The 42,224-nt window shown below is 69.1% G+C and carries 31 protein-coding genes and 1 pseudogene; 9 read left to right on the top strand and 23 right to left on the bottom strand.

Translation table 11 applies throughout. The features are described 5' to 3' along the window. From A5745_RS05915 to A5745_RS05850, 14 genes are all read right to left on the bottom strand, one after another. On the bottom strand, positions 1–4,196 hold a 4,196-nt coding region (locus A5745_RS05915), incomplete at its 3' end, for a type I polyketide synthase (RefSeq protein WP_076115442.1). 19 nt (positions 4,197–4,215) lie between these two features. Further along, positions 4,216–5,277, bottom strand: coding sequence for a type III polyketide synthase (locus A5745_RS05910; RefSeq protein ID WP_076058873.1), 1,062 nt, complete (start codon positions 5,275–5,277; stop codon positions 4,216–4,218). A gap of 113 nt (positions 5,278–5,390) precedes the next feature. Continuing rightward, positions 5,391–6,815 carry an argininosuccinate lyase gene (gene argH / locus A5745_RS05905; protein WP_076058871.1) on the bottom strand — a complete coding sequence of 475 codons (1,425 nt, stop codon included), beginning with the start codon at positions 6,813–6,815 and terminating at the stop codon, positions 5,391–5,393. Beyond that, positions 6,812–8,032, bottom strand: coding sequence for an argininosuccinate synthase (locus A5745_RS05900; RefSeq protein ID WP_076115441.1), 1,221 nt, complete (start codon positions 8,030–8,032; stop codon positions 6,812–6,814). The genes argH and A5745_RS05900 overlap by 4 nt, the downstream gene beginning before the upstream one ends. 13 nt (positions 8,033–8,045) lie before the next feature. After that, positions 8,046–8,540 carry an arginine repressor gene (locus A5745_RS05895; protein WP_076058868.1) on the bottom strand — a complete coding sequence of 165 codons (495 nt, stop codon included), beginning with the start codon at positions 8,538–8,540 and terminating at the stop codon, positions 8,046–8,048. Next, positions 8,537–9,463 (bottom strand): ornithine carbamoyltransferase, encoded by a 927-nt coding sequence (gene argF, locus A5745_RS05890; RefSeq protein WP_076115440.1) that lies wholly within the window; start codon positions 9,461–9,463, stop codon positions 8,537–8,539. The genes A5745_RS05895 and argF overlap by 4 nt, the downstream gene beginning before the upstream one ends. Beyond that, complete coding sequence (locus A5745_RS05885) at positions 9,460–10,650, bottom strand: acetylornithine transaminase (RefSeq protein WP_076115439.1); 1,191 nt, start codon at positions 10,648–10,650, stop codon at positions 9,460–9,462. The genes argF and A5745_RS05885 overlap by 4 nt, the downstream gene beginning before the upstream one ends. Next, the gene (argB, locus tag A5745_RS05880; RefSeq protein ID WP_076115438.1) at positions 10,647–11,534 is read right to left on the bottom strand and encodes an acetylglutamate kinase; all 888 of its coding nucleotides are present in this window, start codon (positions 11,532–11,534) and stop codon (positions 10,647–10,649) included. The genes A5745_RS05885 and argB overlap by 4 nt, the downstream gene beginning before the upstream one ends. A gap of 83 nt (positions 11,535–11,617) precedes the next feature. Then, positions 11,618–12,832 carry a bifunctional glutamate N-acetyltransferase/amino-acid acetyltransferase ArgJ gene (argJ, locus tag A5745_RS05875; RefSeq protein WP_076115437.1) on the bottom strand — a complete coding sequence of 405 codons (1,215 nt, stop codon included), beginning with the start codon at positions 12,830–12,832 and terminating at the stop codon, positions 11,618–11,620. Then, positions 12,829–13,872, bottom strand: a complete 1,044-nt coding sequence (gene argC / locus A5745_RS05870) for an N-acetyl-gamma-glutamyl-phosphate reductase (protein WP_076115445.1) — start codon at positions 13,870–13,872, stop codon at positions 12,829–12,831. The genes argJ and argC overlap by 4 nt, the downstream gene beginning before the upstream one ends. A gap of 43 nt (positions 13,873–13,915) precedes the next feature. Beyond that, positions 13,916–16,414 (bottom strand): phenylalanine--tRNA ligase subunit beta, encoded by a 2,499-nt coding sequence (gene pheT / locus A5745_RS05865; protein WP_076115436.1) that lies wholly within the window; start codon positions 16,412–16,414, stop codon positions 13,916–13,918. After that, a complete protein-coding gene (gene pheS / locus A5745_RS05860) occupies positions 16,414–17,457 on the bottom strand; it encodes a phenylalanine--tRNA ligase subunit alpha (protein WP_076115435.1) in 1,044 nt (347 codons plus the stop codon). Before pheS ends, pheT begins: the two co-directional genes overlap by 1 nt. 120 nt (positions 17,458–17,577) lie before the next feature. Beyond that, positions 17,578–18,387, bottom strand: coding sequence for a rhomboid-like protein (locus A5745_RS05855; protein WP_076058858.1), 810 nt, complete (start codon positions 18,385–18,387; stop codon positions 17,578–17,580). Between the two features lie 18 nt (positions 18,388–18,405). Next, positions 18,406–19,260, bottom strand: coding sequence for an adenylate/guanylate cyclase domain-containing protein (locus tag A5745_RS05850; protein WP_371336857.1), 855 nt, complete (start codon positions 19,258–19,260; stop codon positions 18,406–18,408). 272 nt (positions 19,261–19,532) lie between these two features. Between A5745_RS05850 and A5745_RS05845 the strand changes: the two genes are divergently transcribed. After that, a complete protein-coding gene (locus tag A5745_RS05845; protein WP_076058856.1) occupies positions 19,533–20,552 on the top strand; it encodes an oxygenase MpaB family protein in 1,020 nt (339 codons plus the stop codon). A gap of 102 nt (positions 20,553–20,654) precedes the next feature. Here the strand turns inward: A5745_RS05845 and A5745_RS05840 are convergent, their stop codons facing one another. Genes A5745_RS05840 through infC form a run of 4 tightly spaced genes read right to left on the bottom strand, consistent with a single transcriptional unit; the run spans position 20,655 to position 22,679 of the window. Further along, the gene (locus tag A5745_RS05840) at positions 20,655–21,431 is read right to left on the bottom strand and encodes an RNA methyltransferase (RefSeq protein WP_076115434.1); all 777 of its coding nucleotides are present in this window, start codon (positions 21,429–21,431) and stop codon (positions 20,655–20,657) included. A 5-nt stretch (positions 21,432–21,436) separates the two neighbouring features. Then, positions 21,437–21,826 (bottom strand): 50S ribosomal protein L20, encoded by a 390-nt coding sequence (rplT, locus tag A5745_RS05835; RefSeq protein WP_076058852.1) that lies wholly within the window; start codon positions 21,824–21,826, stop codon positions 21,437–21,439. Between the two features lie 38 nt (positions 21,827–21,864). Continuing rightward, positions 21,865–22,059 carry a 50S ribosomal protein L35 gene (rpmI, locus tag A5745_RS05830; protein WP_076058850.1) on the bottom strand — a complete coding sequence of 65 codons (195 nt, stop codon included), beginning with the start codon at positions 22,057–22,059 and terminating at the stop codon, positions 21,865–21,867. Positions 22,060–22,082: 23 nt separating this feature from the next. Then, positions 22,083–22,679, bottom strand: coding sequence for a translation initiation factor IF-3 (infC, locus tag A5745_RS05825; RefSeq protein WP_076058878.1), 597 nt, complete (start codon positions 22,677–22,679; stop codon positions 22,083–22,085). A gap of 424 nt (positions 22,680–23,103) precedes the next feature. On the opposite strand from infC, the gene lysX reads away from it, so the two are divergent. The 6 genes from lysX to A5745_RS05795 all read left to right on the top strand — a co-directional run bounded on the left by lysX (position 23,104) and on the right by A5745_RS05795 (position 31,564). Beyond that, positions 23,104–26,451, top strand: coding sequence for a bifunctional lysylphosphatidylglycerol synthetase/lysine--tRNA ligase LysX (gene lysX / locus A5745_RS05820; protein ID WP_175879767.1), 3,348 nt, complete (start codon positions 23,104–23,106; stop codon positions 26,449–26,451). Between the two features lie 66 nt (positions 26,452–26,517). Continuing rightward, the gene (locus A5745_RS05815; protein WP_371336856.1) at positions 26,518–28,011 is read left to right on the top strand and encodes an alpha/beta hydrolase-fold protein; all 1,494 of its coding nucleotides are present in this window, start codon (positions 26,518–26,520) and stop codon (positions 28,009–28,011) included. 6 nt (positions 28,012–28,017) lie between these two features. Further along, on the top strand, positions 28,018–28,473 hold the full coding sequence (locus tag A5745_RS05810; RefSeq protein ID WP_076058849.1) for a DUF6653 family protein: 456 nt from the start codon (positions 28,018–28,020) through the stop codon (positions 28,471–28,473). Then, entirely contained in the window at positions 28,455–28,694 is a 240-nt protein-coding gene (locus tag A5745_RS05805) for a hypothetical protein (protein WP_076058847.1), read from the top strand. Before A5745_RS05810 ends, A5745_RS05805 begins: the two co-directional genes overlap by 19 nt. Continuing rightward, positions 28,687–30,390, top strand: coding sequence for a serine/threonine-protein kinase PknH/PknJ (locus A5745_RS05800; RefSeq protein ID WP_076115433.1), 1,704 nt, complete (start codon positions 28,687–28,689; stop codon positions 30,388–30,390). The genes A5745_RS05805 and A5745_RS05800 overlap by 8 nt, the downstream gene beginning before the upstream one ends. A 4-nt stretch (positions 30,391–30,394) precedes the next feature. Further along, entirely contained in the window at positions 30,395–31,564 is a 1,170-nt protein-coding gene (locus A5745_RS05795) for a winged helix DNA-binding domain-containing protein (protein ID WP_076115432.1), read from the top strand. On the opposite strand, the gene uvrA is transcribed toward A5745_RS05795, so the two are convergent. Next, a complete protein-coding gene (uvrA, locus tag A5745_RS05790; RefSeq protein WP_076115431.1) occupies positions 31,561–34,470 on the bottom strand; it encodes an excinuclease ABC subunit UvrA in 2,910 nt (969 codons plus the stop codon). The two genes, A5745_RS05795 and uvrA, sit on opposite strands and share 4 nt — an antisense overlap. A 113-nt stretch (positions 34,471–34,583) precedes the next feature. On the opposite strand from uvrA, the gene A5745_RS05785 reads away from it, so the two are divergent. After that, positions 34,584–35,261, top strand: coding sequence for an MBL fold metallo-hydrolase (locus A5745_RS05785; RefSeq protein WP_076058840.1), 678 nt, complete (start codon positions 34,584–34,586; stop codon positions 35,259–35,261). 9 nt (positions 35,262–35,270) lie between these two features. On the opposite strand, the gene A5745_RS05780 is transcribed toward A5745_RS05785, so the two are convergent. After that, on the bottom strand, positions 35,271–35,714 hold the full coding sequence (locus A5745_RS05780) for a universal stress protein (protein ID WP_076058838.1): 444 nt from the start codon (positions 35,712–35,714) through the stop codon (positions 35,271–35,273). A gap of 273 nt (positions 35,715–35,987) precedes the next feature. On the opposite strand from A5745_RS05780, the gene A5745_RS05775 reads away from it, so the two are divergent. Beyond that, on the top strand, positions 35,988–37,559 hold the full coding sequence (locus A5745_RS05775; RefSeq protein ID WP_076115430.1) for a hypothetical protein: 1,572 nt from the start codon (positions 35,988–35,990) through the stop codon (positions 37,557–37,559). Here the strand turns inward: A5745_RS05775 and A5745_RS05770 are convergent. From A5745_RS05770 to A5745_RS05760, 3 genes and pseudogenes are all read right to left on the bottom strand, one after another. Then, positions 37,543–38,961, bottom strand: a complete 1,419-nt coding sequence (locus A5745_RS05770) for an MFS transporter (RefSeq protein WP_076115429.1) — start codon at positions 38,959–38,961, stop codon at positions 37,543–37,545. The two genes, A5745_RS05775 and A5745_RS05770, sit on opposite strands and share 17 nt — an antisense overlap. Further along, a complete protein-coding gene (gene uvrB / locus A5745_RS05765; RefSeq protein ID WP_076058833.1) occupies positions 38,958–41,114 on the bottom strand; it encodes an excinuclease ABC subunit UvrB in 2,157 nt (718 codons plus the stop codon). The genes A5745_RS05770 and uvrB overlap by 4 nt, the downstream gene beginning before the upstream one ends. 45 nt (positions 41,115–41,159) lie before the next feature. Continuing rightward, a pseudogene (locus tag A5745_RS05760) lies at positions 41,160–42,224 on the bottom strand (serine/threonine protein kinase); the annotation flags it as partial.

Raw genomic sequence — 42,224 nt, 5'->3', positions numbered from 1 at the left:
AAGTTCACCCCCACCGCGGCCACCGCCACCCGCACCTGCCCGGCGGCCAGCTCCACCCGTGCGCTCGGCTGCACCACTAGGTCCTCCAGCGTGCCGCCGCCACCGGCGGTCATCCGCCATGCGCCCTCCGGCAGCTGCAGCCCGGCGCCTGCGGCGGTCAGCCGGGGAGCATAGGCGACACCGGAACGCACCACGAGTTGCGGTTCATCACAACCGATGACATCGCGCACGTCGATCGATCCGTCCGAATCCACCAACACGAACCGACCCGGATGCTCGGCCTGCGCGGAGCGCACCAGCCCCCACACCGCCGCGCCGGCGAGATCCGTGGTCGCCTCACCGGGCAGCCCCACGGCGCCCTGAGTGACGACCGCGAGAATCTTGGAACCATCCCCGGCCAGAGACGACTGCAGTACACGCAGCGCCTCATGGGTGGCCGCATACACCGAACCGACCACACCGTCGGCCGCCGGGCCCGGGCGCCACACCGTGACACCGTCGTCGCCAATCCCGTTGGACCCCAATGACACCGGTGACCATGTCACCTCGAACAGTGCCCCGCCCGCCCGTCGGCCTTGCGCAGGCATCGCCAACTGCGCCACCGAGACCGGGCGAACTACCAGCTCGCGCACCGACAACACGGGCAGACCCGCGCCATCGGCCAGGTCCACCGACACCGCGGCCACGCCGACCGGTGCGATCCGCACCCGCGCGCGTGCCGCTCCCGCCGCGTACAAACACACTCCCTGCCAGGAAAACGGCAGCATCGTCTCGGCCTGTTCGCCGGCCACTCCCATCGCGTGCAGCGCCGCGTCCACCAATACCGGGTGGATCCCGAAGCCGCCGACGTCCACTCCGGTGGCCTCGGGGACTGCGACCTCGGCGAAGACTTCGCTGCCCCGCTGCCACATGGCCCGCAGACCCCGAAACGCCGGCCCGTACTCATAGCCCCGGTCCGCCAGTCGCTCGTACGCATCGACCACGTCAAGCGGCGTCGCCCCCACCGGCGGCCAGACCGACAGATCGGCCGCCGGCTGCACGGTTCCCGCGCTCAGCGTGCCCTCGGCGTGCAGCACCCACTCCGAACCAGGCTGCGCCGCAAGCGAATACACCGACACGGTCCGACTGCCCGAGCTCGCCGCGGCGCCCACCACCACCTGGACGTGCACCCCTTCTGCCGGTTGCAACAGCAGCGGCGCCGACAGCGTCAGCTCCTCCACCACGGTGCAACCGACCTCATCGCCGGCGCGCAACGCTAACTCGATGAACCCGGCGCCCGGGAACAACGCCACCCCGGCCACCGCGTGATCGGCCAGCCACGGTTGGGCGGCCATCGAGAGCCGGCCGGTGAGCACCACGCCGCCCGAGTCCGGCCGGTGGACCACCGCGCCCAGCAAGCCGTGCTCGGCCCCCGCCAAACCCAGAGCGCCCATGTCGCCGGTGCCGGCGCCCATCTCCGGCAACCAAAACCGTTGCCGCTGAAAGGCGTACGTCGGCAACGGCACCTGACATCCGCCCGCAAAAGCCGCCCGCCAGTTCACGTCCACGCCCGCGACGTGAGCCTGACCGGCCGACAGCAAGAACCTGTCGAGCCCACCGTCCTCGCGGCCCAGCGAGGGAATGACGACGGCTTCGGGGGCATTCCGATCGGCCAGGGTTTCCTCGATGCCGGCGAGCAACACCGGATGGGGACTGGATTCGATGAAAGCCTGATGCCCGCTATCGCGCGCGGCGCGCACCGCACGTTCGAACTGCACCGTCTGCCGGATGCTGCGGTACCAGTACTCGGCGTTCAGGCCGGCGGTGTCCATTAGCTCGCCGGTGACCGTGGAGAAGAAGGCCACCGAGGACGAACGCGGCGCGATGCCGGTCAGCGCCTCGGCGAGCGGCTCACGGATCGCGTCCACCTGCGCGGAGTGCGAGGCATAGTCGACATCGATCCTGCGCGCTCGGACGCCGTTCGCCTCGCAGCGTGGCATCAGTTCCTCGAGTGCCGTCACCTCGCCGGAGACGACGACGGCCGAAACACCGTTGACGGCAGCAATATTGAGCCGGTCGCCCCATGGTTCCAGCAACTCGCGCGCTCGCGGCAGGGCACACGCCAGTGAGACCATGCCCCCGGAACCCGACAGCCGCACCAGCAGCCGGCTGCGCAGCGCCACGACCCGGGCGGCGTCCTCCAGTGACAACGCACCCGCGACATACGCCGCCGCGATCTCGCCCTGCGAGTGGCCGATCACCGCGTCCGGGCGGACGCCCACCGAGCGCCACAGTTCGGCCAGCGACACCATCACCGCCCACAGCACCGGCTGCACCACGTCGACCCGGTCCAGCCCGGGGGCGCCCGCCGCGCCCCGGATGACATCGATCAGGGACCATTCCACGTGTTCGCCGAGCGCCTTGTCGCATCGGTTCATGTGATCGGCGAAAACCTTTGACGTGTCGAGCAATTGGGCCCCCATGCCGACCCATTGCGAGCCTTGCCCCGGGAAAACGAAGACCGTCCTGTCCACCGCGCGGGCACGCCCCACCACGACATTCGCGCCGGGCTCGCCGGCCGCCAGCCCGGCCAATCCGGCCAGCAGCTGCTCGCGGTCACCGCCGACCATCACCGCGCGATGCTCGAACACCGAACGCGTCGAGACCAACGACCAGCCCACGTCGGCCGCGTCGAGATCGGCGCCGACGTGCGTCAACAGCCGCTGCGCCTGGGCGGTCAGCGCCTCGGCCGACCGCGCGGACAACACCCACGGCACCGCCGGCATGTCGTTATCACCCGAAGCGCCAACGCTTTCCAGCGCCGGCTGGTCCGACGGGGCCTGTTCCAAGATCACATGCGCATTGGTCCCGCTGATCCCGAACGACGACACCCCGGCCCGGCGCGGACCGTCCCCCGCCGGCCATGCCCGGGGTTCGGTCAACAGCGAGACGGCCCCCGCCGACCAATCCACATGCGGCGTGGGCACATCCACATGCAGCGTCCGCGGCATCAGCCCGTGGCGGATCGCCTGCACCATCTTGATCACCCCGGCCACGCCCGCGGCGGCCGAGGTGTGACCCATGTTCGATTTGATGGACCCCAGCCACAGCGGCCGATCCGCCGGCCGATTCTGTCCATAGGTAGCGAGCAGCGCCTGGGCCTCGATCGGGTCGCCCAGCGTGGTGCCGGTGCCGTGGCCCTCCACCAGATCCACGTCGGCCGTCGTCAACCGCGCGCTGGCGAGTGCGGCCCGCACCACCCGCTGCTGAGCCGGGCCATTCGGGGTCGCCAGGCCGTTGGACGCGCCGTCCTGGTTGACGGCCGAGCCCCGGACCACCGCGAGCACCGGGTGGCCCATCCGCCGCGCATCGGCCAACCGCTCCAACACCAGCGCCCCGACGCCCTCGGAGAAGGCGGTCCCGTCGGCCGCACCGGCATACGCCTTGCACCGTCCGTCGGCGGCCAGCGCGCGCTGTCGACTGAATTCGATGAACATCGCGGGAGTGGCCATGACCGTCACGCCGCCGACCAACGCCAGATCGCATTCGCCCGATCTCAGTGAGCGGGCCGCCAGGTGCAGGGCCACCAACGACGACGAACACGCGGTGTCCACCGACACCGCCGGGCCCTCCAAGCCCAGCGCGTAGGCGACCCGGCCCGAGGCGACGCTCAGCGTCGAGCCGCGCAGCCCGTATCGCTCGAGCTCTCCGGGGACCCGTCCCTGGCCGCCGTACGACCCGTGGAATATCCCGGCGAACACGCCCGTCGCCGACCCACGCAGCGCCAACGGGTCAATTCCGGCTCGCTCCAACGCTTCCCACGACACTTCCATCAACAAGCGTTGCTGCGGATCCATGGCGAGCGCCTCGCTGGGCGCGATACCGAAGAACGCGGCGTCGAAATCGGCGGCGTCCGCCAGGAATCCGCCGCACCGGGTGTACGACTTCCCGATCGCGTCGGGGTCGGGATCGAACAGGCCGCCCAGATCCCAGCCGCGATCGGACGGGAAGTCGGACACCACATCGCGGCCCTCGACGACCATCTGCCACAAGGCCTCCGGCGAATCCACGCCGCCCGGATACCGGCACGCCATCCCCACCACCGCGATCGGGTCGGTCGCCATGGCCAGGTACTCGCGGTTCTCCCGCTTCAGCCGCTCGTTTTCCTTGAGAGACTTGCGGAGGGCCTTGACGAGTTCGTCTTGACTGCTATTCATACGATCAGGCGATCGCGCATCAGTGCCAGCGCAACAACACAAGTTCAGAGCAGAATCCGGGACCCATCGCGAGCATCAGGCCCGGGCTGCCGCTGGGCGGCCGCTTGCCGATGGTGTCGCGCAGCACGTGCAGCACCGACGCCGAGCTCAGGTTGCCGATCTCACCGAGTGAGCGCCACGTCAGCTCCAGGGCTTCCGGCGGCAGCGACAGGGCGGCAGTGATCGCTTCGATGACCTTCGGGCCACCGGGGTGGCTGACGAAGGCGCCGATGTCGTCGGTGCTCAGGCCGTGGGCGGCTAGGAACTCCGTGACGTCCTTTTCGATGTATTGCTCGACGACCGCCGCGACATCCTTGGACAGCACCAGCTCGAATCCCGTCGTGCCGATGTCGTAGCCCATCGTGCGCAGCGAGTCGGGATAGAGGTGGCTGCGGGAATCGACCACTGTGGGCCCGGCGGCGCCGATCTGTTCGGCGCGACGCTCGCCGACCGCGACCACGGCTCCAGAACCGTCAGCAAACAACGCGCTGCCGACCATGCCGGCCAGCGACGGCTTGTATCCCGGGTAGGTCAGCGAGCAAAGCTCGACCGACACGAGCGCCGCGACCCCGTCCGGCGCGCCGCGCAGGTAGTCGTGCAGCCGGGCCACCCCCGCGGCCCCGGCGACGCAGCCCAGCCCGAACAGCGGCACCCGGCGCACGTCGTCGCGCAGCCCGAGCCGCCCGGCGATCCGGGCATCCAGCGACGGCACCGCCAGCCCGGTGACCGTCGTCGTGACGAGCACGTCGAGGTCTTGGGGTCGCAGCCCCGCCTCGTCCAGCGCCCCCACCAGCGCCTCACAGCCGAGGTCCACGGCGTTTTCGATGAAGATCCGGTTCGCCGTGCCGAAGTCTTTGAGCGTCGGGTACTTCTCCAGCGGCAGGACCAGGTGGCGGCTGTTGACCTTGGCACTGGTGTGCAGCTGCCGAACGATGTCCTCGTAACCCTCGAACTCCGGAATGCTGACGAAAAAGTCGGTGAGCTCGCGCTGGGAGTAGCGATATGGCGGCAACGCTCCGAACACGCCCGCGATGACGCTCATTGGACCCACCCCCTGGTCACGTACACCCGGGCACGACGGTTCACCCGGACTGCTTAGCTGATGGAAGCTTAGTCCGCTCGCAAATTAACGGCAAAGAAACGGGCAGTCTCGTTTCACCCCGTCAGCTGCTGTTGCAGCCGCTCTTTCAGCCGCTCGGAGCTGGCCAGGACCCCGTCGAGTTGGTCGGCGACCCGGGTCGGCGCGGTGCCTCCGCGGGCGTCGCGCGCCGAGACCGAGCCCTCGATCGTCAGCACCTCCCTGACCTGCGGTGTCAGGTCGGAGCTGATGGCGGCCAGCTCGTCGTCGGTCAGCTGCTCGAGCCCGACGCCGCGCTCCTCGGCGGCGCGCACGGCGGCGCCGGCGGCCTCGTGCGCGGACCGGAACGGAACTCCCTGGCGGACAAGCCATTCGGCGATATCGGTGGCCAGGGTGTAGCCCGCCGGGGCCAGCGCAGCCATCCGCTCGACGTTGAACGTCAGGCTGGCCACCAGGCCCGCCATCGCCGGCAGCAGCAGCTCCAGCTGGGCCACCGAGTCGAAGACCGGTTCCTTGTCTTCCTGCAGGTCACGGTTGTAGGCCAGCGGCTGGGCCTTCAGCGTCGCCAGCAGGCCGGCCACGTTGCCGATCAGCCGGCCCGACTTGCCGCGGGCCAGCTCGGCGATGTCCGGATTTTTCTTCTGCGGCATGATCGAGCTGCCGGTGGACCACGAATCGTGCAGGGTGACGTAGCCGAACTCCGTCGAGCTCCAGATGATGATGTCCTCGGCGAGCCGGGACAGGTCCACGCCGATCATCGCGAACACGAACGCGGCTTCCGCGGCGAAATCCCGGGCCGCGGTCGCGTCGACGGAGTTGTCCGCCGAAGCGGCGAAGCCCAGGTCCGCGGCGATCGCGTCGGGGTCCAGCCCTAGCGACGTGCCGGCCAGCGCGCCGGCGCCGTACGGGGACACCGCGGCGCGCTTGTCGAAATCGACGATCCGGTCGACGTCGCGCAGCAAGGGATGCGCGTGTGCCAGGAGATGATGGGCCAGCAGGATCGGCTGGGCCGACTGCAGATGGGTCTTGCCGGGCATGATCGCCTTCGGGTGGGCGGCGGCCTGCGCGGCCAGTGCCGCGACGACGTCGAGCGCCCCGGCCGCGACCCGCCGCACCGCGTCGCGCAGCCACATCCGGAACAGCGTCGCCACCTGATCGTTGCGCGACCGGCCGGCGCGGAGCCGGCCGCCCAGGTCGGGCCCGACCCGGTCGATCAGGCCGCGCTCCAGGGCGGCATGCACGTCCTCGTCGCTGACGAGCGGCGAAAAGCTGCCGTCGGCCACGTCCTCGGCCAGGCTGTCCAGCCCCGCCAGCAGCCCGTCGCGCTGCTCCTCGCTGAGCAGGCCGGCCCGGAACAGGACGATGGTGTGCGCGCGCGACGCCGTGATGTCGTAGGGCGCCAGCACCCAGTCGAAGTGGGTGGACTTGCTGAGAGCGGCCAGCGCCTCGGACGGACCGTCGGCGAACCGCCCACCCCACAGTGATCCCTCGCGAGTGCTCACGTGTCGGTTGGGCCCGTTTCCCAGGCCAGGTCCCGGCGGGAGGCGATCTTCGACGACAACCCGTGCACGTAGACGAAGCCCTTCGCGGCCGACTGGTCGAAGCTGTCGCCCTCGTCGTAGGTGGCCAGGTTGAAGTCGTAGAGCGACTCGGCGCTGCGGCGGCCGTTGACCGCAATGTGCCCGCCGTGCAACACCATTCGCACCTCGCCGGACACGTGTTCCTGCGTCTTGGCGACGAAGCTCTCCAGCGCCACCTTGAGCGGTGAGTACCACAGCCCGTCGTACACCAGCTCGGCCCAGCGCTGGTCGGTGTGCCGTTTGAAGCGGCCCAGTTCGCGCTCGAGGGTGACGTGTTCGAGTTCGGTGTGCGCGGTGATGAGCACCATCGCGCCGGGTGCTTCGTAGATCTCGCGGCTCTTGATGCCGACCAGCCGGTCCTCGACGACGTCGAGGCGCCCGACGCCCTGCGCCCCGGCGCGGGTGTTGAGTTCCTCGATGGCCTGCAGCATCGAGACCGGCTTGCCGTCGATGGACACCGGCACCCCCTGCTCGAATCCGATGATCACCTCGTCGGGCGTGCTCCAGTTCAGGGTGGGGTCTTCGGTGTAGGCGTAGATGTCCTTGGTGGGCGCGTTCCACAGGTGCTCGAGAAACCCGGTCTCCACAGCGCGGCCCCACACGTTCTGGTCAATGGAGAACGGCGAGCGTTTGGTGACGCCGATCGGGATGGCGTTCTCCTCGGCGAACGCGATCGCCTTCTCCCGCGTCCACGCGTAGTCGCGCACCGGCGCCAGCACCTCCAAATCCGGTGCCAGCGAAGCGAATCCGACCTCGAACCGGACCTGGTCATTGCCCTTGCCGGTGCAGCCATGCGCGACGATGCCGCCGCCGTGCTCGCGCGCGGCCGCCACGAGGTGCTTGACGATCAACGGCCGGCTGATCGCGGACACCAGCGGGTAGCGGTCCATGTACAGCGCGTTGTTCAGCACCGTGGGCAGGCAATAGCCCTCGGCGAATTCGTCGCGGGCGTCGACGACGACCGCCTCGACGGCGCCGCAGTCCAGGGCCCGTTGGCGCACGACCTCCATGTCCTCGCCGCCCTGGCCCAGATCGATCGCCACCGCCACGACCTCACGGCCGGTCTCCTTGCCGATCCAGCTGATCGCCACCGAGGTGTCCAGACCGCCGGAATACGCCAGGATGACGCGTTCTGACATCAGTCAATCTCCTTTATTTGAGGCTCTCGAGGGTGGCGGCCAGCTCGGCGCCGGTCATCGGCTCTCGGGCGGCCACGAAGAGGGTGTCATCGCCGGCGATCGTGCCGACCACGTACGGTAGCGCCGCCCGGTCGATTGCGCTGGCCAAATAGTCGGCCGCACCGGGCGGGGTGCGCAGCACCGCCAGGTTCGCGCTGGAGTCGACGGACACCAGCAGCTCGCCCAGCAGCCGCGACAGCCGCGCGGTGCCGCCGGAGACCCCGCGCACCGGGCTGCCGTCCTCGGGGACGACGTAGACCCCGACGCCGCCGTCCGCACCGCGCAGCTTCACCGCGCCGAGCTCCTCGAGGTCGCGCGACAGCGTGGCCTGCGTGACGTCGATGCCCTCGTCGGCCAGCCGCACCGCCAGTTCGCTCTGGCTGCTGATCGACGATGACGACAGGATCGCCACGATGCGGGCCTGCCGGCCGGCGCGGGTGGTTTCGGGGGTGGGCTTGCTGCGAGTCATTGCGACCGCTCCAGCAACCACACCAGCAGCGCCTTCTGGGCGTGCAGGCGGTTCTCGGCCTCGTCCCACACCGCGCTGCGCGGCCCGTCCATCACCTCGTCGGTGATCTCGTCGCCACGGTGGGCCGGAAGGCAGTGCAGCACAATGGCTTCCGAATCCGCCAGGCCGACGAGTTGCGGGTTGACCTGATAGGGCCAGAACGGGGTGCGGCGGTCCAGCCCGTCGTCCTCCTGACCCATCGACGTCCAGGTGTCGGTCACCAGGACGTCGGCTCCCGCCGCGGCGGCCTCGGCATCGGGGGTGAGGAGCACCGACGCGCCGGTGGCCCGCGCGCGCTGCTCGGCGGCGGCCACGACGGCCGGGTCGGGCGCGAACCCGTCGGGCGCGGCGACCGTGACGTGGATGCCGGCGGTGACGGCGCCGAGCATCAGCGAATGGGCCATGTTGTTGGCGCCGTCTCCGAAGTAGGACAGCCGCAGCCCGTGCAGCGTCCCCTTGCGTTCGGCGATGGTCTGCAGGTCGGCGAGCACCTGGCAGGGATGGAACTCGTCGGACAGCGCGTTCACCACCGGCACCGTCGCCGTCGAGGCCATGGCGTCGAGCCGGTCCTGCCCGAACGTCCGCCACACGATGGCCTCGACGTAGCGGGACAGGACGCGCGCGGTGTCCTCGAGCGTCTCGTCGCGGCCCAGCTGGGTGCTGCTTGTGTCGACGACGACCGCATGCCCGCCGAGCTGGGCGATGCCCACCTCGAACGAGAACCGGGTGCGGGTGGAGTTCTTGTCGAAGAGCACCGCGACGCCGCGCGGACCCTCCAGGGGGCGACGGGCGAACGGGTCCTTCTTCAGATCCGCGGCCAGCTGCAGCACCTCGGCCTGCTCGGCCGGTGCTAGGTCATCGTCGCGCAGGAAATGCCGAATCACGTTGCAGCCCCTGCGGTCTCGAGGATCCCCGGCAGGGCGGCGATAAAGCCCTCGATCTGGGACTCGGTGATGATCAGCGGCGGCGCCAGCCGGATGACGTCGGGCGCGGCCGCGTTGACCAGGAAGCCCGCGCCGCGGGCTGCCGCCTCCGCGTCCTTGGCGCGCGGCGCGGACAGCACCACGCCCCACAGCAGGCCGCGGCCACGCACGTGGTCGATCAACGGGTGGCCGAGCCTCTCGATGCCGTGCCGGATCGTCTTGCCCAGCACCTCGGCGCGCCGGACGAGGTCGTCGGCGGCCAGGACGCGCAACACGGCCAGCGCCGCCGCGGTGCAGATCGGGTTGCCGCCGAACGTGCTGCCGTGCAGGCCCGGCGTCAGCAGCTCCGCCGCTGGCCCGACGGCCAGGCACGCGCCGATCGGCAGGCCGCCGCCGAGCCCCTTGGCCAGCGTCACCACGTCAGGGGTGATGCCGTCGTGCTGATGGGCGAAAAACGCGCCGGTGCGGCCCATTCCGGTCTGCACCTCGTCGAGGACCAGCAGGGCGCCGTGCCGGGCGGTGATGTCGCGGGCGGCGACGAGGTAGCCCTCCGGTGGGACGACGACGCCGCTCTCCCCCATGATCGGTTCGAGGAATACCGCGGCGGTGTCGTCGTCGACGGCGGCCTCCAGCGCGTCCACCGAGCCATACGGGACGTGGGTGACCTCACCGGGCAGCGGCGCGAACGGAGCCTGCTTGCTGGGCTGACCGGTCAACGCCAGCGAGCCCATTGTCCGGCCGTGGAAAGCCTCTTGTGCGGCAACGAGTTTCGTGCGTCCGGTGAGCCGGGACAGCTTGAACGCCATCTCGTTCGCCTCGGTCCCGGAGTTACAGAAGAACACCCGGGTCTGCGCGTCCGCGCCCAGCAGCCCGACCAGTTCTTCGGCCAGCGCGACGGCGGGTTCGGTGGCATACAGGTTGGACGTGTGCCCCAGCGTCGCGACCTGATGCGTCACGGCCTCGATGATGGCGGGATGGCGATGGCCGAGCACGTTTACGGCGATGCCGCCGAGCAGGTCCAGGTAGGTCTTGCCGTCGACGTCGGTGACGACGGCGCCCTCCCCGCTGGCCAACGCGACCGGCGGGGTGCCGTAGTTGTGCATCATCACGGCTTCCCACCGCTGCTTGATCGAGTCGGTGTGCGTCATGCCGAAACCACCTTGGTGCCGGTGCCCGCGTCGGTGAAAAGCTCCACCAGCACGCAGTGTTCGACCCGCCCGTCGATGACGTGTGCGCTGGGCACACCGGCCGTGACCGCGCGCAGGCAGGCTTCGACCTTGGGGATCATGCCGGCCTCCAGCGTGGGTAGCAGTTGCGCCAGTGTGGCGGTGTCGATTTCGCTGACCAGCGAATCGCGGTCGGGCCAGCTGGTGTACAGGCCTTCGACATCGGTCAGCATCAACAGCTTTTCGGCTCCCAGGGCTTCGGCCAGCGCCGCTGCAGCGGTGTCGGCGTTGATGTTGTGCACCACGCCGTCGGCGTCGGGCGCGAGCGTCGACACCACCGGAATGCGGCGCGCCGCAATCAGATCCAGCAACGCCGCTGTGTTCACCTGATCGACGTCGCCCACCAGGCCGATGTCGGTGGCCACACCATCGACGGTGACGCTGCGCCGCACGGCGGTGAACAGCTGCGCATCCTCGCCGGTGATGCCGACGGCGTAGGGGCCGTGCGCGTTGATCAGGTTGACCAGTTCGCGGCCCACCTGTCCGAACAGCACCATCCGCGCCACGTCGAGCACTTCCGGTGTGGTGACCCGAAATCCGCCCTTGAAGTCGCCCTCGATGCCGAGGCGGCGCAGCATGGCGGTGATCTGTGGTCCGCCACCGTGCACGACCACGGGGTGGACGCCGCAGTTGCGCAGGAAGGCCATGTCGGCGGCGAAGGCGTGCCGCAGCGTGTCGTCGGTCATGGCGTTGCCGCCGTACTTGATCACGACGATCTTGCCGTGCAGCTGCTTGAGCCAGGGCAGGGCCTCGGCGAGCACCTGCGCCTTGACCACGGTGGTCAACTCTTCGATCTGGAGGCTCATTTGCGCCGCTCTCCCCCTCGTCGCTTCGCGGCAGGGAGGTACCCCCACCTCATCACTTCGTTCTGCATCGTTGCCGGCGCGAGTCATGAGCTGTAGGCCGAATTCTCTTCGACGTAGCCGTGCGAGAGGTCGGTGGTGCGGATGGTGGCGGAGGCGTCGCCGACGCGCAGGTCGACGGTGACGTCGATGTCGGCGCCCGACAGATCGACCTCACGCGCGCCGGGCGCGCCGACCCCGTCGACGCACACCGCGGAACCGTTGAACGACACGTTGATTCGATCCGGTTCGAGGGTGATCGGCGTCATGCCGACGGCCGCGAGCACCCGGCCCCAGTTGGGGTCCGAGCCGAACAGCGCAGTCTTGACCAGGCTGTCGCGGGCGACCGCCCGGGCGGCGGTCAGCGCGTCGTCGTCGGACGCCGCGCCGGTCACGGTCACGGTGACGCGCTTGGTGACGCCCTCGGCGTCGGCCTGCAGCTGCGCGCACAGGTCGTCGCAGACCCGCAGCACCGCCTCGTCGAGATCGGCCTGCGGCGGCGCGATCCCGCTGGCGCCCGACGCCAGCAGCAGCACCGTGTCGTTGGTGGAACAGCAGCCGTCGATGTCGAGTCGGTCGAACGTGCGGGCGGCGGCGCCGCGCAGCGCCGCGTCGAGCGCCGCCGCGTCGGCGACCGCGTCGGTGCTCAGCACGCACAGCATGGTGGCCAGCGACGGCGCGAGCATGCCCGCACCCTTGGCCATCCCGCCCACCGTCCAGTTGTTCCGATGATGCAGCGCAACCTGTTTGGCCACGGTGTCGGTGGTCATGATGGCGTGCGCGGCGTCGTCCCCGCCGGTCAGCCCGCCCGCCATCTCGTGCACGATCTCGCGAACCCCGGCCAGCACCTTGTCCATTGGCAGCCGGTCGCCGATCAATCCGGTGGAGCAGACGCCGACCTCGATGGCCCCGGTCTCGGTTCCCCAGTCCGACAGCGCGGCGGCCACCGCCTCCGCGGTGGCGTGGGCGTCCTGGAAGCCGCCCGGCCCGGTGCAGGCGTTCGCCCCGCCGGAGTTGAGGATCACCGCGCGCAGCGCGCCGGTGGTCAGCACCTGCTGGGTCCAGAGCACCGGCGCGGCCTTGACCTGGTTGCGGGTAAACACCCCGGCGGCGGCGTAGTCGGGTCCTTCGTTGAACACCAGGGCGAGGTCACGTGCCCCCGACGCCTTGATCCCTGCGGCGATGCCGGCGGCCCGGAACCCGGCCGGGGCGGTCACGCCCTGTTCACGCAGCAGCCGCGTCTCAGCGGTCGTCGAGGTCACGGCGCCACTCCGACCACCGAAAGGCCCTCGGCCTCGGGCCAACCCAGCGCCAGGTTCATCGACTGCACGGCGGCACCGGCCGTGCCCTTGACCAGGTTGTCGATCGCGGCGATCGCGACGAACGTCTCGGCGGCCTCGTCCACCGCGACGGCGATGTGGGCCGCGTTGCTGCCGATGACCGACCCGGTGCGGGGCAACTGGCCGTCCGGCAGCAGATAGACGAAAGGCTCTGCGTCATAAGCCTTTTCGTAGGCCGCGCGCAGTTGCGATAGCGGGGCGCGGGTGCGGGCGGTGCAGGTGGCCAGGATGCCGCGTGACGTCGGGATGAGCACGGGCGTGAACGACACCGTGACGTCGCGCTCGGTGACGGCTCGCAGCCCCTGTGCGATCTCGGGTGTGTGCCGGTGGGCGCCGGCGATGTTGTAAGCCCGCGCCGACCCGATGACCTCGGAGCCGAGCAGGTCGGTCTTGGCCGCGCGACCGGCCCCGGAGGTGCCGCTGACGGCGACCACCGTGACGGCGGGTTCGACGAGGTCCTCGGCCACCGCGGGCAACAGCGCCAGCAGCGCCGCGGTGGGATAGCACCCCGGCACCGCGATGCGGCGGGCGCCGCGCAGCCGCTCCCGCGCCCCGGGCAGCTCGGGCAGCCCGTAGGGCCAGCTGCCGGCGTGCGGGGACCCGTAGAACCGCTCCCATGCGACGGCGTCGCCGAGCCGGAAGTCCGCGCCGCAGTCGACGATCAGGGTGTCGGGTCCGAGCTGTTCGGCCAGCGCCGCCGAATGCCCGTGCGGAAGCGCGAGGAACACGACGTCATGGCCGCTCAGGACGGCGAGCTCGGTGGGCTCGACCACCCGCTGCGCCAGCGGCGTGATGTGCGGATGGTGCTCACCCAGCGCGCTGCCGGCGCTGGCGGCGGCGGTCACCGATCCGATCGTGAGCCGGCCGTCGGCGTAGGCGGGATGCCCGAGCAGCAGGCGGAGGATCTCGCCACCCGCGTAGCCGCTGGCACCGGCAACCGCCACCTTGAGAACGTCGGCCATTTCGACCATTCTGCATGGTTATGCAGTAGTTTGCAAATCAATGCTACATGCGCAGTTCGGCACCGACGGCCTCAGCGGCACGCCGCACGGCGGCGTCACGGGCGGCGCTGGCGTCGTCCTCGGTCAGCGTGCGATCGGGCGCGCGGAAGCGCAGCGCGAACGTCAGCGACTTGCGATGCTCGCCGATCTGCGGGCCGGTGAACACGTCGAACAGCCGAATGTCCTCTAGCAGCTCGCCCGCCCCCTCGCGGACGGCATCCGCCACCGCCTGGGCCGGCACGTCGGCCGACACCACCAGGCTGACGTCCTGGAACACGGCCGGGAATGGCGACACCCTGGGCGCCGGCAACGCCTCGACGATCGGAATCGCATCGAGGTTCAGCTCGAGCGCGCAGGTACCCTTCGGCAGCCCCGAGCGCTCGATCACGGCGGGATGCAATTGGCCCGCATGACCGACGCGGGTCCCCCCGACCAGCACCTCGGCGCAGCGGCCCGGATGCCACGGCAGGCATTGGGCGGCCCGCAGGGTCACGTCAACTCCGCTGGCGCGCGCGATGATTCGCACCGCCTCCAACGCATCGGTGGCATCCGCGGCGCGCCCGGGGCCCCACGGGCCGCGTGGTTCACGCAGGCCGGCCAGCACGACTGCGACGTGCTGCGGTTGTCGGGGCAACGACGCGTCCAGCATCGCGATTTCGGCTTCGGTCGGGCGGCGGTCCACGGGGATGAGCTCGACACCGCGAGTCTGCTCGGTCGGCTGCACCACCTGGGCGATGGCGAACAGCGCGGCGTCGACGAGACCGCGGGACACGTTGCGCCCCAACGCTTCCAGTAGGCCGGGCAGCAGTGTGGTGGCCAGCTCCGGCCGATCCGCTTCCAGCGGGTTGAGCACACGGGTGGTGCTGCGCCGCGGGTCGTCGGCGGGCAGGCCCCAGAGGTCGAACACGCCGGCGGGCAGAAACGGTGTCGGCAGGACCTCGACGTAGCCGGACTGCGCCAGCGACCTACCGATGGCGCGGCGGCGCTTCTGCACCGCGGTGAGTCCCCGCCCCGCGGGGGCCGACGGCAGCACCGACGGGATGTCCTCGAGGCCCTCCAGCCGCAGCACCTCCTCCACCAGGTCGGCGGGCTGCACGAGATCGGGGCGCCAACTCGGCGGGGTCACCGTCAATATGCCGCCATCTTCGGCGACTTCTTCCACTACCAAGGCGCCGATCTGGGCCAGCCGCCGCGCGGTCGTGCCCGGGGCGTAGGCCAGGCCCGCGACGCGGTCCGGCAGGTCGACGGCGATCCGGATCGGCGGCAGGGACCAGTCGTCACGCGGCGGGTCACCACGCCAATCGGTCAGGGTCGGGGACACCGCTCCTCCGGTGATGTCGGCGAGCAGCGCGGCACAGCGGTCCAGCGCGGCCACCGAAATCGCCGGGTCCACCCCGCGCTCATAGCGACGGGCGGCCTCGCTGGGCAGGTGCAGCCGCCGCTGGGTGCGCGACACCGCGGCCGGGTCCCACACCGCGGCCTCCAGCAGCACGTCGGTGGAATCGGCGCGCACCTCGGTGCTGGCCGCACCCATGACTCCGCCGATCGCGGCCGTGGCGGAGTCGTCGACGATAAGGACGTCGGCCGGATCGAGTTTGCGCTCAACGTCATCGAGGGTGACGACGATCTCGCCGGGCCGGGCGAACCGCACGCCGAGGCCGCCGCTGATGCGGTTGCGGTCGTGGGCGTGCATGGGGTGGCCCAGTTCCAGCATCACGTAGTTGGTCACGTCGACGGCCGGGGAGGTCGCGCGGATGCCGGAGAGCAGCAGTCGGCGCTGCAGCCACCATGGCGACACCGCGGCGGGGTCGATGCCGGTGACCGGCCGCAGCGCGAAGCGGCGAACGCCGGTTTCGGCCTGCACCGTCAGCGGCCACGCCTCGCCCTCGACGGGCAGCGGCTTGACCTCCGCGGGGTCGACGAAGTCCAGGTCGTAGGCGCAGGCGATCTCACGGGCCAGGCCGCGCACCGACATGGCGTAGCCGCGGTCGGGGGTGATGGCCAGGTGGAAGACCACGTCGTCCAATCCGAGCACGCCGGTGGCGTCGGCCCCGGGTTCGGCCGTGCCGGGCGGGAGCACCAGGATTCCGGAATGGTCGGCGCCCAAACCGAGTTCGGCCGTCGAGCAGATCATTCCGTCGGAGTTGCGACCGTAGGTCTTGCGCGCGGTGATGGCGAACCCGCCGGGCAGCGTGGTACCGGGCAGCGCCACCACAACCAGGTCGCCGACCACGAAATTGGTTGCCCCACAAACGATATCGCGGGGTGCTCCCTCGCCGACGTCGACGAGACACGCCCGGATCGGTTTCTTGAACTCGGTGAGCTCCTCGATGCCGGTGACCCGTCCCACGGTCAGCGGCCCGTCGACCGGGCCGAGCGTGACGACTTCCTCGACCTCGTGGCCGATGCGCACCAGGGTCTGTTCGAGGTCGCTAGGGGCGACATCCCAGCCCGGGGCGCCCACGGCGACGACCTCGCGCAGCCAGCTGTACGGAAGGCGCATCAGGCACCGACCCCGAAGGGCAGCGAGAACCGGACGTCGCCCTCGACCATGTCGCGCATGTCGGGAATGCCGTTGCGGAACTGCAGCGTGCGTTCCAGGCCCATCCCGAACGCGAAGCCGGAGTAGACGTCGGGGTCAATCCCAGCGGCCCGCAACACGTTTGGATGCACCATGCCGCAGCCGCCCCACTCCACCCAGTCGGCGCCACCCTTCCTGTCGGCGAACCAGACGTCGAACTCGGCGGACGGTTCGGTGAACGGGAAGAAGTGTGGCCGGAACCGGGTGCGCACCGAGCGGCCGAACTCCGCGCGCGCGAACGCGTCCAGCGTTCCCCGCAGGTGCGCCATCGTCAGGCCGCGGTCCACCGCCAACCCTTCGACCTGATGGAAGACGGGCGTGTGGGTGGCGTCGAGTTCGTCGGTACGGAACGTGCGGCCGATCGAGACGATGTAGATCGGCAGGTCGCGCTCGAGCAGGATGCGGACCTGCACCGGCGAGGTATGCGTGCGCAGCAGCTGTCGCGAACCCTCCGGCGCGATATAGAAGGTGTCCTGTTCGCTGCGCGCGGGATGGTCGGGAGGAAAGTTGAGGGCGTCGAAGTTGAACTGCTCGGTCTCGACCTCCGGCCCCTCGACCAGCTCCCATCCCATCGCGACGAAGGTGTCGGCGACATGCTCGGCCAATATCGTGATCGGGTGCCGGGCGCCGGTCGGCTGCCGCGTCGACGGCAACGTGACGTCGATGCCCTCGGCGACCAGCACGGCCGCGTCGCGCTCGGCACGCAGGGTCGCCAGCCGGTCGTCGTAGCTGCGCTGGGCGTCGCCGCGGGCGGTGTTGACGCGCTTGCCGGCGTCCGCGCGCTGGTCCTTGGGCAAGGCGGCCAGCGCCTGTCGCGCCAGCGCCAGCGGCGAGCGGTCACCGAGGTGCTCGGTCTTGACGAGCGCCAGCGCCTCCAGGTCACCCGCCTCTGCGAAGGCCTGCCGGGCGGCATCGACCGCATCGGTCAACGCTTCCGGCGACAGGTCGACGGGTTGATCGCCCACGCGGCGACACTCTCCTTGCTGACGAGGCTGTTGCAGGGCTGGATGCGCCCAGCGCAAATGCCGATCATAGGGGATTCGATGCACGGCGCTCGGCGCGTGCTGGGAGATGCCGAGGGGCGCTTAGCCCGCCATGACCGGCTGCAGACCGGCCGGCGCATCGGCTGCCAGCGCGAGCGCGCCGCGCCGCGCGAAGAACTGCGCGACCGCGTAGGCCGCTGCGGCGGCCAGGACACCGAACGATGACGCGGCGGCCATCGTTCCCCAGTGGTGCGCCAGCATGAGGAAGCCAAACCCTGAGGACGCCGCGAGCATCAGGACGCGTACCGGGGTCCACCGGATCGGTTGGCGGAACCGCGCGGACACCAGGACGCCCAGCACGACGGCGACGGTGTGCCCGGCGTCGGTGAAGTCACCACCCATGATCGCCGACGCCACGCCGGCCGCCACCCACCAGCCGACCCACGCCGCACGCCACCGCGACGGAATAACCGCGGTCATCGCGCCCAGCACCGCGAGGGCGCCGTAGCTCATGCCGACGTCGCTGGCGTGGGCGATGGAAATCGGCAGCCAGCCGAACTCGACCGACGCCGCGAGGGCGGCGGCCACCACCAACGTCGCGCCGATGTGGCCGACGAGGAACGCCATGAACAGACGGATGGTGCGCAAATGCAGTTCGGCCAGGGCGAGCAGGCACGTCAGGAACGGCAGCCAGAAGTAGAGCGGGCCGGCGTCGACGACCAGCGCGCTGCCCAGCAGCGTGCCCACATGGCCGTGCGCCAGGTTGTGCAGGTTGGTGCTGGCGCGCTGAACGAGCACGTCGTGCGCGTGCGGGCCGAGCGCCAGGATCGCGCAACTGATGGCGAGCAGAATCGCCACGTACCCAATGGTGAACCGGACCCGGGCCAGCCGGGAGAGGATGCCCCCAATCATCGGTGTCTATTATGCGGGCTAATTTGTTTCCGAAGTGTGATCGGAGGCTGTCAACTCCCTAAGAGTCCGCAGGCGATAGATCGCCAGGTCCGCGGGAACGCCGGCGGTTTTGGGCGCGAATACCGGTTTACGTGCACGTTTGGCGACCACGCCCATCGCGTCCAGCGCGGTTTGGGGTATCTGGTCGAGTGACGAACTCGACACCATGATTCCGCCCTTGGTGGCCCGTTCCATCACGCGGGCGGCGATGTTGACGTCGACGCCGAGCCAGTCGGCGGCCATCCGCTGCGGGCGTCCGGTGTGGATCCCGACCCGCATCCGCGGCGTGTAGCCGTCCACGTCGACGGTTCTCAGTTGCTCCTTGGCGGCCAGTACGGCCCGCACGGCGACGGTCGGATCGCCGAACACCGCCATCAGCCCGTCGCCCATCCGCTTGACGATGTGGCCTCCCGCGTCCAGCAGCGGCGGTTCGACCGCCCGCGCCACCTGCCGCAGCAGGGCCAGCGCCGCGTCGTCACCGGCGTGCAGCGACCAGGTCGAAAAGCCGACCAGATCGGTGAACACCAGCGTCACTTCCGGGTTGGCCGGCCGTCGGGACACCGCCTCGGTCAGCGCCTGCCACACCTGGAGCACGCCAAGGCTGAGCTCACGCGACGCGGCGTCACGATCCCCCAGCAGCCGGTCGGCGGCGCGTGCCGCAGCCCGCGGCGCGCCCTCACCCGCGGTGGACAGCGGGTCGCCGAACTCGTGGTCGCCGGGCAACAGCCGCCGCGCTCGCCGGACGAACGCCACCACGCCGGGGCTGTGGTTGGTCGTGCGCAACCACCGCGCCGGAGAGCGAAGTTTCGAGTCGGGGGGCGCCGCCGTGGTCACCGATTCAGAGTCCGTTTCCAGGGGCTCACCCGGGACCGGATCGCCAGGTGCGCGCTCCACTTGGTCAGGGTAAGTAGTTCCGGCTGACGCAGGCAATGACACTCGGTGGGGTTGTGTCACATCTCGCATCGAAGCCGCTGATTGACACCGGATTACCGGCCGGCCACGCCGTCATCGAAAGTCGGTAACACCCGGCCGCGCCGGGGGCTGAAATCATAGACAACGCGCGTTGTCAAAGTTATCGTGAGCGCAGGTAGTACTAGGAGGCCGTGATGACTGCCGCGTCGACTGCATCCGCTGATCCGCTCGGACCAGATTCCCTCACCTGGAAGTACTTTGGCGATTTGCGTACCGGGATGATGGGCATCTGGATCGGGGCGATCCAGAACATGTATCCGGAACTCGGCGCGGGGGTCGAGGAGCATTCGATCCTGCTGCGCGAGCCGCTGCAGCGCGTGACCCGGTCGGTGTACCCCATCATGGGCGTCGTCTACGACGGCGAGCGGGCCGCGCAGACCGGTGAGCAGATCAAGCGCTACCACGACACCATCAAGGGGACCGACACCGCGGGGCGCCGCTACCACGCCCTGAACCCCGAGACCTTCTACTGGGCGCACGCCACGTTCTTCATGCTCGTCATCAAGGTGGCCGAGTATTTCTGCGGGGGCTTGACCGAGGCGGAGAAACGGCAGCTGTTCGACGAGCATGTGCGGTGGTACCGGATGTACGGGATGAGCATGCGGCCGGTGCCGAAATCCTGGGAGGAATTCCAGGAGTACTGGGACCGGGTGTGCCGCGAGGAGCTGGAAATCAACCAGGCGACGCTGGACATCTTCCAGATTCGCATCCCCAAGCCCAAGTTCATCCTGATGCCGACGCCGATCTGGGACCAACTTTTCAGGCCGTTGGTGGCCGGTCAGCGCTGGATCGCGGCGGGTCTGTTCGAGCCCGCGGTGCGCGAGAAGGCGGGAATGCGCTGGACGCCGGGCGACGAGGTGTTGTTGCGCGTCTTCGGCAAGATGGTCGAGCTGGCCTTCCTGGCCGTCCCCGACGAGATCCGCCTGCACCCGCGCGCGCTGGCCGCATACCGGCGCGCCCAGGGGCGGATTCCGGGCGACGCTCCGTTGGTCGAGGCACCGAAATTCGTGGCGCCGCCGCGTGACCGCCGCGGGCTGCCGATGCACTACTTCCCGCCGCGCAAGTCGCTGATGGAGCGCGCCGGGTCGCTGGTGCACACCACGCTGTCGCTGGCCGGCATGCGCCCGGCTAGGGGCCGCGGAAAGGCAGCGTAGGGGCCACACCGCCCGGAGCCTCCCACATCGCCGCACGTGAACTGAGGGCGAGATTTTGGCCGATTTCTCGCCGTGGGTGCACGCTCGGCGTGCGGCCTAGACCTACGCCAGGGCCCGCGCGCTCTGGTAGAGACAGATCGCCGCGGCCGCGGCCACATTCAGGCTCTCCGCGCCGCCGGACATCGGGATGCGCACGCGGCGATCCGCCCGGCCGGCGATTTCGGTTGGCAAGCCGTGTGATTCGGGCCCGAACAGCCAGGCCGTCGGACTGCTGAGCAGTTCCCCGGCCTCGTCGAGGCGGGTCTCGCCGTCGACCGTGGCGGCCAGCAGCTGCAGCCCCGCCGCGCGCAGCGCGGTGAGGACGGCATGGACGTCGGGCTCGGCGACGACCGGAATCGAGAAAATGCTGCCGGCGGACGCGCGCAAGCACTTGCCGTTGTAGGGGTCGACGCTGTGCCCGCCCAGGATCACGGCCGCGGCGCCCATGGCGTCGGCGATGCGGATGACCGTGCCCGCATTGCCCGGCTCGCCGATCTCGACGGCGACCGCGACCAGCCGGGGCGCGTCGGCCAGCACGTCCTCGAGCCCGATGGCCGGGACGTCGCACACCGCCACCACCCCCGCGGGAGTAACGGTGTCGGACAAGGCTTTTGCGGCACGTTCGGTCACCAGGTGGACGGGCGCCTGTTGCTTGGCGAGCAGCGCCTCATGGCGCCGCGCCGCCGACTCGGTGACAAAGACGTCCCGGACCAGGCCGCGCGCCGACGCGGCCTCGACCAGGTTGGGGCCCTCGGCGAGAAACCGTCCCGAGCGCCGGCGCGTGACGTGCCGATGCAGTTTGACCGCCGCCGCCACCCTGGCCGAGCGTTCGGTCAACACCGAAGTTAGGCAGCCTCTCCCGAGGGGGCGTTGACGTCCTCGGGCAATGCCGCCCGGGCGACGTCGACGAGCGCGGTGAACGCCGCCGGGTCGGCGATCGCGATATCGGCGAGGTTCTTGCGGTCCACTTCGACACCCGCGGCCTTGAGACCCTGGATCAGCCGGTTGTAGGTGATGTCGTTGGCGCGCGCGGCGGCGTTGATCCGCGAGATCCACAATTTGCGGAATTCGCCCTTGCGCGCGCGACGGTCGCGGTAGGCGTAGTTCAGCGAATGCAGCTGCTGCTCTTTGGCCTTGCGGTAGAGCCGGGATCGCTGGCCGCGATAGCCCTTCGAGGCCTTCAGAACGCTGCGCCTCTTCTTGTGGGCGTTGACCGCCCGCTTCACGCGTGCCATGGATATTCCTACTCTCGTTCAGACGTAAATGGTCAGGGTCAGCCGTTCAACAAGGCGTTGATGCGCTTGGTGTCGTTGGCTGAAACCGTGGTGCGGCCGTCCAGCCGCCGGGTGCGCTTGGTGGGCTTGTGCTCGAGCAGATGCCGGCGATTGGCTTTCTGCCGGACGATCTTTCCGGTCCCGGTGCGCCGGAACCGCTTCGAAGCCCCGCTGTGGGTCTTGGCCTTGGGCATATTTCCTCTGGTCTTAGTTGGTTCTAGTTCTGCTGTTCTGCGGTATTCGGATCGGCCGCTGGCGCGGCCTCATGTCCTTCGGGGTGACGCGCCCTGGCGCGAGTCTTCGCGCCGCGGTGCGGTGCCAGCACCATCGTCATGTTGCGGCCGTCCTGCTTGGCCGACGTCTCGACGAAGCCGTAGTCGGCGACGTCCGCGCCCAGCCGCTGCAGCAATCGGTAGCCCAGCTCGGGCCGCGACTGCTCGCGTCCGCGGAACATGATGGTGACCTTCACCTTCGATCCCGCTTCCAGGAAGCGGACTACGTGGCCCTTTTTGGTCTCGTAGTCGTGATCGTCGATCTTGGGTCGAAGCTTTTGTTCTTTGACGACGGTCTGCTGCTGGTTCCGGCGGGATTCGCGCGCCTTCTGCGCCGCCTCGTACTTGTACTTGCCGTAGTCCATGATCTTGCAGACCGGAGGTCTGGCGTTCGGGGCGACTTCGACAAGGTCGAGATCGGCGTCTGCGGCGACGCGCAGTGCGTCTTCGATACGCACGATGCCTACCTGCTCCCCCCCTGGGCCAATCAATCGGACTTCAGGTACGCGAATGCGCTCGTTGACGCGGGTCTCAGTGCTGATGGGGCCTCCCTTGTTGGGCTTCTGGTCGTCCAATCACGACCAGTGCCTGGGCCCGTCCGAGTCAGCGGTGGAAACACCACACCACCAGCAAAAAGGCCCTGCACAAGCAGGGCCCAATGCCGACCGATCGCGGCTTGAACCTTGGGTCAAGCCGCCCGCGCCACGCGCGGAGCAGGCATTATGCAAATGCCCGTGACCGGACCGTGTCGCCGTGACCGAGACGCAAAGCTTCTCGTGGCTAGCGGTGGGAGTGGGACTCCACTTAACTGTCCTGGCTTTCGCCGGGATGGTCGCGACGGACAGTCTAGCAGCCAAGCGCCGCCTGCCAGCACTCGCGAGTCCGGCAACGCGGCCGACAAACTCTTTCGCATCCTCTTTCGCATCGCGCGGCATTTCACGGGTTAAGGGCATATCCTCGCGGTCTGTGACACTCGCTTCTGCTGGCTCGGGGCCTCGGTCGGGCAGCCGGTCGCGCTCCCGGTATCACTGGGTACCGGCGGCGGCTGGCTGGACCGTTGGCGTCATCGCCACCCTGTCATTGGTGGGCAGCGTGTCGCCACTGTTCCGCTGGCTGATCAAGGTCCCGCGCGAATTCATCAACGACTACCTGTTCAACTTCCCGGACACCAGCCTCGCGTGGTCGTTCGTGCTGGCGTTGCTGGCGGCGGCCCTGACCGCGCGCAAACGCATCGCTTGGCTGCTGCTGCTCGGCCAGATGATCCTCGCCGCGTTCTGGAATGCCGCCGACATCGCCGCGGGCGACAACACCGCCGCCGAAACCTTCGGCGAGAACCTCGGGTTCGCCGTGCACGTCGTCGCGGTCGTCCTGCTGGTTTTGGGCTATCGGGAGTTCTGGGCCAAGGTCCGCAAGGCCGCGCTGTTCAAGGCGGCCGCGGTATTGGTCGTCGGCGACGTCATCGGCATCCTGCTGTCCTGGGGTCTCGTCGAGCTGTTCCCCGGATCGCTTGCGCGGCAAGACCGCCTGCCCTACGTGGCCAACCGGGTGGTCGGCTTCGCGCTCGCGGACCCCACCCTGTTCACCGGCAGGCCGCACGTGCTGATGAACGCGATCTTCGGGTTGTTCGGCGCGCTCGCGTTGATCGCCGCGACGATCGTGCTGTTCCAGTCCCAGCGCGCCGACAACGCGCTGACCGGTGAGGACGAGTCGGCCATCCGCGGCCTGCTGGAGCTGTGGGGCAAGAACGACTCCCTGGGTTACTTCGCGACCCGTCGGGACAAGTCGGTGGTGTTCGCGCACAGCGGCCGCGCTGCCATCACCTATCGCGTCGAAATCGGCGTCTGCCTTGCCAGCGGCGACCCGGTGGGGGATCCGCGCGCCTGGCGGCAGGCCGTGGATGCGTGGCTGGGTCTGTGCCAGACCTACGGCTGGGCTCCCGGCGTCATGGGCGCCAGTTCGCAAGGCGCGCAGGTGTATCGGGAGGCCGGCCTCAACGCGCTCGAGCTCGGCGACGAGGCGATTCTGCGGACCGCCGAATTCAAACTGTCCGGCCCGGAGATGCGCGGCGTCCGGCAGGCCGTGACGCGCGCACGCAGGGCCGGGCTGACGGTGCGCATCCGGCGGCATCGCGACATCTCCCCCGAGGAGATGGCCGAGACCATCTCGCGCGCGGACTCCTGGCGCGACACCCAAACCGAGCGAGGCTTTTCCATGGCGCTGGGCCGGCTGGGTGATCCGGCCGACGGGGACTGCCTTCTGGTCGAGGCTCTCGACCCCCATGGCCACGTGGTCGCCATGCTGTCGCTGGTCCCCTGGGGAACCACGGGCGCCTCCCTCGATTTGATGCGCCGTTCCCCGCAGTCCCCCAACGGCACCATCGAGCTGATGGTCAGCGATCTGGCCCTCAACGCTGAAACCCTTGGTATCTCCCGCATTTCGCTGAACTTTGCGATGTTCCGGTCGGCGTTCGAGCAAGGTGCCCAACTCGGCGCCGGTCCGATTGCCCGGTTGTGGCGCGGGCTGTTGATCTTCTTCTCGCGCTGGTGGCAACTGGAGACCCTGTACCGCTCGAACATGAAGTACCAACCCGAATGGGTGCCCCGCTATGCCTGTTACGAAGACGCCCGGTTGATCCCACGGGTGGGCGTCGCGTCGGTGATCGCCGAGGGTTTCCTGGTGCTGCCGTTCCGGCGGCGCGACAAGCTGCACACCGGACACCACCCCGCGGTACCCGCCCGGCTGGCGGAATCGGGGCTCCTGCACCACGACGGGTCGGCTCCGGATGTCAGCGGGCTCAGGAGCGACGAGGGCATCGACGAAGACGAGGACGAGTTCAGGTCCCGCCTGCCCGAGCAGGTGCGGGTGCGCCTGACCAAGCTGAAGACGCTGCGCCGCACCGGCATTGACGCCTACCCCGTCGGCTCCCCACCAAGTCACACCGTCGCGCAGGCGCTCGACGCCAACGACCAGGACGCCGTCTCGGTGTCCGGCCGGATATTGCGGATCCGCGATTTCGGCGGTGTCCTGTTCGCCCAGTTGCGTGACTGGTCGGGCGAAATGCAAGTGCTGCTGGACAATTCACGTCTGGAGTGCGGTCGCACCGCGGATTTCCACGCGGCCATCGATCTGGGCGACCTGGTCGAGATGATCGGCCACATGGGGTTTTCGAAGAACGGGACGCGCTCGCTGATCGTGCGCGACTGGCGGATGATCGGTAAGTGCCTGCGGCCGTTGCCGAACAAATGGAAGGGGCTGACCGACCCCGAGGCGCGGGTGCGGACCCGGTACGTCGACCTGGCCGTCAATACCGAATCGCGTGGCCTGATCACCGCCCGGAGCAGCGTGCTGCGTTCGGTCCGGGAGACGCTGTTCGCCAAGGGGTTCATCGAAGTCGAAACCCCGATCCTGCAGCAGATCCACGGCGGAGCCACGGCCCGGCCGTTCGTCACGCACATCAACACCTACGACATGGACCTGTTCTTGCGCATCGCGCCGGAGCTCTACCTGAAGCGGTTGTGCGTCGGCGGCGTGGAGCGAGTGTTCGAACTGGGCCGGGCCTTCCGCAATGAGGGGGTGGACTTCAGCCACAACCCCGAGTTCACCCTGCTGGAGGCCTACCAGGCGCACGCCGACTACCTGACGTGGATCGACGGATGCCGCGAACTCATCCAGAACGCGGCCCAGGCCGCCAACGGCGAGCAGACCGTGTTGCGGCCCCGCACGGACCCCGGGCCCGACGCGGCCGACGTTGAGCCCGTTGACATTTCGGGCGTGTGGCCGGTGAAAACCGTCCACGACGCGGTGTCCGAAGCCCTGGGCGAACGCGTCGACCCCGACACCTCGCTGAGCGTGCTGCGCAAGCTGGCCGATGCCGCGCACATTCCCTACCGGGCGCAGTGGGACGCCGGCGCGGTGGTGCTGGAGCTCTACGAGCACCTCGTCGAGGACCGGACCGAGCGGCCGACGTTCTATATCGACTTTCCGACGTCCGTGTCTCCGCTGACCCGCCCGCACCGCAGTCGGCGCGGCGTCGCCGAGCGGTGGGACCTGGTGGCGTGGGGTGTCGAGCTGGGCACCGCCTACAGCGAGCTCACCGATCCGGTGGAACAGCGGCGCCGCCTGCACGAGCAGTCACTGTTGGCCGCCGGCGGCGACCCCGAGGCGATGGAGCTCGACGAGGACTTCCTGCAGGCGATGGAATACGCGATGCCGCCGACCGGCGGGCTCGGGATGGGGATCGATCGCCTCGTGATGCTCATAACCGGCCGCAGCATCCGCGAGACCCTGCCATTTCCGCTGGCCAAGCCCCACTAGTGTGGCCGCCGACACCCGGCGTGCGCACGGCGAACATTCGGTGAATATGTTCCGGGGAGGTTAACGATCCCTCACAATGGATCCGTGACCGCGTCGACGCCCCATGCCATGGCGCAGTTGCTCGCAACCAGCCACACCTCGCTGATGCATGGCTGGCTTCCCCTGACGATCCAGCTGACCGCGGGAGTCGTGCTGGCGTTGGCCATCGGCTGGCGCTCGCGGCGCTGGCGAACGGTGTGGCTGCCGGCGGCCGGCTTGGCCGGCGGCGTCACGGCCTACGCGACGCACTGGTACATCGTCGACCGGGGCCTCTCCGACGAACCCGCGCCCGCGGCGCTGTGGCTCTGGATCGCGTTGACGGGCACGGCCGCAGCGGTGCTGATCCTGGGCTGGCGCACTGCGCACTACTGGCGGCGCGGCGCAGCATTTGTGGCCGTGCCCCTGTGCCTGCTCAGCGCGGCGCTGGTGCTCAACCTGTGGGTCGGCTACTTCCCCACCGTGCAGTCCGCGTGGAGCCAGCTCACCTCCGGCCCGCTGCCCGATCAAACCGACAAGGCCACGGTCGCGGCGATGGCGAGCAAGGGAAACCGGCCCGCGCACGGGAGCGTGGTCCCGGTCGTGATCCCGTCCGACGCCTCACATTTCAAGCACCGCGGGGAACTCGTCTATCTGCCGCCCGAGTGGTTCACCAGTAACCCCCCGCCGCAGCTGCCGACCGTCATGATGATCGGAGGGCAGTTCAACACGCCCGCGGACTGGACGCGCGCCGGCAACGCGATCAAGACGATCGACGACTTCGCGGCCACCCATCACGGCAAGGCCCCGGTGCTGGTGTTCGTGGACTCCGGAGGCGCCTTCAACAACGACACCGAATGCGTCAACGGGGTTCGTGGTAATGCGGCCGATCATCTGACCAAAGACGTTGTGCCGTACATGGTCTCGAACTTCGGCGTCAGCCCCGCGCGGTCCAACTGGGGCATCGTGGGCTGGTCCATGGGCGGAACCTGCGCCGTGGATCTGACCGTCATGCACCCCGAGATGTTCAGCGCCTTCGTCGATGTCGCGGGTGACTTCTTCCCGAATGCGGGGACCAAGGCGCAGACCATCGCCCGGCTGTTCGGCGGAAACGCGACCGCATGGGCGGCGTTCGACCCGACCACCGTGATCACCCGGCACGGCCACTACACGGACGTGGCCGGATGGTTCGCGGTCTCCTCGGACGCTCCGCCGGCGCCGCGGCGCAACTTCGCGATGGCGGATGCCGGCTCGATACGTCTGGCCGGCCGCGATGCCGCCGCCAACCCGAGCAACCAGACGGCGGCCGCGTATTCGCTGTGCGCGCTCGGCCGTGACCACGGCATCGACTGTGCCGTCCTGCCCCAGCCGGGCAAGCACGACTGGCCGTTCGCGGACCGGGTCTTCGCGTCCGCACTGCCGTGGTTGGCCGGCCAGCTGGGCACCCCCGACGTCCCGCGGATTGCGTTGCCCGGCACCACCCCGCCCTCCGTCCATACCGGCCCGGTGGTCCCCGTCGAGCGTCCCGCCACCGCAATGAAGTAGCGGCCGGTGTCTGCGGTCGAGCGCGCACGTCGCGCACTCTTTGCGCGGCACTGCAATCCGTGGAGTGCGTGGACGCGCTGGGCGACGACACCGTTGACGCTGGTGCCGGCGTGGACGCGGCGCTGGAGCCACGCCGTGGTGCTGGCTGTGTGGCTGGCGGTCAATCCGTTCGTCTTCGGCAAGCCCGCGCACCAGCACGCCTGGTCGACGAGGGCGATGCTGGGCGAGGAGCTGTGGATCAGCCGTCGGCCCCGCGACGCGGCGATGGTCGTCAGCGCGCTCTCCTCCGCGGCCGCGCTCGGCGCCCTGATCTCGGCTCGCCGGCGCCGGCTGGTCCCGGCCGCCCTCGCGACCGCCGTGCAGATGGCGCTGACGCTGGTGTACTGGGAGCAGATGGTGCGCTATTTCGATCGCCAGCACGCGGCCGAAGTAACCTCTGAGGCATGCCCGACGAACCAGTGACTCCCGCGGAGCCCGACCCCGGGTACGACGATGCGGGCGTGCCGACCTTCGAATACGTCCGCGAGAAGATCGAGACGCGCTACGGCACCTCGCAGGGCGCCGCGGAACTGGCCGCGGAAACTCCAGAGGGCCGCGACGTCGAGGAGCAATACGACGAGCGTCAGCGCGCCGCGGCCGAGCGGCTGGCGCAGATCCGCGAGTCGATGCACCCCGATGAGTGACGCCGTGCCGGCCTCGCGGGTGGGCACGCAGTTCGGGCCCTACCGCCTCATGCGATTGCTGGGCCGCGGCGGAATGGGCGAAGTCTACGAGGCCCACGACACCGCGAAGGACCGCACCGTCGCGCTCAAACTCATGTCCCAGGAATTCAACTCGGACAACGTATTTCGACGGCGCATGCAGCGCGAGGCCCATACCGCCGGACGCCTCCAAGAACCCCACATCGTGCCCATCCACGACTACGGCGAAATCGACGGTCAGCTGTTCATCGACATGCGCTTCATCGAAGGCACGGACCTCGGTGGTGTGCTTCGCCGCGAAGGGGCGCTATCGCCGCCCCGCGCGGTGGCGATCGTCAGCCAGGTCGCGGCGGCGCTGGATGCCGCACACCGCGCCGGGGTCGTCCACCGCGACATCAAACCCGAAAACATCCTCATCACCGGCGACGACTTCGCCTATCTGGTCGACTTCGGCATCGCGGCCGCGGCCACCGACCAGCATCACCTCACCCAAACCGGAACCGCGGTGGGCAGCTGGAGCTACATGGCACCCGAGCGCTTCGGCGACGACGACGTCACCTACCGATCCGACATCTACGCGCTGGCCTGCGTGCTGTTCGAATGCCTCACGGGCACACGGCCGTATCGAACCCAGAACCTCACCACCTTGATGGGTGCGCATCTCATGCAACCCATCCCCCGGCCCAGCCAGCAACGGCAGGGCATCCCGGCCGCCTTCGACGACGTGATCGCCCGGGGAATGGCCAAACATCCCATGCACCGCTATTCCAGCGCCGGGGATCTGGCGCGCGCCGCCCAGCAAGCGCTCAGCGTTCCGGACCGCGAGCGTGCCGTCACCATGCTCGCGCACACCCAGCAGTTCGCCCCGGCGCCCAGCGGACCGATCCCATGGGCACCGCCACCACTGCCGCACCCCGCGCCGGTGCGGCGCAGACCCTGGCTGATCCTGGCCGCTGTGCTAACCGTCGTCGCCGCCGTTGCCGCCACCGGGATTTGGCTGGGACTGGCCAACACCGACGGCGGGCAGGCCGGCAGCCCAGTCACCACCACCAGCAGTCCGACCACCGTGACCACGGTGACCGCATCGACCTCCGCGGTCCCGACGGTCGCTGCCGCGCAACTGGATTCGATCCTGCTCAGCCCCGACCAGATCAACGGTGTCGTCGGCACCACGGGCATCGTCGTCAGCCGCACGACGAGGGATATGAAGGACCCGGGCCCCGAGGACACCCTGTCGGACGAACAGTGTCGCGGGCCGCTCATCGGTTACCAGACACGGGTTTACAAGAGCAGTGGATACACCGCGATGGTGGCCCAGTTGATGGAGAAGCCGAACAGCAACCCCGGCTATGCGGTGGTCCAAGGCGCCGTGATATTCGCCTCCACGGACCAGGCAAACGGTTTTGTGACGGGTCAGGTGGACCAGTGGCGAAACTGCGCCGGGAAATCCGTGACTCAAGTCAACAACGGCCATACGTCCGAGTGGACATTCCGCCAACTCAGCGGAAATCCGCCCAATATCGCCCTGCAGCACAGTTTGGCCGGCAGCCCCGTGGTGTGCCAGCACGTCCTCGACGCCGTGTCCAACGTTGTCCTCGACATCAACGTCTGCGCACCCGGAACCATCAATCAGGCCAGGCTGATCGCCAACGAAATGGCGGCCAAGATACCGAAATAGCGGCATGCGAAAATTCACTGTCGAGGAGCGGCGGAACCGCCTGGCGCGCAGGCACTTTCTGTCGCCAACGGATCCGCAGCCCATAACGCGGATCATCGCCGGGCTCGTCGCGTTGCACGCGACCGACCCCGCGACTCCATACCTGTCGCTGTGGGCCCGATCCCCCGGCTTCGCCACCGCCGACCTCGATGTGGAGCTGTACGAGAAGCGCTCCGCGCTAAGGCATCTGGCGATGCGCCGCACACTGTGGTTGGTGAACAGCGACGACCTGGCCATGATCCAGTCCGCGGCCAGCGACCGGGTCGCCGACAACGAACGCCGCCGGCTGGCCGCCGACGTCCACAAGGCCGGCCTGGCCGCGGACGGGGACCGCTGGCTCGAGCGGGCCTGCGCCGCGGTGTTGCGCCACCTGAACGACAACGGGCCGGCCAGCAGCACCGAGCTGCGTGCCGCGCTGCCCGAGCTGACCGGAACATATGATCCTGCGCCCGGAAAACGGTGGGGCGGAGCCGTTCCCATTGCCCCGCGGGTCCTCACCGTGCTCTCGGCGCGTGGCGACATTGTGCGCGGACCCAACGACGGAGCCTGGACCACGTCGCGGCCGCGGTGGGTCCACGCGTCCCAGTGGCTCGGGGCGCGCGACGAATCGGTGGACGCCCAGGCCGAACTCATCCGGCGTTGGTTGCGCACCTTCGGCCCGGCCACCGCCGCCGATATCAAATGGTGGCTCGGCACCACGGCGACCGCGGTTCGAAAGGCGTTGGGCGACATCGGTGCCGTGCAGGTCGACCTGCACGGCAGCCCCGGCTACGCGCTCCCGGACGACCTCGAACCGAAACCGGACGTGGGGCCGTGGTGCGCGTTGTTGCCCGGCCTGGACGCCACCGCGATGGGCTGGTCCGAAAGGGATTGGTACCTCGGCCCGCACCGCGGTCAGGTTTTCGACCGCAACGGCAACGCGGGCCCCACCGCGTGGTGGAACGGACGCATCGTCGGCGGCTGGAATCAGGACGACGGCGCCCGGGTGCGGCTGCAGCTCCTCGAGGACCCGGGCCAGCGCGCCCGCCGTGCCCTGCAGCGACGGGCCGACGAACTCACGTCCTGGCTGGACGGCGTGCGGATCAGCCCGCGCTTTCCGTCCCCGCTGTCCAAATCGGCGGGCCGCGAAACCTAAACGCCGACTTTGCGCCGCCGCCGCGATGCACTCGCGGGCGCACGCCCGCGGCCGACGACCTCGGCGAGAAACTTCCCGGTGTAGCTTTCCGGCACCGCGGCGATGTCCTCCGGTGTGCCCTCGGCGACGATGGTTCCGCCCTCGGCGCCGCCCTCCGGACCCATGTCCACGATCCAGTCGGATGTCTTGATCACATCGAGGTTGTGCTCGATGACGATCACCGTATTGCCTTTGTCGACAAGGCCGTTGATCACGTTGAGCAGCTTGCGGATGTCGTCGAAATGCAGGCCGGTGGTCGGCTCGTCGAGGATGTAGATGGTGCGCCCGGTCGAACGCTTCTGCAATTCCGCGGCCAGCTTGACCCGCTGTGCCTCGCCGCCGGACAGCGTCGGCGCGGGCTGGCCGAGCCGCACATAGCCCAGGCCGACGTCGACCAGCGTGCGCAGATAGCGGTGAATGCCGGTGATCGGCTCGAAGAACTCCGCCGCTTCCTCGATCGACATGTCCAGCACTTCGGAGATGGTCTTGCCCTTGTAGTGCACCTCAAGGGTTTCCCGGTTGTACCGGGCGCCGTGGCAGACCTCGCACGGCACGTACACGTCGGGCAGGAAGTTCATCTCGATCTTGATGGTGCCGTCGCCCGTGCACGCCTCGCAGCGACCGCCCTTGACGTTGAACGAGAATCGGCCGGGCTGATAGCCGCGGACCTTCGCCTCGGTGGTGGCCGCGAACAGGGTGCGGATCTTGTCGAAGACCCCGGTGTAGGTGGCCGGGTTGGACCGGGGCGTGCGCCCGATCGGCGACTGGTCCACCCGGACCAGCTTGTCCAGCCGGTCCAGACCGGTGACGCGGGTGTGCCGGCCCGGGACCTGCCGGGCGCCGTTGAGCCGGTTGGCCAGCACCGCCGCCAGGATGTCGTTGACGAGAGTCGACTTGCCCGAACCGGATACGCCGGTCACCGAGGTCAGCACGCCGAGCGGGAACGACACGTCGATGTCGCGCAGGTTGTGCTCGCGGGCGCCGACGACGGTGAGCTGACGCCGCCGGTCGACGGGACGCCGGATCGCCGGCATCTCGATGCTTTCCTTGCCCGATAGGTAGGCACCGGTGATCGACGCCTTGTTGGCCAGCAGCTCGCCGTAGGTGCCGCTGTGCACGATCTGGCCGCCGTGCTCGCCGGCGCCCGGGCCGATGTCGACCACCCAGTCGGCATGCGCGATGGTGTCCTCGTCGTGCTCCACGACGATCAGCGTGTTCCCCAGATCCCTTAGGCGCGTTAGTGTTTCGATGAGACGACGGTTGTCGCGCTGATGCAGCCCGATGGACGGCTCGTCGAGCACGTAGAGCACACCCACCAGACCGGAGCCGATCTGGGTGGCCAGCCGGATGCGTTGGGCCTCCCCGCCGGACAGCGTCGCCGCGGCGCGCGACAGGGAGAGGTACTCGAGCCCCACGTCGAGCAGAAAGCCCAGCCGCGACTGGATTTCCTTGAGCACCTGCCCGGCGATCGCCTGCTCGCGGTGACCGAGGGTGAGGCGCTGAAGAAAGTCCGCGCAGTCCGAGATGGACAGTTCACAGACCTCGGCGATGGACTTCACACCGCGGTCCCCCGCGGCCAGCGTCACCGCCAGGATCTCGGGCTTGAGCCGGGTGCCCTCGCACTCTGGGCAGGGCACGTCGCGCATGAAGCCCTCGTAGCGCTCCTTCATCTGCTCGGACTCGGTCTGGGCCATCTTGCGTTGCAGGAACGCGAGCACGCCTTCGAAATCGGCGTAGTACGAGCGGGTGCGGCCGTACCGGTTGCGGTAGCGCACATGCACCTGGTGGTCGGAGCCCTCCAGGATGGCCTTGCGGGCCTTCGCCGGCAGCTTGCGCCACGGTGTGTCGACGTCGAATCCCAGCTCCTCGCCGAGCCCGGCCATCATCCTGGTGAAGTATTCGGCGGTGTGGCCGTTCGACCACGGCGCCACCGCGCCCTCGGCCAGGGTGCGATCCGGGTCGGGGACCACCAGGTCGGGGTCGACCTCCTTGCGGATGCCCAGGCCGACGCACTCCGGGCAGGCGCCGTAGGGCGAGTTGAACGAGAACGACCGCGGTTCCAGGTCGTCGACCGCGAGCGGATGCCCGTTGGGGCAGGCCAGCTTCTCCGAGAACCGCTGCTCGCGCGGATGCCCGTGCTCGTCGTGATCGTCGGGGAACTCCAGCACCACGATGCCGTCGGCCAGGTTCAGCGCGGTTTCCACCGAGTCGGTGAGCCGCTGCTTGGCGGTGGCCTTGACCGTGAGGCGGTCGACCACCACCTCGATGTCGTGCTTCTCCTGCTTCTTCAGCTTCGGCGGATCGGTCAGCGGATGCACCACGCCGTCGACCCGGACCCGGCTGTAGCCCTGCGCGTTGAGCTTGTCGAAGAGGTCGGCGAACTCGCCCTTGCGGGTGCGCACCACCGGGGCGAGCACCAGGAAGCGGGTGCCCTCCGGCATCGCCAGCACCTGGTCGACGATTTGCTGCGGCGTCTGCCGCGCGATCCGGTGGCCGCAGATGGGGCAGTGCGGTGTGCCCGCGCGCGCGTACAGCAGCCGCAGGTAGTCGTAGACCTCGGTGATCGTCCCGACCGTCGACCGCGGGTTGCGGTTGGTCGACTTCTGGTCGATGGACACGGCCGGGGACAGGCCCTCGATGAAGTCGACGTCCGGTTTGTCCATCTGCCCGAGGAATTGGCGCGCGTAGGCCGACAACGACTCGACGTAGCGGCGCTGCCCCTCGGCGAAAATCGTGTCGAACGCCAACGACGATTTGCCCGACCCGGATAGCCCGGTGAACACGATCAGCGAGTCGCGCGGCAGGTCGAGGTCGACGCCGCGCAGGTTGTGCTCACGGGCGCCCTTGACGATCAGGCGGTCAGCCACGCTGTCCCTCTCGATGGAGCTCTTGCCAGTGCTTAAAGCGGTGAACGCGCACGGCGCATTCCATGCTATGTGCCCGCACCGACAAGTTTCGATTGACCAGTAACGTGGCGCACATGACTGCCGTGGATGACAACTACACCGGACACGTCGACCCTGGTACTGCGGCCCGCCGGACCCTACCCGGCGCCACGATTCTAAAGGCGTCGGTGGGACCGATGGACAACAACGCCTATCTGGTGACGTGTGCGGCGACCGGAGAAACCCTACTGATCGACGCTGCCAACGACGCCGAGGTGCTGACGGACCTGATCCGCCGTTACGCCCCGACGGTCTCGCTGATCGTGACCAGCCATCAGCACTTCGATCACTGGCAGGCGCTCGAGGCCGTCGCCGCGGCCACCGGCGCGCCGACGGCGGCCAACGAGATCGACGCCGAAGCGCTGCCGGTCAAACCGGACCGTTTGCTGTCGGGCGGCGACACCGTGCGGATCGGCGAGCTCAGCTTCGACGTCATCCACCTGCGCGGGCACACGCCCGGATCGATCGCGCTGGCCCTCGACGGGCCCGCGACGGGCGGGGTCACCCAGTTGTTCACCGGCGATTGCCTGTTCCCCGGCGGCGTCGGCAAGACCTGGCAGCCCGGGGACTTCACCCAGTTGCTCGACGACGTCACGACCCGGGTGTTCGACGTGTACGACGACTCCACCGTCATCTACCCGGGACACGGCGACGACACCGTGCTGGGCGCCGAACGCCCCCACCTCGCCGAGTGGCGCGAGCGGGGCTGGTAGACCGAACGATTACGACGTGGTGTGCACGATCAACACGTCGACCTTGGCCCGACGTGAGACGTTAGCCGGCACCGATCCCAGCAGGCGGCCCGCGATGGTGCTCAGACCGACGTTGCCGACTACCAGCAGATCGGCCTTTTCGTCCTCGGCTAGCTTGACCAGCGCGTCCACCGGGGCACCGACGATCGGCTTCTCTTCGACGTTCTTGGCGCCGGCCTTGTGCGCCCGCTCCTTGGCGTCGTGCAGGATCGCGTAGATCGGGGCGGTGCCCGACACCTTGTAGCTTTCGTCCTTCAGAATGTCGGCGGCCCGGCCGTCCTCATGCTGGGGTAGATACGCCGACGCGATGATCAACTTGGCGCCGTCCCCGGCGATGGTGGCTGCTCTGTCCACAGCACGCATCGACGAGTCCGAGCCGTCGGTCCCGACCACCACAGTCCGATAGGCGCTCATTTACCCTCCCAGTGTCGGTTGCTACGCCAACCCCAGACAGTATCGCGTTGCCGGAGAAAGATGGGTCAGATTACCCACACACTGGTGGCGTGGCGCAACCCGCAAATTATCCCGCCACGCTGCGGCAACGTGCAATTTTGCGGCCATAATGCCCGCGCTGCAGCGTGCGGGGGGCGGAAAGCATTGCATCGCAGACCTTCTCGCGAAATGCGGGTCACGAGCGCCGGTGACCTGCGCGTACGCGGCCTCGCCTGACTTACAGTGACAAGCATCATGTCGATGCCCACCCTCGAGCAGCCCACGCCGGGCGTCGTTGACAAGTCCGCGGCCGCCCGCGGGCCCGGCCGGCTGCTCGACCCGTGGCTGGTAGGCGTCCTGGCCGCCGTCATCAGCGCCGCCTGGGCCTCCCGCCCTTCGCTCTGGTTCGACGAGGGGGCGACGATATCGGCGGCGGCCAGCCGAACCTTGCCCGAGCTGTGGAAACTGCTGGGCCACATCGACGCCGTGCACGGCCTCTATTACCTGCTGATGCACGGCTGGTTCGCGATATTTCCGCCGACCGAATTCTGGTCGCGGGTGCCCAGCGCCCTGGCGATCGGGGCTGCGGCCGCGGGCGTCACGGTGTTCAGCAAGCAATTCGTCCCGGGGCGTGCGACGGCACTTTGCGCCGGCGCCGTCTTCGCCATCTTGCCGCGCACCACGTGGGCGGGCATCGAGGCGCGCCCGTACGCCATGGCGGCCGCCGCCGCGGTGTGGCTGACGGTGTTGTTCGTCGCCGCGGTCCGGCGCAACACGCCGCGGTTGTGGCTGTGCTACGCGCTGGCGCTGATGCTGTCGATCCTGCTGAGCCTCAACCTGATCCTGTTGGTTCTGGTGTACGCCGCGATGCTTCCGCTCCTGGTGCCGAAGCGATCCCGTAAGTCTCCGGTCATGTGGTGGGCGGTCAGCTCGGCCGTCGCCGTCGGCGTCATGACGCCGTTCCTCGTGTTCGCCCATGGCCAGGTTTACCAGGTCAACTGGATCTTTCCGGTCAGCTGGCACTACGCGTTCGACATCGTCCTGCGGCAGTACTTCGACCACAGCGTTCCGTTCGCGATTCTCACGGCGGTGCTCATAGGCGCGGCGGTCGTGGCCCGGCTGACCGGCGCGCGGCGTCCGGCAAGCGACCTGCGCGTACTGCTGCTCATCTGCGCGGCGTGGATCGTCCTACCCACCGCGCTCGTCGTCGTCTACTCGGCCGTCATCGAACCGATCTACTTTCCCCGCTACCTGATCCTCACCACGCCCGCAGTGGCCATGGTCATGGCCGTCTGCATCGTCACGCTCGCGCGCAAACCGGGGCCGATCGCTGCGGTGGTCCTGGCGTTCGCCGCGGCCGCGCTGCCGAATTATTTGTTCATCCAGCGCTGGCCGTATGCCAAGGAGGGCTGGGACTACAGCCAGGTGGCCGACCTGATCCAATCCCACGCCGCGCCTGGGGACTGCCTGCTGGTCGACAACACGGTGCCCTGGCGGCCCGGTCCTATCCGCGCGGTGCTGGCCACCCGGCCCGCGGCCTTCCGGTCGGTGATCGACGTCGGGCGCGGCGCCTACGGCCCCAAGGTCGGTTGGCTGTGGGACGGCCACGTCGCGGTGTGGCTGACGACAGCCAAGATCAACAAGTGCTCCACCATCTGGACCATCACCAATAAGGACAAGTCGCTGCCCGATCACCAGGTCGGAGAACCGTTGCCCCCGGGGGTGTTCGGCCGCGCCCCGGCGTATCGGTTCCCGAGCTACCTCGGCTTCCACATCGTCGAGCGTTGGCAATTCCACTACTCGCAGGTGGTCAAGTCGACGCGGTGAGGGCGCGGCGACCGCCGCGGACCGCCGCGTAGGACGCCGCGACACCGGCGCCGGTCAAGGCGGTGAAAACGGCGAACAGCCAACGGGCTTCCATCACGTCGCCGCCCTGGACCGTGTTGACCACCACGCCGGCCAGGCCGGCGCCGAATGCCGCGGAGACGAGCTGCACGGTGTTGATCGCCGCGGCCGCCGCCCCGCCTTCGGCCGGGTCGTTGACGGAATCCATTGCGCGCACCGACAAGTGGGGCCACGCCATGCCGATTCCGATCCCGGCCACCAGCAGGGCCAGCGTCCAGAGCGACACGACCCCGCCGGATGCGTTGTCGCGCTGGGTGAATGCGCCCAGTGCCAGACCCGAGGCCACCACCACCGGCGCGACCGCGATAACCCGATCGATCGCCCGGGGGCTTTCCAGCGATGCGCTGACGATTTCGCTGAACGTCCAGCCGACGGCGAGCGCAGCGCCCAGGAACCCGGCCGCCACGGGGCTCAGATGCGCCAACCGCTGACCGAACAGCGGCACGTAGGTGTCCACCATGGCGCCGAGCATCAGCGCACCCATGGCCAGATAGATCCACTTCAAGGGTCCGGGACCAAATACGCTGGGCGGCAAGACTTTTGTGGGCATCCGCCAGTCGACGAGCACGAACAGTCCGACCAGCACGATGGCGACGGCGAGCAGCCCGCCGGTCGCGACGACGTCGTGCGGGATTTGGGCGACGCTGATCGCCAACGCGGCGGCCCCGATCAGCACCAGCGACCACACCGGCACCCTCAAGACCGCCGCGGCACCGCTCGAGGCGCCCCGACCCGCGGGCAACGCGACCGGCACCAGCAACGCCATCAAGGCGGTCACAATCGCCATCGCGACGAAAGCCCAACGCCACAAACCGAATTGGGCGAACAGCCCACCCGTCGCGGGCCCCACCACCGTGGCGACGCCCCACATGGCCGACACCAGCGCGGAGGCCCGGGTCCACAGGGCGCGCGGCAACGCGGTGTTGATGACCGCATAGCCAAGGCCGGCCAGCAAGCCCCCGGCCACGCCTTGCAGGGCGCGTCCCGCGATCAGGATTTCCATGCTGGGCGCCACGCCACAGGCCAGGCTGGAGACGGCGAACACGGCCAGCCCCATCAGATACGACCTGCGCGGCCCGTAGCGCAGCAGCATCGGACCGACCATGGTCGCCGCGACTATCGACCCGACCAGGTACAGGGTCATCACCCAGGCGTAGAGGCGGCTGCCGCCGATTTCGGCGACCGTATTGGGAAGCAGGCTGATGGTCAGAAACTCGTTGGTGGCATACAGCGCTACCCCACCGGCCAGCACGACGGACGTCCCCAGGTAGCGGGCGCCCAGCAGCTCGCGCCAGCTACCGGTGATGGTGGCGGTGTGCGTCACTTGAGCCCGGCGGCGTCCATCCCGCGCAGTTCCTTTTTGAGGTCCGCGATCTCGTCGCGGAACCGCGCGGCCAGCTCGAACTGCAGGTCACGGGCGGCCGCCATCATCTGCGCGGTGAGGTCCTTGATCAGGTCGGCCAGCTCCGCGCGCGGCATGTTGGTCGTGTCGCGGCCCTCAAACACCCCGGCGCTGACCACCCGGCCCGGCTCGCCCTGCGCCCGCCGCCCGCGTGAGACGCTGCGCCCGGACCCGATTTCGACGGTCTCCGTGTCGTCGGCTTCGGAGTAGACCCGGTCGAGGATGTCGGCGATCTTCTTGCGCAGCGGCTTCGGGTCGATGCCGTTGGCCTCGTTGTAGGCGACCTGCTTGGCGCGGCGCCGTTCCGTCTCGTCGATGGCCTCGCGCATCGAATCGGTGACGGTGTCGGCGTAGAGGTGCACTTCGCCGGAGACGTTGCGCGCGGCGCGGCCGATGGTCTGGATCAGGCTGCGCGTCGAGCGCAGGAAGCCCTCCTTGTCGGCGTCGAGGATCGCCACCAGCGACACCTCGGGCAGGTCGAGTCCCTCCCGCAGCAGGTTGATGCCGACCAGGACGTCGTAGTCGCCGAGCCGCAGCTGGCGCAGCAGTTCCACCCGGCGCAGCGTGTCGACCTCGGAATGCAGATACCGCACCCGGATGCCCATCTCCAACAGGTAGTCGGTCAGGTCTTCGGCCATCTTCTTGGTCAACGTGGTCACCAGCACCCGCTCGTCGAGCGCGGTGCGCTTGCGGATTTCGCCGATGAGATCGTCGATCTGACCTTTCGTCGGCTTGACCGTGACCTTGGGGTCGACGAGCCCGGTGGGCCGGATCACCTGCTCGACGAACTCGCCCTGCGTCTGGCTCAGCTCGTACGGGCCGGGGGTGGCCGACAGGTACACCGTCTGCCCGATGCGGTCGGCGAACTCCTCCCAGGTGAGCGGGCGGTTGTCGCAGGCCGACGGCAGCCGGAACCCGTACTCCACCAGGTTGCGCTTACGGGACATGTCGCCCTCGTACATGCCGCCGATCTGCGGCACGGTGACGTGCGACTCGTCGATGACAAGCAGGAAGTCCTCCGGGAAGTAGTCGAGCAGCGTCGCCGGCGGCGAGCCCGGCCCGCGGCCATCGATGTGCCGCGAGTAGTTCTCGATACCCGAGCAGAACCCGACCTGGCGCATCATCTCGATGTCGTAGTTGGTCCGCATCCGCAGCCGCTGAGCCTCCAGCAGCTTGCCCTGGCCTTCGAGTTCGGCGAGACGCTCGGCCAGCTCCTCCTCGATCGTCGAGATCGCGTGCGCCATCCGTTCCGGCCCGGCCACATAGTGGGTGGCCGGGAAGATCCGCAGCGAGTCGACCTTGCGGACCACGTCGCCGGTCAGCGGGTGCAGGTAGTACAGCTCCTCGATCTCGTCGCCGAAGAATTCGATGCGCAGCGCCAGCTCTTCGTAGGACGGGATGATCTCCACGGTGTCGCCGCGTACCCGGAACGAGCCGCGGGTGAAGGACAGGTCGTTTCGGGTGTACTGCACGTCGACGAGCAGCCGCAGCAGCGCGTCGCGGGGGACCTCGGTGCCGACGCGGAGCTCGACGGATCGGTCCAGGTAGGACTGCGGTGTGCCCAGGCCGTAGATGCAGGACACCGAGGCCACCACCACCACGTCGCGGCGCGATAGCAACGACGAGGTCGCGGAGTGCCGCAACCGCTCCACGTCGTCGTTGATCGAGCTGTCCTTCTCGATGTAGGTGTCGGTCTGCGCGATGTACGCCTCCGGCTGGTAGTAGTCGTAGTACGACACGAAGTACTCGACTGCGTTGTGCGGCAACATCTCTCGCAGCTCGTTGGCCAACTGCGCAGCCAGCGTCTTGTTGGGCGCCATCACCAGGGTGGGCCGCTGCAGCCGCTCGATGAGCCAGGCGGTGGTGGCCGACTTGCCGGTGCCGGTGGCGCCGAGCAGCACGACGTCGCGCTCCCCCGCCTTGATGCGCCGCTCCAGCTCGTCGATGGCGGCCGGCTGGTCGCCGGCCGGCGCGTGCGGGCTGACGACCTCGAAGCGGCCACCGACGCGCATGACCTCCTCGACGGCGCGGTATTCCGAATGCGCGACGACCGGATGCTCAGTGGCGAAAGCCATGCCACCAGGGTAGAGCCAGCCACCGACAAGCGTGCCGGTCCTCGCCTAGCCCGCCGGCCGGGTCCACGTCCGGCTGACCGGGTCGCATTGGAGCAGGTAGCCGTCGTTCGAGGTGGAGGTGGCGAACACCGAGGTGCCCGGGCGGTCGCACGAGCTGCCCGAGGCGTGCACACCCGTCGTGATGGGGGCCTTGGCCCAGGCGGTGCCTTCGCAGACCACCTGCTCGTTGTTGGTCGGGTCGTAGGCGAGCTTGTCGACGTCGGTGCACGACCCGCCGAGGACGGGCGGTACCGGGTTGGCCGGCGCGGTCGAGGTGTCGAGGACCTGCGTCGGATCGGCCAGCGGCACGCCCGCGGGCGCGTCACCGACGCGGGTGGCCACCACCGGTATCCGCACCACGGCCCCTTGCGCGCCACACTCGTTGCTCATCACGGTCTGGGTTTCCGTGCCGCGCAGCGTGCCGTCGGCCTGCGGCGCGAGCGACCAGGCGACCGTCTCCTGCTGGGTCGCCCCGACAAGGCCGTCCGGCGGGACGCAGTGCAACCGCACCTGTTGCGGAGCGCCCTGCCAATACCCGCCGACGAAACGCAGGGTGTCGGTCCGGCCTCCGCCGGCGGTGCTAGCCACCTGGTGGTCGGCGCCGTCCAACAGGGTCCCGGTGGCGGCGCAGCCGTTCGTCGTGCACGCGGAGCGGAAAGCCCACCAGTCGGTGTCGGCCGTGTCCTGACGGATCGCGACGCCGTTGCCGGTCCGCTTGCTCTGGTCGTAGGTCAGTTTGTAGGTGCCGCTGAATGTGGGACCGCCGGGCCCCGTGGGCGCGGCGCTCGGGGCCGGCGGCGACGGTCTCGAGGCAAGCGCGGGGTTGCCCGGCGCGGGTTCGGGCTGGAAGGAGTACAGGACCGACCAGGTCGCCGCCACGGCGACCAGCACCGCGCACACCAGCGCGGTCGCCCATCGGGTCCTCGACGAGCATCGGTGGCTCATCGCCGCGACGAGCGCCGGGGCGCCGCGCCGCCGGTGCGTGGCTATCCGAGCCGTGGCGGCGTTGTCCAACCGCTCGCTGACGGCGGCCGCGAAGTCCCGACACCGATCGAACCTGTCTTCGCGGCG

This window comes from Mycobacterium sp. IS-2888, assembly GCF_001954215.1.
In the GTDB taxonomy this organism is placed as follows: domain Bacteria; phylum Actinomycetota; class Actinomycetes; order Mycobacteriales; family Mycobacteriaceae; genus Mycobacterium.
The sequence above is the reverse complement of the archived record's forward strand: the minus strand, read 5'-3'. Positions and strand labels throughout refer to the sequence as shown.

Bases quoted from the DNA above. Each gene is read 5' to 3' on its own strand.
- pheT (WP_076115436.1), bottom strand. From the start codon at position 16,414: ATGCGCCTTCCGTACAGCTGGCTGCGCGAGGTCGTCGCCGTGGGCGCC.
- A5745_RS05895 (WP_076058868.1), bottom strand. From the start codon at position 8,540: ATGACTCGCAGCAAGCCCACCCCCGAAACCACCCGCGCCGGCCGGCAG.
- A5745_RS05800 (WP_076115433.1), top strand. From the start codon at position 28,687: ATGAGTGACGCCGTGCCGGCCTCGCGGGTGGGCACGCAGTTCGGGCCC.
- A5745_RS05780 (WP_076058838.1), bottom strand. From the start codon at position 35,714: ATGAGCGCCTATCGGACTGTGGTGGTCGGGACCGACGGCTCGGACTCG.
- A5745_RS05845 (WP_076058856.1), top strand. From the start codon at position 19,533: ATGACTGCCGCGTCGACTGCATCCGCTGATCCGCTCGGACCAGATTCC.
- A5745_RS05785 (WP_076058840.1), top strand. From the start codon at position 34,584: ATGACTGCCGTGGATGACAACTACACCGGACACGTCGACCCTGGTACT.
- A5745_RS05900 (WP_076115441.1), bottom strand. From the start codon at position 8,032: ATGTCAGAACGCGTCATCCTGGCGTATTCCGGCGGTCTGGACACCTCG.
- A5745_RS05910 (WP_076058873.1), bottom strand. From the start codon at position 5,277: ATGAGCGTCATCGCGGGCGTGTTCGGAGCGTTGCCGCCATATCGCTAC.
- A5745_RS05855 (WP_076058858.1), bottom strand. From the start codon at position 18,387: ATGATTGGGGGCATCCTCTCCCGGCTGGCCCGGGTCCGGTTCACCATT.
- uvrB (WP_076058833.1), bottom strand. From the start codon at position 41,114: ATGGCTTTCGCCACTGAGCATCCGGTCGTCGCGCATTCGGAATACCGC.
- rpmI (WP_076058850.1), bottom strand. From the start codon at position 22,059: ATGCCCAAGGCCAAGACCCACAGCGGGGCTTCGAAGCGGTTCCGGCGC.
- argC (WP_076115445.1), bottom strand. From the start codon at position 13,872: ATGGCCGACGTTCTCAAGGTGGCGGTTGCCGGTGCCAGCGGCTACGCG.
- A5745_RS05885 (WP_076115439.1), bottom strand. From the start codon at position 10,650: ATGACGCACACCGACTCGATCAAGCAGCGGTGGGAAGCCGTGATGATG.
- argB (WP_076115438.1), bottom strand. From the start codon at position 11,534: ATGAGCCTCCAGATCGAAGAGTTGACCACCGTGGTCAAGGCGCAGGTG.
- rplT (WP_076058852.1), bottom strand. From the start codon at position 21,826: ATGGCACGCGTGAAGCGGGCGGTCAACGCCCACAAGAAGAGGCGCAGC.
- A5745_RS05775 (WP_076115430.1), top strand. From the start codon at position 35,988: ATGTCGATGCCCACCCTCGAGCAGCCCACGCCGGGCGTCGTTGACAAG.
- A5745_RS05795 (WP_076115432.1), top strand. From the start codon at position 30,395: ATGCGAAAATTCACTGTCGAGGAGCGGCGGAACCGCCTGGCGCGCAGG.
- A5745_RS05805 (WP_076058847.1), top strand. From the start codon at position 28,455: ATGCCCGACGAACCAGTGACTCCCGCGGAGCCCGACCCCGGGTACGAC.